Source organism: Paratractidigestivibacter sp. (assembly GCF_963660155.1).
Lineage (GTDB): Bacteria > Actinomycetota > Coriobacteriia > Coriobacteriales > Atopobiaceae > Paratractidigestivibacter.
In genome coordinates this window covers 1-49,450 of the sequence record NZ_CAVKWG010000008.1, presented here as the reverse complement: position 1 = coordinate 49,450, position 49,450 = coordinate 1, and the positions used below count along the sequence as shown (strand labels likewise).

40 protein-coding genes, 2 tRNA genes, 1 other RNA gene and 1 pseudogene are annotated in these 49,450 nt (G+C 65.9%); 41 read left to right on the top strand and 3 right to left on the bottom strand.

Translation table 11 applies throughout. The annotated features are described in order from the left end of the window. The first annotated feature begins 182 nt into the window (after nucleotides 1-182). The 4 genes from U5709_RS01075 (at nucleotide 183) to rnhA (ending at nucleotide 5,009) form a co-directional block, all read left to right on the top strand. Nucleotides 183-1,064, top strand: coding sequence for a MurR/RpiR family transcriptional regulator (locus U5709_RS01075; RefSeq protein WP_321972564.1), 882 nt, complete (start codon nucleotides 183-185; stop codon nucleotides 1,062-1,064). 190 nt (nucleotides 1,065-1,254) lie between these two features. Next, nucleotides 1,255-1,647: a hypothetical protein gene (locus tag U5709_RS01070; protein WP_321970982.1), complete on the top strand. Its 393-nt coding sequence runs from the start codon at nucleotides 1,255-1,257 to the stop codon at nucleotides 1,645-1,647. A 75-nt stretch (nucleotides 1,648-1,722) separates the two neighbouring features. Then, entirely contained in the window at nucleotides 1,723-4,434 is a 2,712-nt protein-coding gene (polA, locus tag U5709_RS01065) for a DNA polymerase I (protein WP_321972563.1), read from the top strand. A gap of 95 nt (nucleotides 4,435-4,529) precedes the next feature. Then, the gene (gene rnhA, locus U5709_RS01060; RefSeq protein WP_321972571.1) at nucleotides 4,530-5,009 is read left to right on the top strand and encodes a ribonuclease HI; all 480 of its coding nucleotides are present in this window, start codon (nucleotides 4,530-4,532) and stop codon (nucleotides 5,007-5,009) included. Between the two features lie 217 nt (nucleotides 5,010-5,226). Here the strand turns inward: rnhA and U5709_RS01055 are convergent, their stop codons facing one another. Next, nucleotides 5,227-6,588 carry a polysaccharide deacetylase family protein gene (locus U5709_RS01055; protein WP_321972562.1) on the bottom strand — a complete coding sequence of 454 codons (1,362 nt, stop codon included), beginning with the start codon at nucleotides 6,586-6,588 and terminating at the stop codon, nucleotides 5,227-5,229. 337 nt (nucleotides 6,589-6,925) lie between these two features. Here U5709_RS01055 and U5709_RS01050 point away from each other — a divergent pair, with 337 nt between their 5' ends. From U5709_RS01050 to U5709_RS00930, 26 genes and pseudogenes are all read left to right on the top strand, one after another. After that, nucleotides 6,926-9,016 carry a glutamine synthetase III gene (locus tag U5709_RS01050; protein ID WP_321971987.1) on the top strand — a complete coding sequence of 697 codons (2,091 nt, stop codon included), beginning with the start codon at nucleotides 6,926-6,928 and terminating at the stop codon, nucleotides 9,014-9,016. A gap of 478 nt (nucleotides 9,017-9,494) precedes the next feature. Further along, nucleotides 9,495-10,940 carry an MFS transporter gene (locus U5709_RS01045; protein WP_321972561.1) on the top strand — a complete coding sequence of 482 codons (1,446 nt, stop codon included), beginning with the start codon at nucleotides 9,495-9,497 and terminating at the stop codon, nucleotides 10,938-10,940. 724 nt (nucleotides 10,941-11,664) lie between these two features. Continuing rightward, nucleotides 11,665-11,817 (top strand): annotated as a pseudogene (locus tag U5709_RS10635) (helix-turn-helix domain-containing protein); the annotation flags it as partial. 198 nt (nucleotides 11,818-12,015) lie between these two features. Beyond that, entirely contained in the window at nucleotides 12,016-12,444 is a 429-nt protein-coding gene (locus U5709_RS01040; protein ID WP_321971985.1) for an IS30 family transposase, read from the top strand. 149 nt (nucleotides 12,445-12,593) lie between these two features. Next, a complete protein-coding gene (locus tag U5709_RS01035) occupies nucleotides 12,594-14,243 on the top strand; it encodes a CTP synthase (protein ID WP_321972560.1) in 1,650 nt (549 codons plus the stop codon). A gap of 54 nt (nucleotides 14,244-14,297) precedes the next feature. Next, nucleotides 14,298-15,200, top strand: coding sequence for a site-specific tyrosine recombinase XerD (xerD, locus tag U5709_RS01030; RefSeq protein ID WP_321971983.1), 903 nt, complete (start codon nucleotides 14,298-14,300; stop codon nucleotides 15,198-15,200). 925 nt (nucleotides 15,201-16,125) lie between these two features. Beyond that, nucleotides 16,126-16,581, top strand: coding sequence for a hypothetical protein (locus tag U5709_RS01025; RefSeq protein ID WP_321971982.1), 456 nt, complete (start codon nucleotides 16,126-16,128; stop codon nucleotides 16,579-16,581). A gap of 11 nt (nucleotides 16,582-16,592) precedes the next feature. Further along, nucleotides 16,593-17,555 carry a 16S rRNA (cytosine(1402)-N(4))-methyltransferase RsmH gene (gene rsmH, locus U5709_RS01020; RefSeq protein WP_321971981.1) on the top strand — a complete coding sequence of 321 codons (963 nt, stop codon included), beginning with the start codon at nucleotides 16,593-16,595 and terminating at the stop codon, nucleotides 17,553-17,555. Between the two features lie 226 nt (nucleotides 17,556-17,781). Continuing rightward, nucleotides 17,782-18,336 carry a cell division protein FtsL gene (locus U5709_RS01015; RefSeq protein ID WP_321971980.1) on the top strand — a complete coding sequence of 185 codons (555 nt, stop codon included), beginning with the start codon at nucleotides 17,782-17,784 and terminating at the stop codon, nucleotides 18,334-18,336. A 140-nt stretch (nucleotides 18,337-18,476) separates the two neighbouring features. Then, entirely contained in the window at nucleotides 18,477-20,168 is a 1,692-nt protein-coding gene (locus U5709_RS01010) for a penicillin-binding protein 2 (protein ID WP_321971979.1), read from the top strand. Between the two features lie 9 nt (nucleotides 20,169-20,177). Continuing rightward, nucleotides 20,178-21,626, top strand: a complete 1,449-nt coding sequence (locus U5709_RS01005; protein WP_321971978.1) for a UDP-N-acetylmuramoyl-tripeptide--D-alanyl-D-alanine ligase — start codon at nucleotides 20,178-20,180, stop codon at nucleotides 21,624-21,626. Beyond that, complete coding sequence (gene mraY, locus U5709_RS01000; protein WP_321971977.1) at nucleotides 21,627-22,658, top strand: phospho-N-acetylmuramoyl-pentapeptide-transferase; 1,032 nt, start codon at nucleotides 21,627-21,629, stop codon at nucleotides 22,656-22,658. Between the two features lie 55 nt (nucleotides 22,659-22,713). Beyond that, nucleotides 22,714-24,147, top strand: coding sequence for a UDP-N-acetylmuramoyl-L-alanine--D-glutamate ligase (gene murD / locus U5709_RS00995; protein WP_321971976.1), 1,434 nt, complete (start codon nucleotides 22,714-22,716; stop codon nucleotides 24,145-24,147). Nucleotides 24,148-24,150: 3 nt separating this feature from the next. Beyond that, the gene (gene ftsW, locus U5709_RS00990) at nucleotides 24,151-25,797 is read left to right on the top strand and encodes a putative lipid II flippase FtsW (RefSeq protein ID WP_321971975.1); all 1,647 of its coding nucleotides are present in this window, start codon (nucleotides 24,151-24,153) and stop codon (nucleotides 25,795-25,797) included. A gap of 174 nt (nucleotides 25,798-25,971) precedes the next feature. Then, nucleotides 25,972-27,081 carry an undecaprenyldiphospho-muramoylpentapeptide beta-N-acetylglucosaminyltransferase gene (murG, locus tag U5709_RS00985; RefSeq protein WP_321971974.1) on the top strand — a complete coding sequence of 370 codons (1,110 nt, stop codon included), beginning with the start codon at nucleotides 25,972-25,974 and terminating at the stop codon, nucleotides 27,079-27,081. Nucleotides 27,082-27,173: 92 nt separating this feature from the next. After that, nucleotides 27,174-28,592, top strand: coding sequence for a UDP-N-acetylmuramate--L-alanine ligase (gene murC / locus U5709_RS00980; RefSeq protein WP_321972559.1), 1,419 nt, complete (start codon nucleotides 27,174-27,176; stop codon nucleotides 28,590-28,592). A gap of 7 nt (nucleotides 28,593-28,599) precedes the next feature. After that, nucleotides 28,600-29,517: a UDP-N-acetylmuramate dehydrogenase gene (murB, locus tag U5709_RS00975; RefSeq protein ID WP_321971972.1), complete on the top strand. Its 918-nt coding sequence runs from the start codon at nucleotides 28,600-28,602 to the stop codon at nucleotides 29,515-29,517. A 7-nt stretch (nucleotides 29,518-29,524) separates the two neighbouring features. Continuing rightward, a complete protein-coding gene (locus tag U5709_RS00970; protein ID WP_321971971.1) occupies nucleotides 29,525-30,916 on the top strand; it encodes a cell division protein FtsQ/DivIB in 1,392 nt (463 codons plus the stop codon). A gap of 341 nt (nucleotides 30,917-31,257) precedes the next feature. Then, the gene (gene ftsZ, locus U5709_RS00965; RefSeq protein WP_321971970.1) at nucleotides 31,258-32,457 is read left to right on the top strand and encodes a cell division protein FtsZ; all 1,200 of its coding nucleotides are present in this window, start codon (nucleotides 31,258-31,260) and stop codon (nucleotides 32,455-32,457) included. Between the two features lie 17 nt (nucleotides 32,458-32,474). After that, the gene (locus U5709_RS00960) at nucleotides 32,475-33,320 is read left to right on the top strand and encodes a polyphenol oxidase family protein (RefSeq protein WP_321972558.1); all 846 of its coding nucleotides are present in this window, start codon (nucleotides 32,475-32,477) and stop codon (nucleotides 33,318-33,320) included. 13 nt (nucleotides 33,321-33,333) lie between these two features. Further along, entirely contained in the window at nucleotides 33,334-34,086 is a 753-nt protein-coding gene (locus U5709_RS00955; RefSeq protein WP_321971968.1) for a YggS family pyridoxal phosphate-dependent enzyme, read from the top strand. A gap of 60 nt (nucleotides 34,087-34,146) precedes the next feature. After that, nucleotides 34,147-34,791: a cell division protein SepF gene (gene sepF, locus U5709_RS00950; RefSeq protein ID WP_321971967.1), complete on the top strand. Its 645-nt coding sequence runs from the start codon at nucleotides 34,147-34,149 to the stop codon at nucleotides 34,789-34,791. Nucleotides 34,792-34,803: 12 nt separating this feature from the next. Continuing rightward, entirely contained in the window at nucleotides 34,804-35,613 is an 810-nt protein-coding gene (gene proC, locus U5709_RS00945) for a pyrroline-5-carboxylate reductase (protein WP_321971966.1), read from the top strand. Between the two features lie 9 nt (nucleotides 35,614-35,622). Then, nucleotides 35,623-35,895 carry a YggT family protein gene (locus tag U5709_RS00940; protein WP_321971965.1) on the top strand — a complete coding sequence of 91 codons (273 nt, stop codon included), beginning with the start codon at nucleotides 35,623-35,625 and terminating at the stop codon, nucleotides 35,893-35,895. 57 nt (nucleotides 35,896-35,952) lie between these two features. After that, nucleotides 35,953-36,651: a DivIVA domain-containing protein gene (locus U5709_RS00935; RefSeq protein ID WP_321971964.1), complete on the top strand. Its 699-nt coding sequence runs from the start codon at nucleotides 35,953-35,955 to the stop codon at nucleotides 36,649-36,651. A 91-nt stretch (nucleotides 36,652-36,742) separates the two neighbouring features. After that, nucleotides 36,743-37,645, top strand: coding sequence for a type II CAAX prenyl endopeptidase Rce1 family protein (locus U5709_RS00930; RefSeq protein WP_321971963.1), 903 nt, complete (start codon nucleotides 36,743-36,745; stop codon nucleotides 37,643-37,645). Nucleotides 37,646-37,851: 206 nt separating this feature from the next. On the opposite strand, the gene rnpB is transcribed toward U5709_RS00930, so the two are convergent. After that, an RNA gene (gene rnpB / locus U5709_RS00925) (RNase P RNA component class A) lies at nucleotides 37,852-38,211 on the bottom strand. 140 nt (nucleotides 38,212-38,351) lie between these two features. Between rnpB and U5709_RS00920 the strand changes: the two genes are divergently transcribed. The 9 genes from U5709_RS00920 (at nucleotide 38,352) to U5709_RS00880 (ending at nucleotide 46,128) form a co-directional block, all read left to right on the top strand. After that, nucleotides 38,352-38,888, top strand: a complete 537-nt coding sequence (locus tag U5709_RS00920; protein ID WP_321972557.1) for a PTS glucose transporter subunit IIA — start codon at nucleotides 38,352-38,354, stop codon at nucleotides 38,886-38,888. Further along, a complete protein-coding gene (locus tag U5709_RS00915; protein ID WP_321971961.1) occupies nucleotides 38,888-39,529 on the top strand; it encodes a YigZ family protein in 642 nt (213 codons plus the stop codon). Before U5709_RS00920 ends, U5709_RS00915 begins: the two co-directional genes overlap by 1 nt. A gap of 287 nt (nucleotides 39,530-39,816) precedes the next feature. Beyond that, nucleotides 39,817-40,935 carry a glycosyltransferase gene (locus U5709_RS00910; RefSeq protein ID WP_321971960.1) on the top strand — a complete coding sequence of 373 codons (1,119 nt, stop codon included), beginning with the start codon at nucleotides 39,817-39,819 and terminating at the stop codon, nucleotides 40,933-40,935. 181 nt (nucleotides 40,936-41,116) lie between these two features. Beyond that, nucleotides 41,117-41,320, top strand: coding sequence for a cold-shock protein (locus U5709_RS00905; RefSeq protein WP_321971959.1), 204 nt, complete (start codon nucleotides 41,117-41,119; stop codon nucleotides 41,318-41,320). A gap of 155 nt (nucleotides 41,321-41,475) precedes the next feature. Next, nucleotides 41,476-42,867: a CCA tRNA nucleotidyltransferase gene (locus U5709_RS00900; protein WP_321972556.1), complete on the top strand. Its 1,392-nt coding sequence runs from the start codon at nucleotides 41,476-41,478 to the stop codon at nucleotides 42,865-42,867. 126 nt (nucleotides 42,868-42,993) lie between these two features. Further along, nucleotides 42,994-43,067: transfer RNA gene (locus tag U5709_RS00895), tRNA-Gln, on the top strand. Between the two features lie 19 nt (nucleotides 43,068-43,086). Next, nucleotides 43,087-43,163: transfer RNA gene (locus U5709_RS00890), tRNA-Glu, on the top strand. Between the two features lie 127 nt (nucleotides 43,164-43,290). Next, a complete protein-coding gene (gene leuS, locus U5709_RS00885) occupies nucleotides 43,291-45,843 on the top strand; it encodes a leucine--tRNA ligase (protein ID WP_321972555.1) in 2,553 nt (850 codons plus the stop codon). Between the two features lie 84 nt (nucleotides 45,844-45,927). After that, nucleotides 45,928-46,128: a hypothetical protein gene (locus U5709_RS00880; protein WP_321972554.1), complete on the top strand. Its 201-nt coding sequence runs from the start codon at nucleotides 45,928-45,930 to the stop codon at nucleotides 46,126-46,128. Nucleotides 46,129-46,380: 252 nt separating this feature from the next. On the opposite strand, the gene U5709_RS00875 is transcribed toward U5709_RS00880, so the two are convergent. After that, a complete protein-coding gene (locus U5709_RS00875; RefSeq protein WP_321971956.1) occupies nucleotides 46,381-47,235 on the bottom strand; it encodes a class II glutamine amidotransferase in 855 nt (284 codons plus the stop codon). A 141-nt stretch (nucleotides 47,236-47,376) separates the two neighbouring features. Here U5709_RS00875 and U5709_RS00870 point away from each other — a divergent pair, with 141 nt between their 5' ends. Continuing rightward, nucleotides 47,377-48,702: a M18 family aminopeptidase gene (locus U5709_RS00870; RefSeq protein WP_321971955.1), complete on the top strand. Its 1,326-nt coding sequence runs from the start codon at nucleotides 47,377-47,379 to the stop codon at nucleotides 48,700-48,702. A gap of 169 nt (nucleotides 48,703-48,871) precedes the next feature. Further along, a complete protein-coding gene (locus tag U5709_RS00865; RefSeq protein ID WP_321971954.1) occupies nucleotides 48,872-49,390 on the top strand; it encodes a hypothetical protein in 519 nt (172 codons plus the stop codon). The last annotated feature ends 60 nt before the right edge of the window (nucleotides 49,391-49,450 follow it).

Genomic DNA, 49,450 nt, shown 5'->3' with positions numbered 1-49,450 from the left:
GGTTGTGGCTGCGGCGTATGGCCACAACCGTTAAAAAGAGGGCGAAACGCGGCCCGCGATGGCCACAACCGTCGAAAACGGGGCGCGCGAGCTGCCGCGATGGCCACAACCGTCGAAAACGGGGCGCGACCCCCGCCCGCTCGCGTAGAATTTGGGCTGTCGGAGCATTCGAAAGGGGCCGCATGAACACACTGCTCAGGCTGTATCGCGCCGAGGGGTTCTCGGAAGGGGAACGCGCCGTCGCCGCATGGGTCCTGCGCGACCCCGACGCCTTCGTGCGCGCTCCCGCGAAGTCCGTTGCCTCCTCCTGCAACGTGAGCCAAGCCACGGTGTATCGCCTCTGTGCCAAGATGGGCACCTCAGGCATCGCCGAGCTCAAGGCATGCGTGGCGGCCGATGCCGCCGAGTGGCGCCGCCTGCGCGAGACCGACGTCGACGTCAACTTCCCGGTCGCGCCCGGCGCCACGTCGAGCGATATCGTGGGCGCGCTCAAGGGTGAGTACGAGGCTACGGTGGCGAGCACCGCAGCTCTTATCGACCCCGCCGAGCTCGATCGCTGCGCCGCGGCCATCCGCGCCGCCTCGTCCGTCGACGTCTACGCGACGTCGGGCAATCTGACCCTCGCGGAGAACTTCGCGCTCCAGATGGCGGAAATCGGCCACCCCGTCAATGTCCCCACGAACGAGTACACGCGCAACTTGGTGCTCGCCAACAGCGCGCCGGACCACCTGGGCATCATCGTCTCGGTCGGCGGTCACGGCATGAATATGGCCGAGGCCCCGGCGCTTCTTCGCCAGAAGGGCACGCCCATCATGGTGCTCACGTCGGCGGACACCACGGTTTTCGATGAGTACGCTGACTACCTGCTGCGCATTGCCCCCGGCGAGAATTTCCGGCAGAAGATCTCCAGCTTCTCGACGCATCTCTCGGCGCTCTTCTTGCTGGACTGCCTCTATACCGCGGTCTTTACGTGCGACTACGAGGCGAGCCTGGGCAAGCGCATCGAGAACCAGCAGCTGCTCTACCGCTACTTCGGCGACGAGTGCTGCGCCGGCCTGGTCTAGGCGCGCGGATCAGGCGCGTGGCAAAAAGCGCCGTCCGCAAAAGCGCCGAGAAGTATTTCTCGCGCTTCCCGCGAGCGCGGGGTGTCGGCGCCGATAAGAATCGCCGAAGCATGCGGCGTGTGATTAATCTGCTCGTTTCATCGGTAATTTAATAAACAAGTACCAGATAAACCGATGAAAGGGGCTTCTCATGTCCAACAATTTCGCAACCACCAAATCCATGTCCGCAGCTGTCTCCAAAGCCGGCTCGGCACCTGTCATCGCCTATTGGTCCGGTGACCTCAAGGCCGAGGCCCGCGCCTGCGGGATGGCGGCCAGCTCCGGCGCCCAGCTCTTCCCGCTCGACACCCGCGTGCCGTACAACCTGCCCGGCCGTCTCAACCGGTCACGCGTGAACTTCGAGGTAACGGCCGGCTGGAACCCGGAGCTAGACGCGGCCACCTCCGCCCGTGCCGAGCGCGTCCTTGCCTCCGGCCGCGAGGTCGTGGCGATGAGCAGCGACTTCCAGGGCGGCATCGCCCCGGCGGTCTCGACGTTGCTCTCCCTGGCCGGCGAGGACGGCAACGTGAGGCTCGTGGCATAAGCTGCGGGCCCCTCTCGGTGCCGCGTCCCCGGGCGGCTACAATAGGGGAGCTAACTCACTGACGTTAGGAGTCCCATGCCCGAGAGCACCGAGGCCGCGGCCCGCCGCACCATCGCCGTCATCGACGGCAACTCGCTCATGCACCGCGCGTTCCACGCCATCCGCCAGCCCATGAGCGCGCCTGACGGCCGCGCAACAAACGCGCTTTTCGGCTTCTTCAACATGTTCATCAAGATGGTCGGAACCTTTAAACCGGACGGTGTGATCTGCGCCTTCGACCGCGGCAAGCCGCGCGTGCGCATGGAGATGCTGCCGCAGTACAAGGCCCAGCGCCCGCCGATGGATTCGGCTCTCCACGAGCAGTTCCCCATGGTCAAGGAGCTTCTCGGCATCCTCGACGTGCCCGTATGCGAGCTCGAGGGCTGGGAGGGAGACGACATCCTGGGCACGCTCGCCCGCCGCGGCGAGGACAGCGGCTACGAGATGCTGCTCTTCACCGGTGACCGCGACATGTACCAGCTCGCCACCGACAACGTCAAGATCGTGAGCACCAAGAAGGGCGTCTCCGACGTCGTCATCATGACGCCGGAGAGCGTGGACGACCTCTACCACGGCATCACGCCCGAGCTCGTGCCCGATTTCTACGGCCTCAAGGGCGATACGTCCGACAACATCCCCGGCGTTCCCGGCATCGGCCCCAAGAAGGCCGCGGCGCTCATCGTGCAGTACGGCAACCTCGACGAGGTCATCGCCCACGCAGACGAGGTCAAGGGCAAGATGGGCGAGAACCTGCGCGCCCACATCGACGATGCGCTGCTCTCGCGCAAGGTGGCCACCATTCGCACGGACGCGCCCATCGAGCTCGACCTCGCCGACGCGAAGTTCCCCACGTTCGACCCGGCCGAGGTCACCCGTGCCTTCAGTGCCCTTGGGTTCACGGGCATGACGGGGCGTCTCGCCAAGCTCGCGGGCGGCTCGGCGAGAAGCGCGGCCGCGGGCGGCGCGCCGGGCAGCGTGGCCGCGGGCAGCGCGCCTGCGCCCGCCGACGTCCAGGTCGGCGCCCTTCTTGCCGGCGACGATGCTTTGGCCGCCGTCGCCTCCGCCTTGGGCGCGGGGGAGTGGGTCGGCTGCGCCGTGGCCGACGACCGCGCCGAGGGCGCCCTGTTCGGCCTCTCCCGCATCCTTTGGGCCTCGACCGCCCACTGCCTGGCCAAGCTCGAGGGCACGGCCGCCGAGGCGGCGCTCGAGCAGCTCTTCGGCGAGGGGCGCGTCGCGTCCGATGACGTCAAGGCCCTGATCCACGAGCTCTCGCCCGTTGACTCCGCCGAGGCCGAGAAGCTCGCGCCCGCCGACGTGGACCCCGCCCGCATCTTCGACGTGTCCGTGGCCGCCTACCTGCTCGAGTCCGATAAGGGCTCCTACGGCGCGGTCGAGCTCGCCGGCCAGCACCTGGGCGCGAGCCTGCCCGAGCCGAGCGACGAGGTGCCCGCAGCGGCGCTTGCCGCCGTGGCCTCCCGCCTGCTCGTGGAGCCCCTGCGCCAAAAGCTCGACGCCGACGGGGCCGCGGGGCTCTTCGACAAGATTGAGATGCCGCTTCTTCCCGTGCTCGCCCAGATGGAGCGCGAGGGCCTTGGCGTCGACGTCTCCGTGCTGCGCGAGCAGTCCGCCGAGCTCGGGGCCGAGATCGACCGCATGGTCGCGAGCATCCGCGCCGAGGCCGGCGAGGACTTTAACCTCGATTCCCCGCAGCAGCTCTCGCACGTGCTCTTCGACGTGCTGGGGCTTCCGACCGCGGGCCTCAAGAAGACCAAGCGCGGCTTCTATTCCACGAACGCCAAGATCCTGGCCGACCTCGCCCGCGACCACAGAATCGTGGCCGACGTCCTCGACTACCGCGAGCGCGCCAAGATTCGCTCCACCTATCTGGAGGCGCTGCCGAACCTCGTGCGCGAAGACGGGCGCATCCACACCACGCTCAACCAGACCGTGGCCGCAACGGGCCGCCTCTCCAGCTCCGACCCCAACCTACAGAACATCCCCACCCGCTCCGAGCTGGGGCACCGCGTGCGCCAGGCCTTCACGGTGGGCGCGGACCGCGTGTTTCTTGCCTGCGACTACAGTCAGATCGAGCTGCGCCTGCTCGCGCATCTCTCGGGTGACGAGCACCTGGTCGCGGCTTTCAACTCCGGAGCCGATTTCCACGCGGCGACGGCGGCGCGCGTCTTCGGCGTGCCGGTGGAGGAGGTGACGGCGCAGCTCCGCAGTCGCGCGAAGGCCGTCAACTTCGGCATCGTCTACGGCCAGCAGGCTTTCGGCCTCGCGAGCTCGCTTAAGATCTCACGCAAAGAGGCGCAGGAGATGATCGACCGCTACTTCGATGCGTACCCCGGCGTGCGCGCCTACTTGGATGAATCGGTGCGTCGCGCGCACGGTTGCGGCTATGCCGTCACGATGTACGGCCGCAAGCGCCACATCCGCGAGTTCGCGCAGCACAACAAGCAGCTCATCGCTTTTGGCGAGCGCACCGCGATGAACCACCCCATGCAGGGCTCAGCCGCCGACATCATAAAGATCGCCATGGTCCGCGTGGCCGAGCGCCTGCGCGAGGAGGGGCTCGAGAGCCGCCTCGTGCTGCAGATCCACGACGAGCTGGACCTCGAGGTGCCGCGCGGCGAGATCGAGGCCGCGAGCACCCTTGTCCGCGAGACCATGGAGGGCGTGGCGGAGCTCAAGGTGCCGCTCATCGCCGAGGTGAGCTATGGCGCGAACTGGGCGGAGGCCAAGTAGTGGCGGGCTGGAACGACTTCGCGGCGAGCGCCGGCGACAAGGTATCGCAGGCTCCGGCGCGCGACGCAGGCGGCGGTGCCGCTACATCCCCGACCATGCACGTTGAGGCCTGGTCTGACGGCTCCTCTCGCGGAAACCCCGGCCCCGGCGGCTATGGCGCCGTCCTTCGCTACACCGACCCCGCCGGCGGCGTCCACGAGCGCGAGTTCAGCTGCGGCTACGTGCGCACGACCAATAACCGCATGGAGCTCATGGGCGCCATCGTGGCCCTCGAGGCGCTCAAGCGGCCCTGCGTCGTCGACTTCCAGACCGACTCGCAGTACGTGTGCAACGCCTTCAAGCAGCACTGGATCGCCGGTTGGGTCAAGCGCGGTTGGAAAACGGCGAGCAAGCAGCCGGTGAAGAACGTCGATCTCTGGAAGCGCCTTATCGTTGCTTGCGAGCCGCACGACGTGCGCTGGCACTGGGTCAAGGGACACGCGGGCCATGCCGAGAACGAGCGCTGCGACGCGCTGGCCACCGCCGCCGCCGACGACCCCGCCGCCCGCATCGACGACCCCGGCTTCGAAGCCTAACCGCCCGCCCCGCGCCCAACGCCCGCCCCCGGCGCCCCACGCCCCTCTCCTAAAGTTCGGAAGGCTTCCAAACTTCAGAACGCTTCGACGACACAGATTCACAACTCATCTAGCTGCGGATATATGAATCTAAACAAAAGTTCGGAAGGCTTCCGAAGTTTGGAAGCCTTCCGAACTTTAAGGGATGGTGCGATTCGGGAGGGGTTGCTCGCGGGGGTTACTTGCCGTAGGCCATGAGCTCGTCGATGGTCACGCACTTGTAGCCCTGGGCGATGAGCTGCGGCAGGGCGGTGCGCAGGGCCTCTACGGTCTGGCTGCGGTCGCCGCCGCCGTCGTGCATGAGGATGACCTGGCCGGGCTTGACCGAGAGAATGGCCTGCGCGATGGCGTCGGCGCCCGGTCGGCTCCAATCCTCGGTGTCCACGTTCCAGCCGATCTCGGCCACGACGAGGTCCTTGAGGTTATCGATGAGCGAACCGTAGTAGTTGCCGCCGGGGGCGCGCATGATGTGGGTCACGGTTGTGCCCAGCGTTTCCTCGATGGCGGCGAAGCCCTTGGAGATCTCGATGCGCTGCTCCTCGGCCGACATGAACGTGAGGTTCACGCCCTGGCCGGTGCCGGAGGCGTGGTCGTAGGTGTGGGTGCCGACCTGGTGTCCCTCCTCGACGATGCGCTTCTCTATGGAGGGCATGTCGGCGATCTGGTTGCCGATCTGGAAGAAGGTCGCCTTGGCGCCGTTCTCCTTGAGGATGTCGAGGATTTCGGTGGTGGTGGTGGCCCAGGGGCCGTCGTCGAAGGTAAGGGCGATGACCTTCTCGTCGCCTACGTTGGCGTTATAGGTGTTGTAGCCGGCGTCGATGGGCTGCTTGGTGATCTCCTCGACGGTCTTTCCGGAGACCGTGCCGGTCTTCACGGTCTTCTCGCCGTCCTCGCCCGACGAATACACGTGGATGGAGCCGAGGTAATAGCTGCTCAAGGTGGAGTAGTCGGTGCCGGAGACGCCGGGCGACACGGTCTCGGTGGTCTCGGTGTACTCCTCGTCCTTGTCGGCGCCGTCCGAGATCTGGACGTCGTCGCCCTTCTTGAGGGAGTAGGAGCCATCGACCGCGTTGCCGTTGACGGTGGCCGAGAAGGCCTCGCCGCCGCCCTGCTGGGCAATGGAACCGTCCACGGCAATGAGGTTGCCCGCGGTGGGCGCGGCGTAGCCCTTCTCGATGCACTGGGCGACGGTCGTGCCGTAGTTCACCGTCTGCTCGGTTCCGTTGACGGTCACGCCGTAGAAGGGCGGGTTGAGGAACAGGTAGATGCCCACGCCCGCTGCGGCGAGCACGATAGCGGCGAGGATCAGCGGCAGCGGGCTCTTCTTCTTTTTGCGGCGGCGCGGCGTCGAGGCTCGGCCGTCGCCCATGTCGTAGGGAGCGGCGGTGTAGCCCTGCTGCTGATAAGCGCCCTGCTGCTGGTAGCTCTGCTGCTGGTAGCCCTGCTGCCGGGCGTATCCCTGCCTGCTCGCGTCGGCGCTGCGGCGCGACTGGCTCGCGTAGGCGCGCTGCGCGGAGTCGTCTCTAAAGTGACGTGCCATGAAAACCTGTCCTTCTTCGCTGTCTATGGGGAAGCCAATCAGATGGAAGTATAGGTTCGCGACGGCAAGACGGCCCCCGGGGCGCCCCACTCAACAATAAGATGATATGAAAACTGCCTTATAGTCGTGCGAGGCCCTGCTCCAAGCCGAGCCCACCCGTCGCCCGAGCCCGCCGGTCGGCCCCGCCTTGCCCCAAACCTGACGCGAACCGGTTACAAAACCGCTCCATAAGTAGACGCTGCGGGATACCTCGGGTTAACTCCCGTGCAACAATGGGCAACTAGAGTTGTCAAACGTAAGCCAGCACGCCAACCAACCAAGAAGGGAAGAGGCGCACATGGGCAAGGATAAGGTCACCGAGGAGTACGGCAGCCTGCTGTTTACCGACGCGGTCATGCAGGAGCGGCTCCCTAAGCCTACGTACAAGGAGCTCACGAAGGTCATCAAGGAGGGCAAGGCCCTCGACCTCGACATCGCCAACGAGGTCGCCCACGCGATGAAGGACTGGGCGCTGGAGAAGGGCGCCACGCACTACGCGCACTGGTTCCAGCCGCTGACCGGCATCACCTCCGAGAAGCACGACTCCTTCATCACGCCTAAGGACGACGGCTCCGTGCTGATGTCCTTCTCGGGCAAGGAGCTCGTCCAGGGCGAGCCCGACGCCTCGAGCTTCCCTTCCGGCGGCCTTCGCGCCACCTTCGAGGCCCGCGGCTACACCGCTTGGGACCCGACCTCCCCGGCCTTCATCAAGGACGAGGTCCTCTGCATCCCGACCGCCTTCATCTCCTACACCGGCGAGGCGCTCGACAAGAAGACCCCGCTGCTTCGCTCCCAGGTGGCCCTGGCCACGCAGGCCAAGCGCGTGCTCGCGCTCTTTGGCAAGGACGTCACCTCCGTGATCACCACCGTCGGCCCCGAGCAGGAGTACTTCCTCGTCAAGGAGGAGGACTTCCAGAAGCGCCCGGACCTGGTGCTCACCGGCCGTACCCTCTTCGGCTGCGCCCCGGCCAAGGGCCAGGAGCTCGAGGAGCACTACTTCGGCGCTATCCGCCCCACGGTCAACGCCTTCATGAAGGAGGTCGACGACGAGCTCTGGAAGCTCGGCGTCCCCGCCAAGACCAAGCACAACGAGGTCGCCCCCGCCCAGCACGAGCTCGCCCCCATCTTCGAGCAGGGCTCGCTTGCCATCGACGACAACCTGCTCGCCATGGAGAAGCTGAAGCTCCTCGCCACTCACCACGGCCTGGCATGCCTGCAGCACGAGAAGCCCTTCGACTACGTTAACGGCTCCGGTAAGCACAACAACTGGTCGGTCTGCGCCGACGGCAAGAACCTCCTCGAGCCTGGCTCCAACCCCGGTGAGAACCTCCAGTTCCTCGTCTTCCTCGCCGGCCTTATCGCCGCCGTCGACCGCCACGCCGACCTCATGCGCGTCTCCGTCGCCTCCGCCGGCAACGATCACCGCCTCGGCGCCAACGAGGCGCCCCCGGCCATCGTCTCCGTCTTCTTGGGCGACGAGCTCGACGCCGTCGTCGAGGGCCTCATCAACGACGAGACCGTCGAGGCCCACGGCAAGACCCGCATGGACCTGGGCGTCCCGATGCTGCCGGACGTGCTCCAGGACACCACCGATCGCAACCGCACCTCTCCTTTCGCCTTCACCGGCAACAAGTTCGAGTTCCGCATGTGCGGCTCTCAGCAGAACCTCTCCGATCCCAACGTCGTGCTGAATACCGCCGTGGCCGAGGTCTGCGACGAGTTCGCGACCGCAATGGAGGGCAAGACCGGCGACGAGTTCACCGCCGCCGCGCTCGATTGGGTCAAGGCGGCTCTGAAGGAGCACCACCGCGTCATCTTCGAGGGCAACGGCTACTCCGACGAGTGGGAGGCCGAGGCCGAGCGTCGCGGCCTGCCCAACTTCAAGACCACCGTCGATGCCCTGCCGCAGATGGTGACGCCTGAGAACATCGAGTTCTTCTCCAAGTACGGCGTCCTGAACGAGGCCGAGGTCAACGCCCGCTACGTCTCCAAGGCCGAGCAGTACGCCAAGCTGCTCAACATCGAGGCCAACACCATGGTCGACATGGCCAAGCGCCTCTACCTGCCGGCCATCTCGGAGTACAGCAGCAGCCTCGCCGCCTCTGTGGCCACCAAGGCCGAGCTGGGCATCGAGTCCAAGGCCGAGCTGGAGCTCGTCAAGACCCTCACTGGCGGCCTGGACACCATCTACACCGCCGTGGCCGACCTCGAGTCCAAGAACGCCGACGCCCGCGAGACCGAGGACCCGCAGGCCGAGTGCGAGGCCTACCGCGACGTCGTTATCCCTGCCATGGACGCGCTGCGCGCCGCCGTGGACGAGATGGAGCCGGTCGTCGCCGAGGACTACTGGCCGGTCCCGAGCTACAACTCCATGCTCTTCTGGGTGTAGCCCGCGCAGATCCGCGATTCGTTTCTTGCCAAGGGCGGGGACCTTCGGGTTCCCGCCCTTTTTTGCCGCGCGCACGGGATTCGCGGGCGTGGTGCGTGGAGCGATGGCGTCGGATCTTCACCCTGGGGGCCAGCCGGCGGCGTTGGATCGTGCTCGCCGTTGCCGTCGGCGTCGCCGTTGCCGTCGCCGTTGGCGTCGAAAACTCTTCACCTACTGCGTGTTTTTGCGACTTCCAGGCAAGAAACCGCAGGTAGCCTTTCTTTCGCTTTCTAAAAAAGAAGGTAGGTGAAGAGTTTCTTGCCTCGGCCCAGCGTTCCTAAACACCGTCTTGCCGCGCCCAAATCAGCCGAGTTTGACGATTTCCCGAGAAACGCCGATTCAATCAGACCAATTAGGGAACAAAGGCTTGCGTCGTAGTTTCCCGGCCGGGGGCGTCGCGCGTTGGCGCCGCGGTCCAACAGAAAGGATTGATCTATCGATGACATCTAACTCAGCTTCCGCCTGTACCTGGGGCGCCGCTTCCGCCCAGGACGCCGCCCGCGCCTGCGTCGAGCGGCCGCACCTTGCCATGATGGGCCTCTATCTGGGAGGCTTCATCGGCATGTTCTCGGAAAGCGCGCTTAACGTTGCGCTGCCGCAGCTCACGAAGGTCGTTGGCATCACCGCGTCGCTTGCCCAGTGGATGGTCGTGGGATACATGCTGGTCATCGGCCTCGTGCTTCCCTTCGCGGGCATTCTCATGAAGTGGTTCCGCACCCGCTCGCTCACCCTCTTCGCGATCGGCGCGTTCTTTGTCGGCTCGCTGATGAGCGCCCTAGCCCCGAGTTTCGGGGTGGCTCTCTCCGGCCGCCTCATCCAGGGGATCGGCACCGGCCTTGTGCTTCCCATTATGTTCGCCGTCGTGCTCGAGGTGTTCCCGGCATCCCAAATCGGTGGCGCCATGGGCCTCATGTCCCTCATCATCATGTTCGCGCCGGCCATCGGCCCCTCGCTTTCGGGCGTTATCCTGGGGTACTTCTCGTGGCGCGCGCTCTTCTTTATCTTCGCCGTGATCATGGCTGTGGGTCTGGTGTTTACCGCGCACTACCTGGTGAGCCCCTTTGAGCTCACGCGACCGCCGGTCGACGCCGCTTCTTGCGTGCTCTCCTGCCTGGGCTTTGGCGGCGTGGTCCTTGGGTTCGGCCTCTCGAGCCTTCTGGGTTGGGGGTCTCCTGCGGTCATCGGCTCCCTGGTCGTGGGCGTCGTTGCCCTGGTCGTTTATTCCCGCAGGCAGCTTGCGAGCGATAGTCCCGTGCTCAACCTGCGCGCCTTTTCCAACAAGCGGTTCCGCGTGTCCGCCACCCTCGTTATGATCAGCTTCGGCATCACGCTCGCCGCGATGTATTTGATTCCGCAGTTCGCGCAGAACGGCCTTGGCCTCACCGCGACGCTATCCGGCCTGCTCATGCTGCCGGGCGGCATCGTCAACGCCGGCGTCTCGCTTTGGTCCGGCAAGCTCTATGACCGCGTGGGCGCGGCTGGCCCCGCCCGTTGCGGCTTTGCCATCTCGTGCATCGGCGCGGCGCTCATGCTGTTTACCTCGACGGATACGCCGATCGTCTATCTCATAGCCGCCCACGTGCTGCTGATGGTTGGCGTGCCGCTGGCCATGTCGCCTTGCTCCACGAACGGCCTCAGTGCCCTGCCCGAGGAGATGAACGCGGACGGGTCGACCATCCTGAACACGATGGAGCAGGTCTGCGGCGCCGTGTGCACCGCGGTGGCGACCGGCATGCTCTCGGCCGGCGATGCCGTGGGCACGTCCGCCGGCCTCGATACGTGCGCCGCGGCCACGATGGGCTCGCACTACGGTTTCACGTTTGTGCTGATACTGGCTGTGATCGGCCTTCTCCTCTCGCTCGGCATGCGCAAGGCGTCCCGCTAAGGCTTCGTGAGCGCGGGCGAGGGCGCGGACGCGTGGGTCGGGGCCGCAAGCCCGCGCCGCCCGGCCGCATCGCGCCGCAGCCGCTTGGCCGAGCCCACCCCGCGCCGTCCCCACCGAGAAAACGCCCCGAGTTGGTGCCGACGGGCCGCCTCAGCCGAGAAAACGCCCCGAGTTGGTGCCGCCGGGCCGCCTCAGCCGAGAAAACGCCCCGAGTTGGTGCCGCCCGCCCGCCTCAGCCGAGAAAACGCCCTGAGTTGGTCTGCAAGGGACCAACTCAGGGTGTTTTCTTTGCATTTGGACCAACTCGGCCGCTTTTCTCGGCAAAGCGCGCCCTCCCGGACCAACTCGGCCGCTTTTCTCGGCAAAGCGCGCCCTCCCGGACCAACTCGGCCGCTTTTCTCGGCAAAGCGCGCCCTCCCGGACCAACTCGGCCGCTTTTCTCGGCAAAGCGCGCCCTCCCGGACCAACTCGGCCGCTTTTCTCGGCAAAGCGCGCCCTCCCGGACCAACTCGGCCGCTTTTCTCGGCAGAAGCGGCCCGTCGGCACCAACTCGGCCGCTTTTCTCGGCAGAAGCGGCCCGTCGGCACCAACTCGGCCGCTTTTCTCGGCGTGACCCGACGCCCGCCGGAGACCAACCCTGCCGGTTAGCGCGAAATTATTGGAGAATTCTCACTCCAAGTGCAACACCTGCTGAGCAGCGAAAGGCCCGCGGTTTCCCGGTAGCGTGGCGCTTGCGACAGACAACCGAGTGCCGGGAGGGACCGTGGGCCAGTGCGAGCATCTTACGATAATGGAGCGCGAGGACATAACGGCCCTGCGCGCGCAGGGGAAGGGCATCAACGACATCGCCCGCGAGACGGGCCGCAGCAAGGTCGCGGTCTCGCGGGAGCCGCCCCCGCAACTCCTACAGCTGCGGGGGCGGCTCAGCGTACCGGGCCTCGACCGCCCAGCGCAAGCACGGGGGCACGGGCTGTCCTGCCGGCGCGGGAGGCCGCTCGACGACCCCGCCCTCGCTGGGCTGGTTGCGGGGAAGATCCGCGAGGGGCGCCGGCCGCCGGGGCAGATAGCCGGCCGCATGGCCCTCGAGCTGGGCCGCAAGGTGATCTCGCGCTCGACGACCTGCCGCGCGGCCGACGCCCGCCTGCTCGACCCGCCCGACCTCGCCGGGAGCGCCCGCGGCATGAGGTCCGGGCTCAGGCACCCCGAGAGCAGCACGGTCACCGTCGACCGCGGCAAGGAGCTCGCCTCGTTCGCCGACGTCGAGGCCGAGGTCCCGGGGGTCGTGTTCTGCTTCTGCCAGCCCCACTCCCCGTGGCGGAAGGGCACCAACGAGAACATCGGCGGCCTGCTGCGCGAGTTCTTCCCGAAGGGCACCGACTTCGTCCTGGTGACCGACGGGGAGGTCGCCGAGGTGTACGATGCCATCAACATGAGGCCTCGCAAGCGCCTCAGCCACCGGGCCCCGTTCGAGGTCCGCTACTCGCGGGCGTCGCACTTGCTATGAGAATTCGCGACATATGTCGGCTATCTAATGGAGTTGTTACGAGACGGTGAGCAGACCGCCGCGACGCCTGCGCCCGCGCCTGCGCCGGGCGTAATATGAAATCCCGTGGAAGTAGCGTATCGACACTCACTGCGGGAAGGAATCCTCACATGACAAAGCATATTTTCGTGACCGGCGGCGTCGTCTCGTCCCTCGGTAAGGGCATCACCGCGGCCTCTCTCGGCCGCCTGCTCAAGGCCCGCGGCTACAAGGTCATGATGCAGAAGGCCGACCCCTACCTCAACGTCGACCCGGGCACCATGAGCCCCTTCCAGCATGGCGAGGTCTTCGTCACCGAGGACGGCAAGGAGACCGACCTGGACCTCGGCCACTACGAGCGCTTCATCGACGAGAACCTCACCCGCAACTCCAACTTCACCACGGGCGCCATCTACCAGTCGCTCATTGCCAAGGAGCGCCAGGGCGAGTTTCTTGGCGGCACCGTTCAGGTCGTCCCGCACGTGACCAACGCCATCAAGCAGCGCTTCTTCCGCATCGAGGAGCAGACCGGCGCCGACGTGGTCATCACCGAGCTCGGCGGCACCATCGGCGACATCGAGGGCCAGGCCTTCGTCGAGGCCATCCGCCAGTTCCGCAAGGAGAAGGGCCTTGCCGACTGTGTGCTTATCCACGTGTCGCTTGTGCCCTACATCGCCGCCGCCCACGAGGTCAAGACCAAGCCCACCCAGCACTCTGTGCGCGAGCTTCGCTCCATGGGCCTGCAGCCCGACTTCATCGTCTGCCGCTCCGACCACGAGGTGGACGCCAGCATTCGCGCCAAGATCGCGAGCTTCTGCGACGTCGACCCCACCTGCGTCTTCGAGAACTCCGACTGCCCCTCCATCTACGACGTGCCGGCGCACCTCGCCGAGCAGGGCTTCGACACCAAGGTCTGCGAGCGCCTCGGCCTCGACGCGCGCGAGAGCGACATGAGCAGCTGGAACGCCTTCACTCACCGCATGCACGCCGCCAACGCTAAGGACGACGTCACCAAGATCTCCGTCGTGGGCAAGTACACCCAGCTCCCGGACGCCTATCTTTCCATCATCGAGGCGCTGCACCACTCCGGCGTCGCCTTCGGCCGCCACGTGAAGATCGAGCTCGTCGACGGCGAGGAGCTCTCCGAGGCCAACGCCGAGGAGGTCCTCGGCGACTCCGACGGCATCCTCGTCCCCGGCGGCTTCGGCCTGCGCGGCATCGAGGGCAAGATCTGCGCCGCCCACCGTGCCCGCACCCTCAAGGTGCCCTACCTCGGCGTCTGCCTCGGTCTGCAGGTCGCGGTCTGCGAGTTCGCCCGCAACGTCTGCGGCCTTGCCGGCGCCACCTCGGCCGAGTTCGAGCCCGATTGCGCCTACCCGGTCATCGATATCATGCCCGACCAGGAGGACATCACCGACAAGGGCGGTACCATGCGCCTGGGCGCCTATCCCTGCAAGGTCCAGCCAAACACCCTGGCCGAGGAGGCCTACGGTGAGAGCCTCGTCTACGAGCGTCATCGTCACCGCTATGAGGTCAACAACGCCTATCGCGAGCAGCTCGCCGCCGCCGGCCTCAAGATCTCGGGCCTCTCGCCCGACGATCGCTTGGTCGAGATGATCGAGCTGCCCGAGGACGTCCACCCCTGGTTCGTCGCCTCCCAAGCCCACCCCGAGTTCAAGAGCCGCCCGACCACCCCGGCCCCGCTCTTCCGCGAGTTCGTCCGCGCCGCCATCGCCCACCATGAGGGTTGCGACCGCCACGACGTCGAGGCCGCCGAGTAGCCGCGCGGTCTAAACTGGGTGCACTCGACCGACCGCGACCGAAAGGTGCGCTCCATGGACCTCGCCTGCGCCAAAGAGGAGTATCTCGACTACCTCCGCGTCGAGCGCGCGAGCTCCGTAAACACCGTCGAGGCCTACGGCCGCGACCTCACTCGCTATATCGATTACCTCGCGGGCTCCGGCGTGACGGAGCCCAGCGAGGTGGAGCGCTCCCTCGTAGAAGCCTACGTGGGGGCGCTGTGCGACCTGGGCCTGGCCGCGGCGTCCGTCGAGCGCGCCGTCTCGGCTGTCAAGGGGTTCCACCGCTTCATGTACCGGGAGCAGATCTCGCCGGAGTGCCCGACGGCCGATCTGCTGCCGCCCGCAAAGCCCTCGCGCCTGCCCGACGTCATCTCGCGTAAGGACGCCGCGCGCCTGCTCGATCAGCCGTTTCCGAACACGGCGGCGGGCCTTCGCGACCACGCCATGCTCGAGGTCCTCTACGGCTGCGGCTTGCGCGTGAGCGAGCTCGTGGGCCTCGATGTACGCGACGCGCTGCTCGACGAGGAGCTGCTGCGCGTCTTCGGCAAGGGCTCGAAGGAACGCGTCGTGCCCGTGCTCGGCGCGGCTGCCCGCGTGCTCGGCGAGTACCTGGAGCAGGGGAGAGACGAGCTTATCGGCAAGAAGCCCAACGCCGCCGTGTTCCTCAACGTCCGCGGCGGCAGGATCTCGCGGCAGTCCGCGCATGCGATAGTGGAGCGCTACGGGCGCATGGCGGGAATCGAGGGGTTGCATCCCCACACCCTGCGACACAGCTTCGCCACCCACCTACTCGAGGGGGGCGCCGACCTGCGCGTCGTCCAGGAGCTCCTCGGGCATGCCGACATCTCGACGACGCAGCTCTACACGCACCTCGACCGCTCGCATATCCGGCGCGTCTATCTCTCGGCGCACCCGCGCGCTCGCGCTGCCGACTGAGCCGTGCCCGCGACCCACACCTGGCCCCACGCCGAACGCTTGCCACGGGTGACGGTCATTGGTGACAGGTTCCGCCGCTGGCTGACCCACCCGCCATTGGTGACAGGCCTGCGTCGCCGGCTGCAAAGAAAACGCGCCCGCTTGGTCCGTTCGCGGTCCGTTTGCAAAGAAAATGGCTTCGCTTGGTCTGACCTGCAAAGAAAACGCGCCCGCTTGGTCCCAACCCGACCAAGCCGGCGCGTTTTCTTTGCGAAACCGTCCAGATCTGACCAAGCCGGCGCGTTTTCTTTGCGGCGAAGGCCTACACGGACCAAGCCGGCGCGTTTTCTTTGCGGCGCGGCCTCACGCCGGGTGGCGGCGCGGCCTCACGCCGGGTGGCGGCGCGGCCTCACGCCGGGTGGCGGCGCGGCCTCACGCCGGGTGGCGGCGCGGCCTCACGCCGGGTGGCGGCGCGGCCTCACGCCGGGTGGCGGCGCGGCCGGTTGTTGACTGTTCGGGCCGCCATTGGTGACAGGCGCGGGCCGCACATCTTTCCGGGCAGCGAGGCCGCAGGCTTTATGATTCGCCGTTCCGCTCGTCGCGCCCCTGCGCATGCAGCCCGAGCCAGTCACCACTGGTTGGCTTCCGGCGCTAATTAGGCGTGCTGGTCGGCTGTTATGCTGGGACGCGGCGAATCACATTCGTTTACCTGCGGATTCACGCTATCTCCACATTTGTGTCCCTGCTGCTCGCCCGAAATGGTGGAAACGACTGTTCGTGGCCCAAGATATGGGGTCGCAGCGCGTGTCGCGCAGTCGAAATTATCGTCTGTGAACTTCTTTGTGTGGAGTAGTGTTTTTTGTTGTCGAGAAGTGTCTCCCTTGCCTTATATTATTCACGCGCTCCAGTCAGGGGCCTATGGTCTCGTGTCTGAGAGGAGGGTGACATGCTCGTTGGGTCTTTTCCGATGTCGGTTGATTCGAAGGCGCGCGTCACCCTGCCCGCGACGTTCCGCAAGGAGATGTGCGAGGGCGACTCGAAGACCATTTACCTGGTGCCCATGAAGGAGAGCGTGGACGGCTTCACCCCTGCAGGTTTCGAGGCTTGGATCGACTCCCTCTTCAACAAAGAAGGGGAGGGCTTCGATACCCGCAGCCGCAAGGACGTGCTTCTTCGCCGCAGCCTCACGTCCCGCGCCGTGTCGGTGGACATCGACTCGGCCGGCCGCGTGGCCTTGGGCAAGCTCGACACGAGCAAGCCTGGTACCCGTGAGAAGTACGGCCTAACCGGTGACGTCACGGTCATCGGCGCGGACGACCACTTCGAGGTGTGGAACACCGAGCTGTGGAACGCCTCGCAGGAGGCCATCGACGACGAGCTCGAAGAGCTTCTCTTCGGCTAGGGGTGGAGATCTTGACAACTGGATATCAGCACGTACCCGTGATGCTCGAAGAGGTTCTCCGCGAGCTCGACCCCAAGCCCGGTGATGTGGTCTGCGATTGCACCTTGGGCGGCGCCGGGCACTCCGTGGAGCTCGCCAAAAGAATCGCGCCGGAAGGCCTCTCCATCGGCATCGACCAGGACGACATGGCTCTGGAAGCCGCGGCCGAGCGCTTCTCGCGCGAGGTCCCGCAGGCAGAGCACAAGTTCTTGAAGGGCAATTTCGGCGACCTCGACGAGCTTCTGCTCGAGGCCGAGGTGCCCGGCATCGACTGTTTCCTTTTCGATTTGGGCGTCAGCAGCCCGCAACTCGATATTCCCGAGCGGGGCTTCTCTTACCATGAGGACGCTCCCTTAGACATGCGCATGGATTCGGGGAACAACACCCTAACCGCACAAGAGGTCATAAACCAGCGCAGCGAATCCGACCTCATCCGAATTCTTCGCGTATACGGCGACGAGAAGTACGCTTCGCGCATCGCCCGCAAGGTGGTGGAGACGAGGGCCAAGGCCCCCATCGAGACCACGCTGCAGCTTGTGGAGGTGATCAAGCAGAGCATCCCCGCCGCGGCCCGCCGAAGCGGGGGACACCCCGCGCGCAAGACCTTCCAGGCCCTGCGCATCGAGGTCAACCACGAGCTTGACGTCCTCGACCGGGGCCTGCGCGCGGCCATCCGTTGGGCCAACCCCGGCGGCCGGATTTGCGTTATCGCCTACCACTCGCTCGAGGACCGCATCGTCAAGCATGTGTTCTCGGAGATGTCGCGCGGCTGCACCTGCCCGCCAGACCTGCCGGTGTGTGTTTGCGGGAACGTGCCGATACTCAAGGTCAAGACCAAAAAACCCCTCGTCGCCACAGACGATGAGGTTGCGGCCAACCCCCGGTCGCGAAGCGCCCTGACGCGCGCGGCGATAAAGCTCGACGTCGCCGAGTAGGGCGCAGGCAACGCCGCACCCGGCCCTCAGGGCCGATGCATACAAACGAATCAGAGCAGCACCAAAAACGCAGTTTAAACGCACCACCATCAAACCACCAACGAACTATTCGACTACTACCGGGGAGTGCTAGCCTCCCGACGCCCGGCGGCACCGGGGTTGGCGCGCCTCCCATCTCACAACGCGATCGGCGGCCGAGCCGCCTTTCTCAGGCAAGAAGGACATCATGAAGCATCAGGGTTCCGAAGCTCTTTACATTGACTACGCGGAAGAGGGACGCGCCTTCGAGCAGGAGGCCGAGCGCCCGTCCCTGTCGGTCCTCACCGGTGGCGGCCTCGACGCCCGCGCCCGCAAGGGCGTCACCGCCGACTTCACCGCCAAGGTCGCCCGCGTCCTCGCCGTTACCGCGGCGGTCTTCGCCATCGGCTTCGTGCGCGTGTGCGTGAGCTCTGCCACGGTGGCCGTCCTCACCGAGAACTCCTCCCTGCGCTCGGAGGTCAACGACGCCAAGAACCTCAACTACGAACTAAAGATCGAGCGCACCGCCCTCTCCAGCAACTCCCGCATCGCGCGCATCGCCACGCAAAACTACGGCATGGTGCGCTCCGACGACACCGTCTCGGTCAAGGTCGGCGCTGAGGCCGCCGACGCCGCCGCGCCCGAGGCCAGCGAGGCCGATATGGCGCTTGACCCCTATGCGTTCGTGGCAGCGACCCTCAAGGCCGATGGTGATGCTGGGCAGCTCGTTTCCGAGGCTTACGCTTTCGCAGACGTGGCGTAGACTCCTTCGTCGTGAGAAGAGACAATTTCCATAGCCCTGATAAGGGACCCAGAAGAGCGGAGGCCTCCTATGATGCGGCCTCTCGTTCTCGTTTTGGGCGGCGCGCCGCCGCGGCCGACACCGCCTCCGGCAACGCCAAGATGCGTCACATCGTCATCGTCGGCGTCCTTTTGCTCTCGATAGTCGCGCTGCGCCTCGTGTGGATTCAGGTCGTCAACCACGACTGGCTCTCGGAGCGAGCCGAGGCGCGCCGCACGAACGTCGTCTCCATCAGCGCCAAGCGCGGCACCATCTTTGACCGCAACGGCAACGTGCTCGCCATCAGCGTCGACTGCAAGGACGTCGTCTGCGACCCCACGACCGTCACCTACACCGATAGTCGCGACGACAAGAAGACCGGCGCGGCCGACGCGGTGGCCGACATCCTGGTCGAGGTCCTCGGTGGCGATAAGAACACCTATCTGGAGGCCTTGAACCGCCAGAACACTCGCTACGCGTACCTGGCGCGGCGCATCGACGTCTCGCAGGCTGACCAGATCCAGGACAAGCTCGACGAGGCCAATCTCACCGGCATCTACTATGAATCGGATACCAAGCGCGTTTATCGCTACGGGACCACGGGCTCCCAGATCATCGGCTACGTGAACTCGGAGGGCGTTGCGCTGTCGGGCCTGGAGTATTACTACGACTCCATACTTAAGGGAACGGACGGCCAACGCGTCTACGAGTCGAGCGCCTCGGGCGGGCCCATCGCCGGCGGCGTCTCCGAGACGACCGAGGCCAGAAACGGTACCGACATCGTCATCTCCATCGACATAGACCTGCAGTACGAGTGCGAGGAGATCATCTCCGAGGGCACCGAGACCTACTCGGCCGACTCCGGCTCCGTCATGGTCACCAACCCAAAGACCGGCGAGATCTATGCCGCGTGCTCCACGCCGCTTCCTGACTTCGACAACATCACCGACGTCGCTTCGCTCAACCTCAAGTTGGTGACCGACTCCTACGAGCCCGGCTCCGTCTTCAAGGTGATCACCACCTCTATCGGCATCGAGGACGGGCTTCTCTCTAAGGACACGACCATCAACATCCCGGCCAAGATCCTGGTCGGCAACGACTGGGTGACCGACGACGACGGCCGCAACTACGCCATGGACATGAGCGTCGAGTACGCCCTCGCGCAGTCCTCCAACGTCGCTATGGCCTACTACGCGCAGAACATCATCGGAGCCGAGAAGTTCGCGGCCGGCGTCGAGAAGTATGGGATCGGCCAGAAGACCGGCATCGACTTCCCCGGCGAGTCGCAGGGCATCGTCCGTAAGCTCTCGGAGTACACGGGAGCCTCGGTCGGCTCCATGGCGTTCGGCCAGTCGCTCGCCGTCCCGCTCGTGCAGATCGTGCGCGCCTACGGCGCCATTGCCAACGACGGTATCCCCAACACGCCCCATTTCCTGCTCTCCAAGGACGGCGAGCAGGTCCAATGGGAAAGCGGCGAGAGGATTGTCTCCAAGGCCACGGCCGATGAGGAGACCGACATGATGCGCTCGGTCATGACCGAGGGCTCCGGCGTCAAGGGCCAAGTCGAGGGCTACGACATCGCCGGCAAGACGGGCACCGGCGAGCAGGCCGACGAGAACGGCGGCTACAAAAAGGGCAGCTACGTGGCGTCGCTTTGCGGCTTCGCCAACGCCGATGACCCCGAAGTGCTCGTCTACGTGGGCTTAAACGGCATCCCGTACCTCGCGGCGGTCTCCGCGGCCAACGTTTTCCACGATGTGATGGAGCAGTCCATTACTATCCTTAGTATTCCGCCTGCTTCCTATTCCAATTAGGGGAATCAGATGATCCGCATCAGCGTACAAGATATCGCCGCCGCGACCGGCGCCGAGCTCATCTATGAGGGCTCCCGCGAGGTCGCCGGCGACGTCGTGATCGATTCTCGCCAGGTGGGCGAGGGCTCGGTCTTCGTCGCCTTCGCCGGCGAGAAGGTCGACGGCAACGCCTATCTGGCCTCCTCGGCCGCCGCCGGGGCCGCCTGTGTCGTGGCCTCCGCCGAGCCCGCCGACGTCGTCGTCGAGGCTTGCCGCGAGGTTGGCTGCTCGCTTATTCGCGCGGCCGACGACGACTGCGAGGCCTTCCTTCTTGCCCTGGCCGCCTATCAGCGCAGCCTTCACCCCGAGTGGCTCGTCGTGGGCGTTACGGGCTCGGTGGGCAAGACCACCACCAAGGACATGCTGCGCGCCGGCTTCGGGGCCACGCTGCCCACCCACGCCACCGCCGGCAACTTCAACAACCTCATCGGCCTGCCGCTCACGGTGCTCGCCGCCCCCGAGGGCGCGCGCGTGCTCGTGTGCGAGCTCGGCATGAACCACCCCCACGAGATCGACCGCCTGGCCGCCGCGTGCTCGCCGGCCTTGGCCTGCGTGACGACCATCGGCACCTCTCACATTGGCATCCTCGGCAGCCGCGAGAACATCGCGCGCGCCAAGGCTGAGGTGGTCAGCGGCATGCGCGGCTCCAGCGAGGCCGCCGGCGATGTGGCCCCGTGCCTCGTCATGCCCTCCGGATGCGACCTCACGTCCTTTATCGCCGATGAGTTTGCCAGGCCGGCGGGCGTGGAGGTCTGCCTCGTGGGCGCCCGCGACGGCGACGAGGTGCGCGCCCGGGGCGTTCGCCTGGACGAGTCGGGGCTCCCCAGTTTTACCGTGAGCTGCGCGGACGGCTGGAGTCGCGAGGTCACGCTGAACCTCCCCGGCAAGAAGGTCGTCGACGACTTCCTGCTGGCCATCGCACTCATCTGGCGCGCCGGCGCCGATCGCGACGCCGCCGCGGTCGCCATCGAGTCGATGGAGCACACCGCCCTACGCCTCGACGTGCGCGACTCCGCCGCGGGCGCTCGCGTCATCGATGACTCCTACAACGCCGCCCCGAACTCCATGGCGTCCTCGCTCGACATCTTGGCCGCCATGGCCTGCGAGGGCAGCCGCGTCGCCGTCCTCGGCGAGATGGGCGAGCTCGGCGACGATGCCCGTGCCCTGCACGGCTGCGTGGGCGCCTACGCCGCGGCCAAGGGGCTCGACATGCTCGTCTTCATCGGCGGCGAGCTCGCCGATTGCATGGCTGAGGCCGCCCGCGCCATGGGCGCATCGGAGGACTGCGTCCACCGCTTCGCCACGGCCGAGGAGGCCGCGGCGGCCTTGAAGCCGGTCTTTACCGCCGGCGACGTGGTCTTGGTCAAGGCCTCGCGCTCAGAGGGCCTCGACCGCTTCGCTAAGGAGGTACTGAGCTAAATGATCGATAATCCCGCATACCCCAGCTACCAGGTGTTTCTTGCCGTCGCCGCCGCGGCGCTCATCACGGCCGTCGCCATGCCGTTCTTCATCCGCATGATGCGCAAGGACGGCATCGGCCAGCAGATCCGCGCCGACGGCCCCGAGAGCCACCTCGTCAAGCAGGGCACGCCCACCATGGGCGGCGTCGTCATGCTCGTCGCCGTGGTCGTAACGGTCGCGCTCATCGCCAAGTGGACCCCCGATCTTATCCTCGCCGTCCTCGCCATGCTGGTCACGGGCTCGCTCGGCCTCCTCGACGACATCGAGTCGGTCGCCCACAAGCGCAGCCTCGGCCTCACGCCGTCGCAGAAGATGGTCGGCCTCATCACCATCTCGGTCGTCTTCTGCCTGGCCGCCGTCAACTGGGCGGGCATCGACGCTGTTGTGCGCTTCCCGGGCGGCCTAGCCATCGACCTGGGCGTCCTTACCACGACCTTCACGGTCGGGGGCGCAAGCATCGCCGTCCCCTGGCTCTACATCTTCTTCGTGTTCCTGCTCATGGCGGGCCTCTCCAACGCCGTCAACCTCACCGACGGCCTCGACGGCCTCGCTGGCGGCTGCACGATGGTCGTCATGGCGTTCATGGCCATGGTCGCCTTAAGCTGCGACGACATCGATCTTGCCATCTTCGCCGCATCCATCGCCGGCGCCTGCGTGGGCTTCATCTGGCACAACTGCAACCCGGCTTCCATCTTCATGGGCGACACGGGCTCGCTCGCCCTGGGCGCCGCCCTTGCCGCCCTCGCCGTCCTCACCAAGACCGAGTTCACCTCGCTCATCATGGGCGGCCTGTTCGTCTGCGAGGCCCTCTCGGTCATCATCCAGGTCGTGAGCTTTAAGACCACGGGCAAGCGCGTCTTCCTCATGAGCCCGATTCACCACCATTTCGAGAAGCTCGGCTGGGCCGAGACGAAGGTCGTCACGCGCTTCTGGATTGTCTCGGCCGTCTTCGCCGCCGTCGGCTTCGCCCTTTACTTCCAGCTCGGCTAACGGGAGCGTCGGCGCGAGCGCGCCTGTCTCCGCGCCACAAGAGAAAGCCCTACTTATGACTTGCACGAACACCGCTCACATCGGCAACGTCTGCGTACTCGGCATCGGCAAGACCGGCGAGGCTGCCTGCCGCTATCTATCGGGGCTGATGCCCGGCCGGGTCGACTCCGTCACGCTGTTCGGTGGCGTCAACTCCCGCGAGAGCGAGCAGACCCGCGCGCTCGGGGCGGCGGGCGTGCGCTGCGTGCTTGGCACGGAAGAGGTCGAGGGCGAGTTCGACCTCGCCGTCGTCTCCCCGGGCATCCCCGAGACGAGCGCCTTCTATCGCGCCGCGGCCGCCTGCAGCGCCGAGGTAATCTCCGAGGTGGAGCTGGCTTTCCGCGAGAGCCCCGCCAATTGGCTCGCCGTCACCGGCACGAACGGCAAGACGACCACCACTTCGCTCACCACGCACCTGCTGAGCGAGGCCGGGCTCTCTGCCGAGTCGGTGGGCAACATAGGCGTACTGTGCATCGAGGAGGCGGCGTCGCGCCCCTATGACGGCTGGTTCGTGGCCGAGCTCTCGAGCTTCCAGCTGGCCTCGAGCCCCACGCTGCGCCCGCACGCGGCGGTCCTTCTCAACGTGACCCCCGACCATATCGAGTGGCACGGGTCCATGGAGGCCTATGCCGCCGCTAAGGAGAAGGTCTTCGCCAACATGGGCACAGGCGACCTCGCCGTCGTTTCCGTCGATGACGACTGGTGCCGCGACGTGGCCGTGCGCTGCTCCGGGCGCGGCCTTCGCGTCTGCGAGCTCTCCGTCGAGCGCGAGCTCGGCGGGCCCGACGCGGCCTTCGAGCGCGGCGGTCGCCTCGTCGTGCGCCTGGGCGGGGTCGAGCACGACATCTGCTCCGTCGACGACCTGCGCATCCGCGGTTCCCACAACTGGGAAAACGCGCTCGCCGCCTCGGCGCTCGCCCTCTTCATGGGCATCGACGCCGAGAAGATCGCCTCCGGGCTTGCGACCTTCAGCCCCATCGAGCACCGCATCGAGCCCTGCGGCGAGGCCGCGGGCATCCACTTCGTCAACGACTCCAAGGCCACAAACACCGACTCGGTCGAGAAGGCCCTCACGGCTTTCGACGCCGGGACGGTCGTCGTGCTTCTCGGCGGCCACGACAAGGGGACCGACCTCGCGTCGCTCTCCCGCGCCTGCTGTGCCCGTGCCCGTGTCGCCGTCTGCTTCGGCGAGGCCGGCCCGCGCATGGCCGCGTCGCTCAAGGACGAGGCTGCTGCATCGGGCTCCGCGCTCGAGATCGTCTGCGCCGATCACCTTCGCGACGCGTTCGCCGCTGCTTGCGCCGAGGCCCGCGAGGGCGACACGGTGCTGCTCTCGCCCGCATGCTCCTCGTTCGACGAGTTCTCCAACATGGCCGAGCGCGGGCGCCTCTTCAAGTCGCTGGCGACCGATTATTGCCGTGCCCACGATGCGTCCGGGGCGGGGGAGTAGCGCGTGTCCGCACCTCTACCCAGCTATTTGTTCGGCGGATCGGCCGAGGACGCGCGCCGCGTCGGCTCCCCGCGCGGCGGATCGCGCAAGACCGGCGACGCCGGCATCCTCGGCAAGGTCTCCGGCGCCATCCATGGCGTGCCCGAGCGCTTCATGCGCCCCCGTATCGTCCTTGTCGCCGTCACCGCCGTGCTCGTGTGCTTCGGCATGCTCATGATCTACTCGGCCTCCTCGGTAAGCTGCCTCAACAGCGCGTCGTGCGACTACGACCCGGCCTATTACCTCAAGCGGCAGATGATCTACGCCGCCGTCGGCCTTGCCCTGGCCGTGCTGCTTGCCACCAGGGATTACCACTGGTTCACGCGAGACCACCTCGCAGTCGTCGTCGCGGGGGTCATCGTGGCCCTTATCCTCGTTTTCGTCCCCGGGTTCTCCAACAGCACCTACGGCGCCTCCCGCTGGATCAAGCTCGGCGGCTTCCAGCTGCAGCCCTCCGAGTTCGCAAAGGTCGCCATCGTCACGGTCGCCGCGGCCCTCGCGCAGCGCTATTACGTTGACGGCGACCTTGGCCAAGCCGAGCTGCTCAAGTACACGCTCGTGGGCATCGGCGTCCCGCTGGGCCTCATCCTCATCCAGCCGGACAAAGGGTCGACGGCGATTATCGCCATCACGCTGATCATCATGCTCTACGTCGCCGGGTTCAACCCCGTCGTCTTGAGCCTCGGTCTTTTGAGCGGCGCCCTCGCGCTAGGCGTGCTCTCGCTCACGCAGGACTACGCCTTGTCGCGCATCACGACCTTCCTGGACCCTTGGGCCGACGAGGCCGGCAAGTCCTATCAGCTCGTTCAGGGCTACTATGCCCTCGGCTCGGGGGGCATCCTCGGCGTCGGCATCGGCTTCTCCAAGCAGAAGTACTCGTATCTGCCCATGGCCCACAACGACTTCATCTTCGCCGTCATCGGCGAGGAGTGCGGCCTTGTGGGCACCTTGGGCGTCATCGCCTGCTTCGCACTGTTCGCTTGGGCCGGTTTCCGCATCGCCAAGTACGCGCCCGACCTCGCCGGTCGCCTCATCGCGAGCGGCTGCACCTCGCTCATCATCATCCAGATGCTGGTTAACGTCTGCGGCGTCCTGGGGCTCATCCCGCTTTCCGGCAAGCCGCTGCCGTTTTTGAGCTACGGCGGCACGTCGATCATCGCCTGCCTCATGTTCGTGGGCATGCTGCTGTCGGTCTCCAAGAACTCCGCGCTCCCCGAGACCGAGCACGACGTCCGGCGCCGCAATATGACGGTGCGCTCGGGCGACGAGAGAGGCGACGCGGGCCTCAGCTTCGTCGGCGAGGCCACGCCGCGCTCTGCCTCCCTTGGTCGAAGCGACCCCGGCGCTGGCCGCTCAGACGTGGCCCCGACCGGCTTTACCGTCGTCGACGGCGGCGGGTCGGCTCGCGACGCGCGCGGCCACAACGGCTCTTTCCGCAACGGCTCGGGGGCTTCCCGCGCCTCTTCGCAGAGAATCGCCGGCGGCCGCGGCTACGGCCGCATCGACACCAACGCCGACGCCGCATCGCGCCAGCGCAGCCGGGGCTCGGGTCGCGGGCGCTCGGGTGGGCAGGGCCGCTCGGGCGGCCGGGAGCGGCGAGGCCGCCGCTGATGGCGCCCCGGGCGCGGGTCTGCGCCCTCCGCCTCGACGCTCGCCCGCCGTCTCGGTGCATGGGTGGATTCAGCGCGCCGCCGCGCCCCGCATGCGCGTAGGATAGGCGGTTGATAACACGACTCTCCGGACGGACTCTTATCACCGCCCGAATCCCTAGAAGAGGGGCCTCTCATGAAGATCGCCATCGCAGCCGGCGGCACCGCCGGGCACATCAACCCCGCCCTCGCACTCGCCGAGGAGCTTCTCGACCGCGGCCACGAGGTCACGTTCTATGGCCGTCCATCCAAGCTCGAGGGCACGCTCGTGCCCGCCGCCGGCTTCGAGCTCGTCGACGTCGAGGTCACGGGCTTCGACCGCTCTAAGCCTTGGACGGCCGTGAGCTCGCTTCGGCGGGTATGGCGCGCGAAGGCTTCGCTCAAACGCCGCTTCGCCGCGCAGGGCGCCCCGGACGTCGCCATCGGCTTCGGCGCCTACGTCGAGGTCCCGCTGCTGGGGTTTTGCAAGGACAAGGGCATCCCGTACCTCATCCACGAGCAGAACTCCGTGCCTGGCCTCGCCAACAAGATGATGGCCGCCCACGCCGCGCGCGTCTGCATCTCGGTGCCGGCCGCCCGCCCCGTCTTCGAGCGCGAGGGCGACACCTCCCACGTGGCGCTCACCGGCAACCCGGTCCGCCGCTCCGTCATCGCCGGCGACCGCTCGCGCGGACGCGCCGCCTTGGGCGTGCCCGAGGACGCCACGCTGCTGCTCGTCTTCGGCGGCTCCCTCGGCGCCCGCACGCTCAACGAGGGCATGGCGCGGCTCAAGGGCGAGCTTCTCTCCATCGACGGCCTGCACGTCGTGCAGTCCACCGGCAAGGGCGGATACGACGACGCTGCGGCCGCCCTGGCCCTCACGGACGACGAGGAGAAGCGCTGGGACCTGCGCGCCTACATCGACGACATGGGAGACGTCCTTGCCGCGGCCGACCTCGTGCTTTCACGCGCCGGCGCCTCCTCCATCGCCGAGATCGCGGCCGTCGGCGTGCCCTCCGTGCTCGTGCCTTACCCCTATGCCACGGCCGACCACCAGACGACCAACGCCAAGTTCCTCGTCGATGCCGGCGCCGCGGTCCTTTTCGCCGATGACGAGGTCTCGCAGCCGGTCTTCGGCAAGAAGCTCGTCGAGCTCCTCGAGCAGAAGGGCACCCGCGCCGCCATGCGCGCCGCCGCAAAGAAGCTCGGCCAGGACTCCGCGGCCTCGGCTCTCGCAGACCAAGTGGAGAGCTGCGTCCGAGGGTAGGGTCGTCCTTGCATTTGGGTTAGAGTAGGTGGTTAGCGAACACCGCGGCGGGCAGTTCCGCCGCGACCGACTACTCACCCGGGAGGGCACACATGAGCGAGTCCACGGATACTCCCCAGATTAAAAGCGCGCACTTCATCGGCATCGGCGGCGCCGGCATGAGCGGCATCGCGCTTGTCCTGCATGAGCGCGGATGCAAGGTGACCGGCTCCGACCTCAAGGCTTCCCACTACGTCCGCGAGCTCGAGAGCGCGGGCGTCGAGGTCCACGTCGGCCACGAGGCCGCGACCATCGACGCCGTTGCGCCCGAGGTCATCGTCACCTCGACCGCCATCCCCGAGACGAACCCCGAGGTCGTCCGCGCCCGCGAGCTGGGCATCCCTATCTGGCCGCGCGCAAAGATGCTCTCCTATCTCTCCCACGACGCGCTCACCGTCGCCGTCGCCGGCACCCATGGCAAGACGACCACCTCCTCCATGGTCGCCACCATGCTCGATAAACTCGGCCTCGACCCGTCGTTCCTCATCGGCGGCATCGTCGAGGGCTATGGCACCAACGGCAAGAACGGCAACGGCGGCTACTTCGTCTGCGAGGCCGACGAGTCCGACGGCTCTTTCCTCTACCTCAACCCCAACGTGGCCGTGGTCACCAACATCGAGGCCGACCACCTCGACCACTACGGCACCCTCGAGAACATCGAGAAGGCCTTCTGCAAGTTCATGGACCTCGTGGGCGAGGACGGCACCGTCGTCATCAACGGCGACGTGGCGCACTACGCCGAGCTCGCGCGCTCCACGGGCCGCCGCGTGATCACCTACGGCTTCGACGAGTCCTGCGACTACGTCTGCCTGCCCGAGGACACCCACCACCAGATCGCCTCGAGCTTCTCGGTCAAGACGCCTGACCACGGCTGCGTCCATGTGACCATCGCCGCCAACCCCGGCCGCCACAACATGGCCAACGCCACCGCCGCCCTTGCCGTGGCCGACGTCCTCGGCTGCGACATCGATAAGGCCGTCGCCGCGCTCTCGCAGTTCAAGGGCGCCCGCCGACGCTTCACCCACGTGGGCGACGTCGCCGGCGTGGTCGTCGTCGACGACTACGGCCACCACCCTACCGAGATCGCGGCCACCCTTGCCGCGGCCAAGGACCTGCAGTACGACCGCATCGTCTGTGTTTTCCAGCCGCACCGCTACAGCCGCACGCAGGCCCTCGCTGACCAGTTCGCGCACGCTTTCGGCGATGCCGACGTCCTGCGCGTCATGGACGTCTTCTCCGCCGGCGAACTCCCCATCCCTGGCGTCTCCGGCAAGACCATCGCCACCGGTGTAGCGGCCACGGGCGAGGTCGCCGACGTCGAGTACGTGCCCAACGGCCGCGCGCTCATCGAGAACCTCGTCGACATCGTCCGCGAGGGCGACTTGCTCATCACCCAAGGTGCGGGCGACGTCACCCAGATCGGCCCGCTTTTCATCGAGGCCATGCGCGATCGCGCGGCCCAGAAGGAGTAAGCGTCCCGTGAGCCTCTTCAACGCCTATATGAGCTTGTCCGGCGCCGGCGACGCCGACGTGCTGCGCGACGAGAAGCTCTCTCGCCGCACGTCGTACCGCATCGGCGGGCCGGCGAGTCTGCTCATCCTCGTGCATAGCTACGCCGTCCTCGGCAAGGTCGTCGACGTGCTCGCCTCCGAGAACGTCGAGTGGGTCATCCTCGGCAAAGGAAGCAACATCCTCGCCGCGGACACCGGCTTCGAGGGCGCCGTCATCATTCTCGACGACGAGTTCGCCCGCGTGAGCATCGACGTGGAGGAGGGCATTATCTGCGCCGGGGCCGGCGCGCTCCTCTCGCGCGTCGTTTCGGACGCCGCCAAGGCCGAGCTCTCGGGCCTCGAGTTCTGCGTCGGAATCCCCGGCACGGTGGGCGGCGCCGTCTCCATGGACGCCGGCACCCGCCGCGAGTGGATCGGCCAGCGCGTGCGCGACCTCGTCGTGTACCGCCCGGGCGAGGGTCTTCACCGCTACGAGGCGCAAGAGATCGATTGGGGCTACCGCTGCACCTCCATCCCCACGAGCGAGATTATCCTCGAGGCGACCCTTAAGCTCGAGCACGGCGAGAAGGCTGCCATCTCCGCCCATATGGAGGAGCGCCTCGCGCGGCGCCGCTGCACGCAGCCAATGGGCAAGCCTACCTGCGGCTCGGTATTCCGCAACCCGCCCGACGGCTCGGCCGGCTCCCTTATCGAGGCCGCGGGCTGCAAGGGCTTGTCCTCCGGGCGCGCCCAGGTTTCCCTGGACCACGCCAACTTCATCGTGAACAACGGCGGCGCCAGCGCCTCCGACGTCATCTCGCTCATCCACCTCATCCACGACTCGGTGCTCGCCAACCACGGCGTCGACCTCAAGTGCGAGGTCAAGCTGCTCGGGTTCGGCGACTAGGGGGCGTATGGCAGCGAATTCGTCAAAGAGGGGCACGCCCCGCAAGGCGACGCCGCACAAGGACGCGGGGTCGCTCCCGTCGTCGGGGGTGTCCGCGCGCCCTGCGACGCGGGCAGCGATGCCCCGTGCCGGCGCCTCGCACCTCGGGGTTGCGCCCAAGGCTCCGAAGGCAGCAAAAGCCCCCAAGGGCGCCAAGAAGGCCCTGTTCTCGGGCCCCGGGGCAAATGCGAGGAAGAGCGCCGCGCCTTCGGGCCAGGTTCCCGCTTCTCTTGCCAGCGCGCCCGCGAAGGGCGGCAGCCCCGAAGCCGTCCTCGGGCAGCGCAGCGAGTCCGTCAAACTCGTCGGCATCGTCCTGGCCGCCGTGTGTGCGCTCGGGTTCTTGGCGCTCATCGTCCTCTTTGTCCTGCGCGACTCCCCGCTCTTCTCGGTCGAGGAGATCGTCGTCGAGCCGACCGAGCACGTTTCCCAGGCCGACGTCGCAAATCTTTTGCACGTGGATGAGGGCATGACGCTGCTCAACTACGATGCCGACGACATCGCCTCCCAGCTAAAGCGCAATCTCTGGGTCGGCTCCATTAGCATCGAGCGGCAGTTCCCCCACACACTCAAGATCTGCGTCGAGGAACAGCGGCTCGACGAGCTTGTCGTCATGAATTCCGGCTCGATGGGCTGGTTTCTGGGCGCGTCGGGGGTCTGGATCGAGCCCGTCAGGATCTCCACGGCCGACGGGCAATCCGTCAACGACGCGGCGCTCCAGATAGCCCGCAAGCACGGCGCCCTGCTCATCACCGGGGTCCCCGCCACAGTCGAGCCCCAGGCGGGCTCCGAGGCGACCGACGACGTGCTGAGCGCGGTCAAAGCGTTTCGCAGCGGCTTCTCCGCCGATTTCCTCTCGAAGATCGTGAGCTTCGACGCCTCGAGCACCGACGCGATCTCATGCGTCATGGAGAGCGGCGTGCAGGTCTCGCTCGGCTCGGCCACGAACATCTCTTATAAAGAGCAGGTCGCCTCGGCCCTTCTCGAGAAGTACGCGGGGCAGATCACCTACATCAATGTGCGCACGCCGTCCTCGGCGTCGGTGAGGCGCGTCGGCTCCTCCGACGTCACGCAGGGCACGGGCGCCGACGGCGAGTCGGCCACCTCCGGCGACAGCGCCTCCGGCCAGCCCGGCACAGACGAGGGCTCGGCGGACGAGTCTGGGGCTGCTGACGAGTCGGGGTCCGCGGACGAGTCCGTCTTCTCAGAGACCGCAGGTGGTGCGGGGGAGGGCGACACCTCTTCCGTCGTCGACGACGTCTCCTCTTCCGGTGCCGACGAAGGCAACGGCGAGTCGCCCTCGTCCGGCGACGGCTCCGGCCCTTCCGAGATCGATTCCTCCGGCGCATACTCTGGCGAATAGGCTCCAAAGACTCAGGCTTTGCGGGCCGAGGGCGGGTTTTCGCTCATGTGTCCATCAAGGTTGCTCGAGGGTTTTGAATCTTCTCGTTAGGGCGTTTGACCTGCGCGTTACACATAATCTCCACGTTGTTTGACGAGCGTCTCGCAGATGTGCAAAACTACATCGCTTCGAACGGAACGTAAGGTTTAACTGGAGCTTTAGGGTTTATCCTCTATCTGAGCCCGGCTGAACGGCAACGACCGTAAGGACAAACGATGGCAAAGACGTCAAATAAGGCCCGAAGGGCTTTCAAGAAACCGGCTTCCCGCCCTGAAGGGCTCGTGGCCAAAGAGGAGGAAACGATGATCAAAGACACCGGCACCCTCAACAACTACCTCGCCGTGATCAAGGTCGTCGGCGTCGGCGGCGGCGGAAACAACGCCGTCAACCGCATGATCGAGGAGGGCATCCGAGGCGTCGAGTTCGTTGCTGTCAACACCGATGCCCAGGCGCTCGCCATCTCCGACGCCGACATCAAGGTCCACATCGGCGCCGACATCACCAAGGGCCTCGGCGCAGGCGCCAACCCCGAGGTCGGCAAGGAGGCCGCTGAGGACACCCGCGACGAGATCAAGGCCGCCCTTGCCGGCGCCGACATGGTCTTCATCACCGCGGGCGAGGGCGGCGGCACCGGCACCGGCGCCGCTCCCGTCGTGGCCGACATCGCCAAGAACGACGTGGGCGCCCTCACCGTCGGCGTCGTCACCAAGCCCTTCACCTTCGAGGGCCGCGGCCGCACCAAGTCGGCCCTCGAAGGCATCGCCAACCTCTCCGAGAAGGTCGACACCCTGATCGTCATCCCGAACGACCGCCTGCTCGACCTCTCCGATAAGAAGACCACCATGCTCGACGCCTTCCGCATGGCCGACGCCGTGCTGTGCCAGGGCACCCAGGGCATCACTGACCTCATTACCGTCCCGGGCCTCATCAACCTCGACTTTGCCGACGTCTGCACCATCATGAAGTCCTCCGGCACCGCTATGATGGGCATCGGCACCGCCTCCGGTGACAACCGCGCCACCGATGCCGCCGCCGAGGCCATCTCGAGCCGCCTGCTCGAGGGCACCGTCGACGGCTCCACCCGCGTCCTTCTCTCCATCGCCGGCAACAAGGACCTCGGCATCCAAGAGATTAACGACGCCGCCGACCTCGTGGCCCAGAACGTTGACCCCGAGGCGACCATCATCTTCGGCACCGTCGTCGACGAGTCCCTGGGCGACCAGGTCCGCGTCACGGTCATCGCCACTGGCTTCAAGGACGCCAATGTGCAGCAGCCCCTGCCCACGATGACCATCCCGGCTTCTCGCCCCGCGAGCACTTCTCGCCATGCCGCGCGCCCGGTCTCCGCTCCCGCCGCCCCGGCCCCTGCCCCGGCACCTGCCCCGGCACCTGTCCAGACCGCGCCCTCGATGCCCATCAACGTGAGCCGTCCGCAGACCCAGTCCGGCTCTGCTAACAGCGGCTTCGACATTCCCGATTTTCTCAAGCGCAGCCGTATCTAAGGATCTAAGGAAGATTCGTGGCATCCCTCAGCCGATATAGAGCAGAGGGCGGCGTGACTCTGCTCGCGGACACGTGCGCCGCGGGCGGGGTCACGTTCGCTTTCACCGAGCGCGCGGGAGGCGTGAGCAAAGCCCCCTTCACGGGGCTCAACCTCGGGGACCGCTGCGGCGACGACCCGGCCGCCGTGGCCGAGAACCGCCGGCGCGCGCTCGCGGCCATCGGAGCCTCGGGCTGTGCCCAGCGCCTTGTGTCCCCGCACCAGGTCCACGGCGATAACGTGGTCATCGTGCGCGAGGCCACGGGCGCGGGCTACGCTCAGGCGGTCTTCGAGGCGTGCTCCGGCGCCGACGCCGTGGTCTGCACGGCCTCGGACGTGCCGGTGCTCATGTGCTTCGCCGACTGCGTGCCGGTGGTCATCTGCGCCCCCGGCGGGTTCTCCGTCGTGCATTCCGGGTGGAGGGGATCGATCGCCCGCATCTGCCAGAAGGCCGCGGGCGTCCTCGCCTCCGAGACGGGCTGCGCCCCGTCCGACCTCATGGCCTATGTCGGGCCCTGCATCGGCGGTGTGGACTACGAGGTGTCTTCCCAGCTGATCAGCGACTTTGTCCGCGAGTTCGGCGCGGGCGTCTGCGTGGGCGTGCCCGAGCGCAGGAAGCTGAGCCTTTCCTACGCCGTCGCCTGCGCCCTCACCGACGCGGGCGTGACGAGGGGCAACCTCGCCTTTGTCGGCGTCTCGACCGCGGCCTCGACCGACCGCTTCTACAGTTACCGCGCCGAGAAAGGCACCTGCGGCCGCCATGCCGCGCTCGCCGTCATGTCCACCTCGCCGGCCCCCGTCTGGGAGCCCCTCGACAACGTTTAAGGAGGTAAGCCGCGTGCCCGCGCCCAAGCTGGACATAGTCCCCGACGAGAGCTATGGGCTCTTCCTCGCCGAACGCCGGCGCGGCATCGTCAGCCGCCTCGCCGTTGCCTGCTCGCGGGCGGGGCGCGACGTCTCCGAGGTCGGCATGCTCGCCGTCTCCAAGATGGTGGAGCCCGAGGCCGTGCGCTGCGCCTGGCGCGCTGGTTGGCGAGCCTTCGCCGAGAACCGCCCCCAGGAGCTCGGCCGCAAGCTTTCCTTCGTGGAGAGCGAGGCGACGCCCGAGATGGCAACCGCGCGCTTCGACCTTATCGGCAACCTGCAGAAGAACAAGATCAATCAGGTTATCGGCAAGGTCGAGCTGCTTCACTCCGTGAGCAGCGCCGAGCTCGCGCGCGCCGTGTCGTCGCGCTGCGAGGCACACGGCCTCGTTCAGGCCTGTCTTTTGGAGGTCAACGTCTCGGGCGAGCAGTCCAAGTCGGGTTTCGCGCCCGATGAGGCGCGCGCCTTCGCCGAGGAGGCCTGCGCGCTGCCGGGCATTAGTATCGAGGGCCTTATGACCATGGCCCCGCGCGGCGACGCAGACGCGGCGAGGGCGACCTTCTCGGGCCTCCGCGAGCTTGCGGGGGATTTGAGGACGCGGACGGGGTTTGCCCTGCCCACGCTCTCGTGCGGCATGAGCGACGACTTTCAAATCGCTGTTGAGGAGGGGTCTACGCTCGTGCGCCTGGGGCGCGTCGTTTTCGACCCCGAATACGATTTTTTCTAGCGCTTCTATTTGTAACTGACGGCCGCGCCCGGGCGGGCGCCGCATGAAAGTGAGAACAACATGGGCTTCCTCGATTCCATCAGGGACCGCTTCGCCGGCAACAACAACGACGACTTCTACGACGACGATGAATTCTACGAGGACGAGGGCTCCGGCTACTCCGACAACCGTCGCGATACCGGCTCGAGCCCTCGTCTTCTTGGCAACACCCCGCGTCCCGTTGCCGAGAGCGTCTCGGTTTACACCCGCTCCGGCCGTCCCGTGGCCAATCAGGTGCCGACGAGCCTCCCGAGCACCGCCCAGGGCACCTACGACACCCGGGAGACGAACTCCATGGCGCGCGGCGGCTACCAGAGCCCGACCGCGCCGGTGCCCGTGCCTGCGCGCTCCGAGTTCGGCGGCGCCGCGCGCCGAGTCTCGAGCTCCGGCCAGCTGCCTCCCTACGTCCTGCGCCCCGTCGCCTACGACGACGCGCAGACGGTCGTGCGCCGCGTCAAGACCAACCAGCCGGTGGTGCTCGTCTTCCGCAACACCAACATCGAGGTCGCCAAGCGCATCCTCGACTTCTCGTTCGGCTTCTCAATGGGCATCGATGGCGAGGTCTCCGAGCTCGGCGACCGCTGCTTCGCGGTCCTGCCGGCCGGCGCCAAGCTCTCCGCCACCGACATCAACAAGCTCATCGCCGACGGCGACCTCGATCGCTAAGGAGTGCCCCTCTTGGCCAGGAACGACATCAAGATCGGCATCATCGGAGCGGGGTCGATGGGTAGCGCCATCGCGTCCGGGCTTGTCGCCGCGGGCGCCTGGGAGGCTTCGAGCATCCTCGTGGCCGGCCACAACGGCCACGGCTGCGAGCCGCTCGCTGAGCTCGGCATCCTGACCTTCGTCGACGCGGCCCTCATGCTCGCCGAGGGGCCGGACGTCGTGATCTTCGCGGTAAAGCCGCAGGTGCTGCCCGGGGTCATGGCCGACGCTGCCGCTGCGTGCGCTGGCAAGCTCTGCGTCTCCATCGCCGCGGGCGTGCCCATCTCGGCCATCGAGGCGGCGCTTCCGGGTGCCCGCGTCGTCCGCGTCATGCCCAACCTCTGCGTGCAGGTTCTCTCCGGCGCTTCCGCGGTCGCCTGTGGCCCTTCGGCCACGGGCGACGACGCCGAGCTCGCATGCAGTATCTTCGGTGCGCTCGGCCGAGCCTCCCTCATGCGCGAGGACCAGCTCGAGGTCGAGGGCGCCGTCGTCGGCACCGCGCCCGCCTTCTTCGCCGTCTTCGTCGATACGCTGACGCGCGCCGGCGTCAAGGCCGGCATGCCGTCGGCCGCCTGCCGCGAGCTCCTTCTTGCCACCATGGCCGGCACCGCGACGCAGCTCCTTGAATCCTGTGAGCACCCTCGCGCCTACGCCGAGAAGGTCACGAGCCCCGGCGGCACCACCGCCGCGGGCCTCTACGAGCTCGAGCCTCTGCTCTTCGAGGGCTCCTTTGCCGCCGTCGACGCCGCCTTGGCGCGCTCGGCCGAGCTCGCGGGCAAGTAGGGGGCTGCCGTGAACGCTTACTCGATCTACACGCTCGTCGTCCGGCTCTTCAGCGTTTACGAGTTCCTCATTGTCGTGTGGTGCCTCATGAGCTGGGTGCCGCGCGGCACGGGAAAGGGTGGCCTCGACGCGTTCCGCGATGCCCTCGGCATGCTCGTCTGCCCGTACCTCAACCTCTTTCGGCGCTTTATCCCGCCCTTCAGCGGTATAGATTTCTCGCCGATTGTCGCTATCTTCGCTCTTCAGCTGATTGAGCGTTTCTTATTTTCTATAATTTTCTAGGAGTGCACGAAACGGGCTCGGAAAGCTCGGCTCTAAGGAACACGAAAGGGATTCGGAATGGTAATCACACCCGCAGATATCGAACAGCAGACCTTCTCTCCCTCCAAGCACGGCTATGACACCGAGGAGGTCGATAAATTCCTCGATACCCTCTCCGGCGAGGTCGATGCCATGCTCCAGAAGATTGCTGACCTCAAGTCTCGCCTGATTACGACCGAGCAGCAGCTCGCCGATTCCCAGGCAGAGGTCCAGAGCCTCCAGGAGCAGGTGGACGCCGCTGCCGTCGCGCCCCAGGCCGCCAGCGCCGTCCCGGATCCCGAGCCTGTCCAGAACACCATGCATGCCTCCGAGCACCAGATTTCCCGGGTGCTCATCGCCGCCCAGCAGTCCGCCGACAAGCTCGTCGAGGAGGCACGCAACGACGCCGAGCGCATCCTCAACGACGCCGACACCAAGGCCCGCGAGGTCATTCGCCAGGCCTTCGCCGAGAAGCAGAACGAGCTCGACGAGATCGACCGCCTCAAGTCCTCCCGCGAGGAGTTCCGCACCGAGTACAAGAAGCTCCTGCAGCACTTCATGGACGATGCCGAGAGCGTCTTCCCCGCTCGGGGTTCCTCCGGCTCCGGCCTCTACGGTCTCTCCGGCACGACCCACAGCGACGTTGCCGCTGCTTCCGTCGCCGTTTCGGCCTCTGTCCAGCAGGGCCCTGCCCAGGCTACCGTTTCCGGCCTCGGCGACTTCGGCGACCTCGACTAGTCCCTCGGGCATAGACTCTCGTAATTGAGCGTATATCCCCGGTCCTCAGTGAATTCGGGCCGGGGATTATTTAGCGAAAGGATTGCCTCGTATGGCCGAAAAGCTCGAACTCGAGAAGGACGGCTCGCGTGCACCGGGCAAGGTCTCGGTGCTGCGCTGGATCGGCTTTCTCGCTGCCGACTATCTGAGTGCGTCGCTCGTCGCTACGTTGTTCATCGGCCCTTTGGATTCCCTTAGTCTGGGGGAGGAGTGGTCGTGGCTGCCGAGCACGCTCTCCAACTTCCTCACCTTTGCCTTGTTGTTCTTTTTTGCCGTGCTTTACCTGCAGCTTATTTGCAAGATGAGCCTGCGCGCGCTGCTGTTTGGCGCCGAAGGCTCGCCGGATTGGGCGCAAGCTGCCAAGATCATCTTGGTCTATCTGGTCGGCTACGTCGTCTCCACCCTCATCTCGTCGCGCTTCGGCGCCGAGCTTGAGCTGAACACCATCGGTCCCATCCCTATCTTTGTGAACCTGCTTGTCGTGGCGTCGCTGACGTGGATGCAGACCACGTGGGAGGAGCTCGTGTTCCGCGGCATCTTCCTTCGCTGGTCCTGTGGTGAGAAAATCGCGCCCACACTGCGCTGCGTCATTGCCGGTCTCGTCTCGTCATTACTTTTCATGTGGCTGCACGGCAGCAACCCCGAGGTGCTTAGCCAGTCCGGCATCGACGTGGCCGTGGCTTTCTCGATCTACTTCCTCGCCGGGGCCTCGCTATACTTCTTCGACGTCGCTTTTGGGGACGCCATGGCCGGTTGCGCCGTCCACTGGATCAACAATTTTGTGGGCTTCGCCCTCATCAACCAGGTGGGTACTGTGGTGGTCACCGGGGCGCTCGTCATCGACCACACGCCCGTCGCCGCCGCGGGCATGCTCGTCTACACCGCGATCTGCTACATCCCCGTTTATCTCTACATCGCCTACCTCGCAAAGAAGGGCGCCCTGCCGAGGCGATGAGGGGGCTATGCCTGCGATTTGGGGGTAGTGCACCTATTTAGTGCCGAACGAGGCCGCGCCGTAAAGAAAGCGGCTCCGCTTGGTTCTTTTGCAAAGAAAACCGCTTTGCTTGGTCCCAATCGCGCCAAGCGAAGCGGTTTTTTCTGCAGCGTGCGACAGGCATTGACGGCAGGCTGCTGTTGCCTTTGTCCGCATATGAAAAGTAGGTGCGAGGCGGGCCTATGAGCCGGGTTCTGTCGTGGACGACCATTTATCTAGGAGCAGCGTCACCGCTGCCCTCAAGCGCGCAACCCGAGCGCGGTGCGGGCCACACCATGGCGCTCCTATTTGCGTTTGCTCCGGATGGGGCTTGCCAAGCCGCCGTGTTGCCACGACGCTGGTGGTCTCTTACACCACCGTTTCAGCTTTTCCCTTAACGCCGAGGCGCCAGTGGGAGTCTTCTTTTCTGCGGCGCTTTCCGTCGGGTTACCCCGCCTGGCCGTTAGCCAGCATCCTGCCCTGTGGAGCCCGGACTTTCCTCATGACGTGCGGTTTCCCGCGCGCCCCGCGGTCGTCTGGCCCACCTCGCGTGAGCGATTCTACCATCAATGACCTCGGCTCGGTTGAGGATTCGCCTCCCGCGCCGGGGTCTCTCACGCAATTGCTACAATAGTCGGGCTGGTCGGCGCGCATGGCCGCGCCCATTTGTGCGAGAGGTGCTTCAACGTTGGGTCTGCTCGATTCTCTCTTTGCCCCGTCGCGTCCAGAGGCCGTCGCCGCCGAGGGACGCGCGGGCTCGATCTATGCCCCGGCGACGGGCGAGGTCGTCCCGCTCTCACAGGTTTCAGACCCCGTTTTCTCGCAGGGCATGCTCGGCGAGGGGCTCGCCGTGAGGCCTGCGTCCGGCGTCGCGTACGCGCCCGTTTCCGGCGCTGTGACATCTGTCGTCGCCAGCAAGCATGCCGTGGCCCTGCGCGCCGAGGGCGGCGCCGAGGTGCTCCTGCACGTCGGCGTTGACACCGTGCGCCTGCGCGGCAAGGGTTTTACCTGCTTCGTCGATAAAGGCGACCCGGTCACGGCGGGAGACGCGCTCATCTCATTCGACCAGGATCAGATTAGCGGCTCGGGCCTTGACGACACCGTCATCGTCACCGTGACGAACTCCGGCGAGACGGGTCCCGTGCGCATCATCTGCGCCGATTCCGTGCGCGCCGGCGAGCCTATGCTCGAGATTAGCCCGCGCGCTTACGCAGGGGAGCGATGATGGGGAAGTCCGGATACCTCACGTTGCGAGCAGGCGCTGAGGCCCAAGGGGAGTTCGAGGACCGTCGCAGCCGCTTCATCGCGCAGCTCGTCCACGTCGCCGACGAGGCCGCGGCCGACGCCTTCATCGCCGAGGTCCGCGCGCGCCACCACGATGCGCGCCATAATGTGCCGGCTTGGATCTTGTCAGACGGCCGAGAGCGCTGCTCCGATGACGGCGAGCCTTCCCGCACTTCCGGTATGCCGACCTTGGAGGTCCTGCGCGGTGCGGGCCTCGCCGACGTCTGCTGCGTGGTCACCCGCTACTTCGGCGGCACGCTGCTCGGCCCGGGCGGCCTCGTGCGGGCCTATACCGCCGCCACTCAGCAGGCCGTCGCCGCGGCTGAGGCCGAAGGGGCCATCGTCGAGATGACGCTTGTGACGCCTGTGGTCGTCCAGCTTCCCTACGCGCTCTACGACCGGGTGAGTCGGCTCATCGACGAGGCGGGCGGCAAGGTCAAGGACTCGCTTTTCCTCGAGGATGTGCAGCTCACCTGTGCTTTTCGCGCCGGTACCGAGGCGCCCTTCTTGGCTGCGGTGTCCGAGCTCGCCTGCGGCGAGGAGCTCGCGCGCGCCGGCGACCCCCGCTTCGCCGAGTTCTGACGCCGCGCCTGCGGTTTGGGGACAGTCCCTTTTGCGCACACGAATGAGGCTCCGAGGCTCGCCGCCGAACCGTTGGGCGAACTGCTTGCAACGGCGATTCGTGTGCGCAAAAGGGACTGTCCCCAAACCGCAGGCGTAGCCAAGCTGCTGTCGCATGAAACGCAATTCGATGCATTTTGGTTGATGGACGCTTTGTGCCCAGCCCAGAGTCGGCCCGCGGCTTTCATATCGGCTAGAATTTAAATCTTAAATACACCCGCAGCTGATCATCGACTCAGGAGGATTTCATGCACGGCGACTCTAAGGCCCTGGTCTCCATCGTTGTTCCTATCTACAACGTTGAGAACTATCTCGACCAGTGCCTCGACTCCATTGAGGCCCAGACGCACAAGAACATCGAGATCTTGTGCATCAACGACGGCTCCACCGACTCGAGCCCCGATATCATCCGCGCCCACGCCGCGAAGGACTCCCGCGTCGTGCTTGTGGACAAGGCCAACGGCGGCTACGGCCAGGGCTGCAACATGGGCCTTCGCCTTGCTAAGGGCGATTGGATTTCCATCATTGAGCCCGACGACTGGATCGACCCCACGATGTACGAGGACATGCTTACCTTCGCTGATGGCTTCGAGGAGCAGCTCGACATCGTGAAGACCCCGTGGACCGACATCCGCAACTGGGACGACCCCAAGGAGCAGGCGCCGTATCCCTCCACTATGCAGGGCGAGATCCCCACGTCCACGGCCCCCATCACCGTCGCCGACGAGCCTAAGCTCATGAGCATGCACCCGTCCATCTGGTCGGCCATCTACCGCACTGGGTTCCTGCGCAACAACAACATCGCTTTCCCCGAGTACCCGGGCGCCGGCTGGGCCGATAATCCCTTCCTCGTCGAGACCATGTGCCAGGCCAAGGCCATCGTCTATCTGGATAAACCGTACTACAACTACCGCTGCGACCTGCCTTACTCCACCAGGAACCACAAGACCGACGAGGCCATCACGCGCCCGTTCGATCGCTGGGACGACATGTACGACATCATGAAGCGCCTGAACGTTACCGACGACCGTATCTGGCAGGCCCACGACCTGCGCGGCATCAACTACAGCTTCGGTGCTATCTACGATGACGGTTGGGACAATCCCCTGGTCAAGGACCGCGTCCAGAAGTGCTTTGCCAAGATGGACCCCGAACTCGTCATCAATAACCCCGAGATCGCCCCTCACCGCAAGAAGTTCTTCTGCGAGTTGCTCGGCCTTCCCAAGCCCAAGATCGACTACACCGCTTGGTGGGCGCACCTGATCAAGATGGCGGGCTCGACCATCAAGTACGAGGGCGTCGGCCGCCTTGTCCACCGCGTGGGCCGTGCGACCTTCTTCAAGACCGAGCCGACCCACGTTAAGTAAACTCCCCGCTGGCTAAGGTCGCGTAATCGCCCCATCGGCCGCAAATAGCCCCCGAACGGATTGTCGGTAAATCCGCGCGGGTTTCGGGGTAACATAGCCAAGTGGCGAATTGCCACAAGGTATCGCGCCCTACCCGGGGCGCAGCAATTGGCCCCGCGGGGCTAAGAACGAAAGGCACGACATGGCTCAGGGTACTGTTAAGTGGTTCAATCCGGACAAGGGCTACGGCTTCATCTCTCGTGAGGACGGCGACGACCTGTTCGTCCACTACTCCGAGATTCAGATGGACGGCTTCAAGACTCTGGACGAGGGCCAGGCTGTCCAGTTCGAGATTACCACTGGTCAGAACGGCAAGCTCCAGGCTTCCAACGTCACCAAGCTCTAATTCCTAATTACATATTTGAGCTGAGAAGGGGGTCCGCTTCGGCGGGCCTCCTTTTTTGGTGGGCACGCATTGCCGCCGGTTGCCTGCCGCGCCTCGGATCGCAATCTGTCCGTTGCTATACTTTCCGCGGACATACAGAAGGGGAAGGTACGAACATGGGGCTGCCGACCATACGAACGGAAGTTCCTGCTTATGCGATGCGCGTCGTGGACACACTAGAGGCCTCCGGCTATGAAGCCTGGGTCGTCGGCGGCTGGGTGCGCGACGCGCTCATGGGGTGCCGTGGCCACGACATCGACGTGACCACCTCGGCCCCGTGGCAAGAGACCGCGCGTGTGCTGCGGGCCGCGGGCATCGAGGTCCACGAGACGGGCGCCCAGCACGGCACCGTTACGGCCGTGGTCGATGGCCTCCCCGTCGAGACGACGACGTACCGCGTGGAAGGGGCCTATTCCGACCGGCGCCATCCCGATGAGGTGCGTTTCGTAACCGACGTGCGAGAAGACCTCGCGCGCCGCGACCTCACGGTGAATGCGATGGCGTATCACCCGGGCCGCGGGCTGCTCGACCCCTTCGGCGGGCAAGACGACATCGCATGCGGCGTTATCCGTGCGGTGGGGGAGCCGGCGCGCCGCTTCGAGGAGGATGCCCTGCGTGTGCTCCGCGCGGTCCGTTTCGCGTGCCGGCTGGGCTTTGTTATCGAGCCCGCCACACAAGAGGCGCTCACGGCCGCGGCCCCAGGCCTGGCCGATATCGCCTCTGAGCGCATCGGCCAGGAGATCGACGGCATCCTCGCCTCGGGTCGCATGGCTTGGGCGCTTCGCCACGAGTTTGATGTGCTCGCCGCGGCTCTTCCGGAGCTCGCTCCGCTGCGCGGTTTTGACCAGAGAAGCCCTTATCACGCCTACGACGTGCTCGAGCACACGGCGCGCGTCTGCGCGGGCGTCGAGGCGGTCTCGGGCGGGTGTGCTGCGCGCCCGCTTCGCTGGGCCGCGTTGCTGCACGACGTGGCCAAGCCGTCCGCCTTCAGCATGGACGACGGCGGGCGCGGGCACTTCTTCGGCCATCCTGAGGAAGGTGCGCGCGTTGCCGGGCGCGTCATGGGCAGGCTTGCCGTCGAGCGACAGACCGTGCGCGAGGCCCAGGCCCTCGTCCGCCTCCACGACCTGCCGATAAAGGCCGATGTGCGCTCGACCCGCAAGATGCTAGCCAAGCTCGAGGACGCATGCCCCGGCCGCGGCGCCGCGCTCGCGCATATGCTCATCGGCCTCAAGCGCGCCGACGCGCTCGGCAAGGCGCCGAACTGCCTGGCCTATGCCGTCGACCTCGACGCCCATGAGGCGGCCCTTCGCACCGAGCTCGAGCGCGGCAAGACCTGCGCTGTGTCGGACCTCAAGGTAGGCGGCGCCGACGTCATCCGCGAGCGCTGCATCGAGCCCGGCCCCGGCGTGGGCTTGATCTTGCGGTCGCTTCTTGCCGCGGTGATAAACGATGAGCTGCCCAATGACCGCGAGGCGCTTCTTGCCGAGCTGCGCTACGACGACTGATGCGCCCATACGGTTTCGCGTTCCTGATTTTTTGCCTGCCGCATTTTTTCAAAAAAAGTGCTTGCAAATCCAGGCATGCTTCCGTATAGTAATTTCTCGCGCAAAGATTTACTGCGCAGGAGCAATTGGGACTTCGTCTAGTGGTAGGACAGCGGATTCTGGTTCCGTCAACGGGAGTTCGACTCTCTCAGTCCCAGCCATTTGCTTCTTAGCTTATGTGGCCCGTTCGTCTAGCGGTTTAGGACGCCGCCCTCTCAAGGCGGAGATCACCAGTTCGAATCTGGTACGGGCTACCAAAAAGCGCAAGGCGGGCTTTCGGGTCCGCCTTTATGCTGTTCGGATACATCCCCGGCCGTGGCTGCGCACCTGCAGACTTGCTACAATCTATAAGTTGACCATTTGCTGCAAATAAGGAGCGCGAGCATGTCCGACGCAGACAAGAGCACCTTCGAGGTCCCGGCCTACGACGCCGAGGCCATCGAGACCAAGTGGCAGGCCGACTGGGCCGCCAACGACCTCTACAAGGCCGACGAGGACCCCGCCAAGCCCAAGAAGTTTGTCATGGAGATGTTCCCGTACCCCTCCGGCGACCTGCACATGGGCCACGCGCGCAACTACACCATCGGCGACGCCATGGCCCGCCAGGCCCGTATGCGCGGCTTTGATGTGCTGCACCCCATGGGCTTCGACGCCTTCGGCCTTCCTGCCGAGAACGCCGCCATCAAGCACAATACCCAGGCGGGCGAGTGGACCCACAAGAACATCGAGCAGGCCGTCAAGACCATGAAGCGAATGGGCTTCTCCTACGACTACGACCGCATGTTCAACACCTGCGACCCCGACTACTACAAGTGGGGCCAGTGGACGTTCCTCAAGATGTGGGAGAAGGGTCTGGCCTACCGCAGCACCTCTCCGGTCAACTGGTGTCCGTCGTGCAACACGGTGCTCGCCAACGAGCAGGTCGTCGACGGCAAGTGCTGGCGCTGCGGCTCGGTACCCGAGAAGCGCGAGCTCTCGCAGTGGTACCTCAAGATCACCGATTACGCCCAAGAGCTGCTCGACGACCTGGACACCCTCGAGGGTTGGCCTGAGAACGTCAAGGCCCAGCAGCGCAACTGGATCGGCCGCTCCGAGGGCGCCGAGATCGACTTCACCCTGGCCGCCGAGGACGGCGTGACGCCGACCGACCGCAAGATCACCGTCTTCACGACGCGCGCCGACACCCTCTTCGGCGTGTCCTTCTTCCTGCTGCCGCCCGAGAGCCCGCTTGCCGCCGAGCTCGTGGCCGGCACCGAGCACGAGGCTGCCTTCAAGGAGCTCAAGGCTGCCACCGAGCAGGTCTCCAGCGTCGACCGCCAGGGCTCTGAGCGCGAGAAGCACGGCGTCTTCACCGGCCGCTACGTCATCAACCCGATCAACGGCCGCCCGGCCCCTATCTGGGTCGCCGACTACGTCCTCATGGACTACGGCACCGGCGCCGTCATGGGCGTGCCCTGCGGCGACCAGCGCGACTTCGACTTCGCCAAGAAGTACGACCTCGAGATCGCCCCGATCATCTGCGAGAAGGACGACCCCCTCTACGAGCAGCTTAAGGACGAGAAGGAGCTCGTCGTCACCTCCGTGGACTGGGACCGCGCGATGGTGGCCGAGGGCTACCTCGTGCAGTCCGGCGACTTTACCGGCCTTAAGGGCGGCAAGCACTCCGAGGCCGTCGACGCCATCATCGGCTGGCTCTCCGAGCGAGGCCTCGGCCGCGAGAAGGTCCAGTTCCGCCTGCGCGACTGGCTGATCTCTCGCCAGCGCTACTGGGGCAACCCCATCCCGATGATCCACTGCGACTGTTGCGGCGACGTGCCCGTGCCCTACGAGGACCTGCCCGTCACCCTGCCCGAGAACCTCGACCTCGGCGCCGGCGAGACGCTCGCCGAGTACGCGCCGTTCTACGAGACCACTTGCCCCAAGTGCGGAAAGCCGGCCCGTCGCATTACCGACACCATGGACACCTTCACGTGCTCCTCTTGGTACTACCTGCGCTACACCGACCCTCACAACGAGGAGCTGCCCTTCTCTAAGGAGGCCGTTGACCGCTGGATGCCGGTCGACAACTACATCGGCGGCATCGAGCACGCCATCCTGCACCTGCTCTACAGCCGTTTCTGGACCAAGGTCCTGCGCGACCTCGGCATGATCGACTGCGACGAGCCCTTTACCAACCTGCTGTGTCAGGGCATGGTCAAGGACGAGCACGGCGACGTCATGTCCAAGTCCAAGGGCAACGTCGTGCCGCCCTCGAGCGTTATCGAGCCCTACGGCGCCGACACGATGCGCCTGGCGATCCTCTTCATCGCCCCGCCCGAGAAGGACTTCGACTGGGATCCCAAGGCCGTCGCCGGCGCGAACCGCTTCATCAAGCGCGCCTGGAACATCGTTTGGCAGCTCTCCTGCGGCGCCGAGAAGGGCGCGGTGGACCACAAGGCGCTCAAGGGCACCGCGGCCGAGCTCTTCCGCACGTTGAACGGCATGGGCGTCAAGTGCACGAACGACTTCGACCGCGGCCAGTTCAACACCGCCATCTCGGCCGTCATGGAGATCGTGAACGCCGCCTCCAAGTACGTCGTCTCCGACGATCGCGACGCCGCGCTGGATTACGTGGCCGCGCTCGACATCGTGGCCATGCTCGCCCCGATCTGCCCGCACTGGGCCGAGGAGCTCTACCACGAGGCTCTGCACCTTGCGGGCTCCGTGTACAACGAGCCGTGGCCGGAGTTCGACGCCGAGCTCGCCAAGTCCGACGAGGTCGAGATCGCCGTCCAGATCAAGGGCAAGGTCCGCGGCCGCGTGACCGTGGCCGCCGACGCCTCCGACGATGAGGTCGCCGAGGCGGCCAAGGCCGCCGTGGCAGACCAGATCGCCGGCAAACAGATCAAGAAGGTCATCGTGATCAAGGGCCGCCTGGTCAACATCGTCGCCATCTAGGCCAAGACGTAGCGCAAGCCTGAGGGCCCCTGCCACCCGCAACGGGACAGGGGCCCTCTTCGCCAGGTAGGGGGTTTCGCGTCCATGAGCAAGAAGAACAGCTGGTACAAGCCAAACTTCTGGACCTTGGCCTATCTCGACGAGGCCTCGATGGACAAAGGCGGCTCGCGACCCGTCGGCGGCTGCGGCGGCTTTCTGCGCGCCGTCCTCGACGTCTTCGTCTTCCTAGCCGTCTTCCTCTTCATCTGCTGGGTCATCATCCAAGTGCTGACCATCGTTTTCTGAGTCCGCCGGCCAACGGCGCGCACCAAAAACGGCTTTGCGCGAAGCGCCAAAGAGTCATGTGCGCGAAGCGCAACCATTTTCCTCGACCTTGAGCGACTTGCCTTAGGCGAGCGTGCTTCTGCAGGCGTTGTTTAGGCCCCGCGGGATTACCTCCGCGCGCAGTTTCCGCATGAGCCGGACGTGACTTAATGTCACGTCCGTGCGAAGAGGGCTGTTTGAGCACGGAGGTAATCCCGCGGGGCCTCGGTTGCGTTACTCAAGCACGCTCGTCCATGCGTCGCCGAACTTGCGGCGCAGGTCGAGTATCGCCTCGCAGAACACATATCCATGCGGCGTCGACGTGCGCACGAGCCGCCCGTCTTTGTACGCGATGAGCCGGTTTTTGGGCACCGGCCGCCAAAAATCGGCCTCACCCTCGCCGCCGAGCGGCTGCGTCGAGAAGACGATGGCGTCTTCGCCGAGCTGCCGGAAGTGCAACGAGTCCACATTCGTGTTCGTATGGACGTAGGTGTACTCGCCGTCGTCGATGATGAGGTTCAGGCGGTTCAGATTCGAGATCTGCGACACGGCGCCGGAGAGCGCCTGGAACCGCACGGGGAAGTCGAGTATGCCGCCGGATCGCACCGCGGCCTCGTCGATCACGTCGAGCAAGAAGAGCAGAGCTCGCTCGGAGTCGGTCTGGCCGACCTCTTTGAGGTCATAGGTGGCAAGGAGCTCCTCATTGAAGAGAATCCCGTTGTGGATGAGCGTCCACTCGCGGCCCGAGACGTCGGTGCCATAGAACGGGTGGCAGTTCTCGCGGACGGTTTGCCCGCAGGTCGAGAGGCGGATGTGGGCCTCCATCTGCGAAGAAGAGAGCCCGCCCTCGAGCAGGGCCGGGATGTAGGCGGAGGTCCAGGCGGGCACGGGCTCGCGGTGCAGGAAGACGTCTGTGTCGTCCTCACCGCCGTCGGTGGCATCGGCCGCAGCGCCGTCTGCCGACGTCGCGTCAACGCGCCATGAGATTCCCCAGCCGTCCTTGTGCTTCTTGCTGTGAGAGAAAAAATCCTTAAGGTAGGCTCCGACCTCGACGGGGCGCGCCGCGTTGACGGCGAAGAGCTCGCACATGGTCGTCTCCTTATCTGGTCTGGGGCCCGCTCAACCCAGCTATCATACGCCGATTGGCCCGCGCTCGCTTATCGAGCCGGCGAGCAACAGGTGTTAGACTCTATCGCGTATAAGAGTTCAACCTATAGATTGGGGTTTGCCATGACGAACACCGACCACGCCCGCGCGCTTTGCAAGTTCATCGACTCGTGCCCGTCCATGTTCCACACGACGGCGCAGCTCTCCGCTCGACTGACGGAGGCTGGATTCGAGGAGCTCGCCGAGACCGATGCCTGGAGCATCGCCCCCGGCGGCCGCTACTTTACCACCCGCAACGGCTCCAGCATCATTGCCTTTGAGGTCGGCGAGAAGCTCGACGACTACCACTTCCAGGTGGCCGCCGCGCACGGCGACTCCCCGGTCTTCAAGGTCAAGCCCGTGGCCGAGCTCGAGGGCCCGGGCTCCTACCTCAAGCTCGACGTCGAGGCCTACGGCGGCATGATCGACCACACGTGGCTCGACCGTCAGCTCGGCGTGGCCGGCCGCGTCCTGGTGCGCGAGGGCGACCGCGTGGTGAGCCGCCTGTACGACTCCGCGCGCGACGTCGCCATCATCCCGAGCCTCGCCATCCACCTCAACCGCGAGATGAACGCGAAACTCGAGCTCAACCGCGCGAAGGACATCGTGGCCATGTTCTCGGCGGGCGATCTCTCCAAGGACGCCTTCGACCAGATGATCGCTGAGGACCTGGGCGTCGAGCGCGCCGATATCCTCGCGCGCGACGTGTTTCTCTACAACCGCCAGCCGGCCGTGGTGTGGGGCGCTGCCAACGAGTTCCTCAGCGCTCCGAAGCTCGACGACCTCGGCTGCGCCTATGCCGCTCTTGAGGGCATGCTCGCCGCTGGAGCAAACGAGCACCAGGTCAACGTGTTCGCGTGCTTCGACAACGAGGAGGTCGGCAGCAACACCAAGCAGGGCGCCATGTCCACGTTCCTCAAGGACGTCCTCATGCGCGTCAACTCCGCTCTCGGCAAGACCGACGAAGAGTATCGCCGTGCCGTTGCCGGCTCCTTCATGCTGAGCTGCGACAATGCCCACGCCTGCCATCCCAACCACGCCGATAAGCACGACGAGGCCAACCGCTGCTGGCTCAACGGCGGCATCGCCATCAAGGAGGCCGCGAACCAGCACTACTGCTCCGACGCCTTCAGCCGCGCCGCCTTTATCGCCGTGTGCGACGCCGCCGACGTGCCCCACCAGGTCTTCTCCAACCGCTCCGACATGGCTGGCGGCGGCACCCTCGGCAATTTGTCCAACACCCAGGTGAGCATGCACGGCGTCGACGTTGGCCTGCCCCAGCTCGCCATGCACTCCTGCTTTGAGACCACCGGCGCGCGCGATATCGCGCTCGGCGTGGACGCCCTTACGGCCTACTACACCTGCGACCTGCACATCGACGGCGCGAAGGGCTTCGAACTCCGCAAGTAATCAAAAATACCTTTCAGGTTGATTTAAAGTTCGTTGGGCGCCCGCACAAGTATCTATATATTTGTGCGGGCGCTTTAGTGCGTTTTTCTATGGGTCTTGAGCTGCTGTCTCCATAGACTGTTCACAGTATGTTTGCCTTCGGAGAGGGATAAGAAAGGATTTGAATACCATGCCCATGCAGACCAAGACCAGGCTCGTAAAGATTCTGCTCACCAACATCATGATCGCCTTCGCGATCTCCGCCGTGGCAAGCTACATCGCCATCGGTCAGGCCGACGTTCCGGCCGAAGCTTTTTGGCCGGCAGTCATCGGCTCCACGCTCAAGAACACGGTCATCGCCTATATCGTCTCGTTCCTCGTGGGTTGGTTCATCCCCTGCGAGAAGTGGGGCTTCGACTTCGCTATGGGCCGCGGCCTCAAACCCAGCGACGGCCTTAAGTTCGCCGCTGCCCTCAACGTCGTCGTGAACACCATATACGTCGCGTTCAACTCCGTGATCCTCACCTACCTGAACGCCTGCGTGTTCAACGGCGCCCCCATCGCTGCTTTCCCCGCTGCTTGGGCCAGCTCCGTCGTCCAGTGCTGGATCGTCGGCTTCGTCGTGTCGCTCTTCTGGGCCCCGGCCTGCGAGAAGTGGGCTCGCCAGATCTGCCATGACCCGGCTCCCCAGGCCCCGGATATGCACTAAACTTTAGGCAATAAACGCCTGCTAGACCTGCCTGCGCGAGCGTGGGCAGGTCTTTTTTTC

Coding starts and splice junctions, on each gene's coding strand:
- xerD (WP_321971983.1), top strand. CDS start 14,298: ATGGACCTCGCCTGCGCCAAAGAGGAGTATCTCGACTACCTCCGCGTC.
- sepF (WP_321971967.1), top strand. CDS start 34,147: ATGGGCTTCCTCGATTCCATCAGGGACCGCTTCGCCGGCAACAACAAC.
- U5709_RS01015 (WP_321971980.1), top strand. CDS start 17,782: ATGAAGCATCAGGGTTCCGAAGCTCTTTACATTGACTACGCGGAAGAG.
- U5709_RS00930 (WP_321971963.1), top strand. CDS start 36,743: ATGGCCGAAAAGCTCGAACTCGAGAAGGACGGCTCGCGTGCACCGGGC.
- U5709_RS01075 (WP_321972564.1), top strand. CDS start 183: ATGAACACACTGCTCAGGCTGTATCGCGCCGAGGGGTTCTCGGAAGGG.
- U5709_RS00915 (WP_321971961.1), top strand. CDS start 38,888: ATGGGGAAGTCCGGATACCTCACGTTGCGAGCAGGCGCTGAGGCCCAA.
- U5709_RS01025 (WP_321971982.1), top strand. CDS start 16,126: ATGCTCGTTGGGTCTTTTCCGATGTCGGTTGATTCGAAGGCGCGCGTC.
- U5709_RS01070 (WP_321970982.1), top strand. CDS start 1,255: ATGTCCAACAATTTCGCAACCACCAAATCCATGTCCGCAGCTGTCTCC.
- U5709_RS00970 (WP_321971971.1), top strand. CDS start 29,525: ATGGCAGCGAATTCGTCAAAGAGGGGCACGCCCCGCAAGGCGACGCCG.
- U5709_RS01035 (WP_321972560.1), top strand. CDS start 12,594: ATGACAAAGCATATTTTCGTGACCGGCGGCGTCGTCTCGTCCCTCGGT.
- polA (WP_321972563.1), top strand. CDS start 1,723: ATGCCCGAGAGCACCGAGGCCGCGGCCCGCCGCACCATCGCCGTCATC.
- murC (WP_321972559.1), top strand. CDS start 27,174: ATGAGCGAGTCCACGGATACTCCCCAGATTAAAAGCGCGCACTTCATC.
- mraY (WP_321971977.1), top strand. CDS start 21,627: ATGATCGATAATCCCGCATACCCCAGCTACCAGGTGTTTCTTGCCGTC.
- murG (WP_321971974.1), top strand. CDS start 25,972: ATGAAGATCGCCATCGCAGCCGGCGGCACCGCCGGGCACATCAACCCC.
- U5709_RS00880 (WP_321972554.1), top strand. CDS start 45,928: ATGAGCAAGAAGAACAGCTGGTACAAGCCAAACTTCTGGACCTTGGCC.
- U5709_RS00935 (WP_321971964.1), top strand. CDS start 35,953: ATGGTAATCACACCCGCAGATATCGAACAGCAGACCTTCTCTCCCTCC.
- U5709_RS00870 (WP_321971955.1), top strand. CDS start 47,377: ATGACGAACACCGACCACGCCCGCGCGCTTTGCAAGTTCATCGACTCG.
- U5709_RS01040 (WP_321971985.1), top strand. CDS start 12,016: ATGGCCCTCGAGCTGGGCCGCAAGGTGATCTCGCGCTCGACGACCTGC.
- U5709_RS00910 (WP_321971960.1), top strand. CDS start 39,817: ATGCACGGCGACTCTAAGGCCCTGGTCTCCATCGTTGTTCCTATCTAC.
- rnhA (WP_321972571.1), top strand. CDS start 4,530: ATGCACGTTGAGGCCTGGTCTGACGGCTCCTCTCGCGGAAACCCCGGC.
- leuS (WP_321972555.1), top strand. CDS start 43,291: ATGTCCGACGCAGACAAGAGCACCTTCGAGGTCCCGGCCTACGACGCC.
- ftsZ (WP_321971970.1), top strand. CDS start 31,258: ATGATCAAAGACACCGGCACCCTCAACAACTACCTCGCCGTGATCAAG.
- murD (WP_321971976.1), top strand. CDS start 22,714: ATGACTTGCACGAACACCGCTCACATCGGCAACGTCTGCGTACTCGGC.
- U5709_RS01050 (WP_321971987.1), top strand. CDS start 6,926: ATGGGCAAGGATAAGGTCACCGAGGAGTACGGCAGCCTGCTGTTTACC.
- U5709_RS00905 (WP_321971959.1), top strand. CDS start 41,117: ATGGCTCAGGGTACTGTTAAGTGGTTCAATCCGGACAAGGGCTACGGC.
- U5709_RS00900 (WP_321972556.1), top strand. CDS start 41,476: ATGGGGCTGCCGACCATACGAACGGAAGTTCCTGCTTATGCGATGCGC.
- U5709_RS01010 (WP_321971979.1), top strand. CDS start 18,477: ATGCGTCACATCGTCATCGTCGGCGTCCTTTTGCTCTCGATAGTCGCG.
- U5709_RS00865 (WP_321971954.1), top strand. CDS start 48,872: ATGCCCATGCAGACCAAGACCAGGCTCGTAAAGATTCTGCTCACCAAC.
- U5709_RS01005 (WP_321971978.1), top strand. CDS start 20,178: ATGATCCGCATCAGCGTACAAGATATCGCCGCCGCGACCGGCGCCGAG.
- U5709_RS00875 (WP_321971956.1), bottom strand. CDS start 47,235: ATGTGCGAGCTCTTCGCCGTCAACGCGGCGCGCCCCGTCGAGGTCGGA.
- U5709_RS01055 (WP_321972562.1), bottom strand. CDS start 6,588: ATGGCACGTCACTTTAGAGACGACTCCGCGCAGCGCGCCTACGCGAGC.
- U5709_RS01045 (WP_321972561.1), top strand. CDS start 9,495: ATGACATCTAACTCAGCTTCCGCCTGTACCTGGGGCGCCGCTTCCGCC.